Source organism: Streptomyces sp. NPDC048353 (genome assembly GCF_055587165.1).
Genome location: NZ_JBVJGU010000006.1, coordinates 281141 through 337673, shown reverse-complemented (window position 1 = coordinate 337673; position 56533 = coordinate 281141). Strand labels below are relative to the sequence as shown.

General features: G+C 70.4%; 49 protein-coding genes, 1 tRNA gene and 4 pseudogenes (2 of these 54 cut by a window edge). 30 read left to right on the top strand and 24 right to left on the bottom strand.

The window, feature by feature from the left end; genetic code table 11:
* The 3 genes from ACZ6RC_RS23450 to ACZ6RC_RS23440 all read right to left on the bottom strand — a co-directional run.
* Window positions 1-14: the start of a CorA family divalent cation transporter gene (locus ACZ6RC_RS23450; RefSeq protein ID WP_469586419.1), read on the bottom strand. 364 nt of this gene lie to the left of the window's left edge; the window shows 14 of its 378 coding nt (coding positions 1-14); the start codon lies at window positions 12-14; its stop codon lies off the left edge, out of view.
* Window positions 15-607: 593 nt separating this feature from the next.
* Entirely contained in the window at window positions 608-763 is a 156-nt protein-coding gene (locus ACZ6RC_RS23445; protein ID WP_469586414.1) for a hypothetical protein, read from the bottom strand.
* Entirely contained in the window at window positions 760-909 is a 150-nt protein-coding gene (locus tag ACZ6RC_RS23440; protein WP_469586411.1) for a hypothetical protein, read from the bottom strand. The genes ACZ6RC_RS23445 and ACZ6RC_RS23440 overlap by 4 nt, the downstream gene beginning before the upstream one ends.
* 65 nt (window positions 910-974) lie before the next feature.
* Here ACZ6RC_RS23440 and ACZ6RC_RS23435 point away from each other — a divergent pair, with 65 nt between their 5' ends.
* The 4 genes from ACZ6RC_RS23435 (at window position 975) to ACZ6RC_RS23420 (ending at window position 4128) form a co-directional block, all read left to right on the top strand.
* The gene (locus ACZ6RC_RS23435; protein WP_469586409.1) at window positions 975-1775 is read left to right on the top strand and encodes a hypothetical protein; all 801 of its coding nucleotides are present in this window, start codon (window positions 975-977) and stop codon (window positions 1773-1775) included.
* Between the two features lie 7 nt (window positions 1776-1782).
* Complete coding sequence (locus ACZ6RC_RS23430; protein ID WP_469586405.1) at window positions 1783-2586, top strand: hypothetical protein; 804 nt, start codon at window positions 1783-1785, stop codon at window positions 2584-2586.
* A gap of 46 nt (window positions 2587-2632) precedes the next feature.
* A complete protein-coding gene (locus ACZ6RC_RS23425) occupies window positions 2633-3442 on the top strand; it encodes a hypothetical protein (RefSeq protein WP_469586402.1) in 810 nt (269 codons plus the stop codon).
* 137 nt (window positions 3443-3579) lie between these two features.
* A complete protein-coding gene (locus ACZ6RC_RS23420; RefSeq protein ID WP_469586760.1) occupies window positions 3580-4128 on the top strand; it encodes a GNAT family N-acetyltransferase in 549 nt (182 codons plus the stop codon).
* Window positions 4129-5458: 1330 nt separating this feature from the next.
* Here ACZ6RC_RS23420 and cas7c read toward each other — a convergent pair.
* The 3 genes from cas7c to cas5c are packed head-to-tail and all read right to left on the bottom strand — an operon-like array spanning window position 5459 to window position 8996.
* Complete coding sequence (cas7c, locus tag ACZ6RC_RS23415) at window positions 5459-6328, bottom strand: type I-C CRISPR-associated protein Cas7/Csd2 (RefSeq protein WP_469586399.1); 870 nt, start codon at window positions 6326-6328, stop codon at window positions 5459-5461.
* A gap of 60 nt (window positions 6329-6388) precedes the next feature.
* Window positions 6389-8221: a type I-C CRISPR-associated protein Cas8c/Csd1 gene (cas8c, locus tag ACZ6RC_RS23410; RefSeq protein ID WP_469586396.1), complete on the bottom strand. Its 1833-nt coding sequence runs from the start codon at window positions 8219-8221 to the stop codon at window positions 6389-6391.
* A 1-nt stretch (window position 8222) separates the two neighbouring features.
* Window positions 8223-8996 carry a type I-C CRISPR-associated protein Cas5c gene (cas5c, locus tag ACZ6RC_RS23405; protein WP_469586392.1) on the bottom strand — a complete coding sequence of 258 codons (774 nt, stop codon included), beginning with the start codon at window positions 8994-8996 and terminating at the stop codon, window positions 8223-8225.
* Between the two features lie 166 nt (window positions 8997-9162).
* On the opposite strand from cas5c, the gene ACZ6RC_RS23400 reads away from it, so the two are divergent.
* The 3 genes and pseudogenes from ACZ6RC_RS23400 to ACZ6RC_RS23390 form a co-directional block, all read left to right on the top strand.
* Entirely contained in the window at window positions 9163-11478 is a 2316-nt protein-coding gene (locus tag ACZ6RC_RS23400) for a DEAD/DEAH box helicase (RefSeq protein WP_469586389.1), read from the top strand.
* Window positions 11479-11525: 47 nt separating this feature from the next.
* Window positions 11526-11693 (top strand): hypothetical protein, encoded by a 168-nt coding sequence (locus ACZ6RC_RS23395; protein ID WP_469586387.1) that lies wholly within the window; start codon window positions 11526-11528, stop codon window positions 11691-11693.
* A 1286-nt stretch (window positions 11694-12979) separates the two neighbouring features.
* Window positions 12980-13389: pseudogene (locus ACZ6RC_RS23390) on the top strand (transposase family protein); the annotation flags it as partial.
* A gap of 405 nt (window positions 13390-13794) precedes the next feature.
* On the opposite strand, the pseudogene ACZ6RC_RS23385 reads toward ACZ6RC_RS23390, so the two are convergent.
* Window positions 13795-13972, bottom strand: a pseudogene (locus ACZ6RC_RS23385) (CorA family divalent cation transporter); the annotation flags it as partial.
* Between ACZ6RC_RS23385 and ACZ6RC_RS23380 the strand changes: the two are divergent.
* Window positions 13965-15056: pseudogene (locus ACZ6RC_RS23380) on the top strand (hypothetical protein); the annotation flags it as partial. The pseudogenes ACZ6RC_RS23385 and ACZ6RC_RS23380 sit on opposite strands and share 8 nt — an antisense overlap.
* An 87-nt stretch (window positions 15057-15143) precedes the next feature.
* On the opposite strand, the gene ACZ6RC_RS23375 reads toward ACZ6RC_RS23380, so the two are convergent.
* Window positions 15144-15944, bottom strand: a complete 801-nt coding sequence (locus ACZ6RC_RS23375; protein ID WP_391133757.1) for a VOC family protein — start codon at window positions 15942-15944, stop codon at window positions 15144-15146.
* Between the two features lie 268 nt (window positions 15945-16212).
* Here ACZ6RC_RS23375 and ACZ6RC_RS23370 point away from each other — a divergent pair, with 268 nt between their 5' ends.
* Both ACZ6RC_RS23370 and ACZ6RC_RS23365 read left to right on the top strand, forming a co-directional pair.
* Window positions 16213-17292: an NAD(P)H-dependent amine dehydrogenase family protein gene (locus ACZ6RC_RS23370; RefSeq protein WP_469586382.1), complete on the top strand. Its 1080-nt coding sequence runs from the start codon at window positions 16213-16215 to the stop codon at window positions 17290-17292.
* Window positions 17289-17768 carry a carboxymuconolactone decarboxylase family protein gene (locus ACZ6RC_RS23365; RefSeq protein ID WP_391133751.1) on the top strand — a complete coding sequence of 160 codons (480 nt, stop codon included), beginning with the start codon at window positions 17289-17291 and terminating at the stop codon, window positions 17766-17768. Before ACZ6RC_RS23370 ends, ACZ6RC_RS23365 begins: the two co-directional genes overlap by 4 nt.
* Window positions 17769-17789: 21 nt before the next feature.
* Here ACZ6RC_RS23365 and ACZ6RC_RS23360 read toward each other — a convergent pair whose 3' ends face one another.
* Window positions 17790-19307 (bottom strand): GMC oxidoreductase, encoded by a 1518-nt coding sequence (locus ACZ6RC_RS23360; RefSeq protein WP_469586377.1) that lies wholly within the window; start codon window positions 19305-19307, stop codon window positions 17790-17792.
* 254 nt (window positions 19308-19561) lie between these two features.
* Between ACZ6RC_RS23360 and ACZ6RC_RS23355 the strand changes: the two genes are divergently transcribed.
* Window positions 19562-20263 carry a DUF6197 family protein gene (locus ACZ6RC_RS23355; RefSeq protein ID WP_469586373.1) on the top strand — a complete coding sequence of 234 codons (702 nt, stop codon included), beginning with the start codon at window positions 19562-19564 and terminating at the stop codon, window positions 20261-20263.
* On the opposite strand, the gene ACZ6RC_RS23350 is transcribed toward ACZ6RC_RS23355, so the two are convergent.
* From ACZ6RC_RS23350 to ACZ6RC_RS23340, 3 genes are all read right to left on the bottom strand, one after another.
* The gene (locus ACZ6RC_RS23350; RefSeq protein WP_469586370.1) at window positions 20220-21149 is read right to left on the bottom strand and encodes an oxygenase MpaB family protein; all 930 of its coding nucleotides are present in this window, start codon (window positions 21147-21149) and stop codon (window positions 20220-20222) included. The genes ACZ6RC_RS23355 and ACZ6RC_RS23350 overlap by 44 nt on opposite strands.
* Before the next feature lie 63 nt (window positions 21150-21212).
* Entirely contained in the window at window positions 21213-22103 is an 891-nt protein-coding gene (locus ACZ6RC_RS23345) for a VOC family protein (RefSeq protein WP_469586368.1), read from the bottom strand.
* Window positions 22104-22244: 141 nt separating this feature from the next.
* Entirely contained in the window at window positions 22245-22682 is a 438-nt protein-coding gene (locus ACZ6RC_RS23340; protein WP_391133739.1) for a nitroreductase family deazaflavin-dependent oxidoreductase, read from the bottom strand.
* Between the two features lie 287 nt (window positions 22683-22969).
* Here ACZ6RC_RS23340 and ACZ6RC_RS23335 point away from each other — a divergent pair, with 287 nt between their 5' ends.
* Window positions 22970-24145: an FUSC family protein gene (locus tag ACZ6RC_RS23335; protein ID WP_391135878.1), complete on the top strand. Its 1176-nt coding sequence runs from the start codon at window positions 22970-22972 to the stop codon at window positions 24143-24145.
* Window positions 24146-24160: 15 nt separating this feature from the next.
* Here ACZ6RC_RS23335 and ACZ6RC_RS23330 read toward each other — a convergent pair whose 3' ends face one another.
* The gene (locus tag ACZ6RC_RS23330) at window positions 24161-24352 is read right to left on the bottom strand and encodes a hypothetical protein (protein ID WP_365715707.1); all 192 of its coding nucleotides are present in this window, start codon (window positions 24350-24352) and stop codon (window positions 24161-24163) included.
* Between the two features lie 217 nt (window positions 24353-24569).
* Here ACZ6RC_RS23330 and ACZ6RC_RS23325 point away from each other — a divergent pair, with 217 nt between their 5' ends.
* The 3 genes from ACZ6RC_RS23325 (at window position 24570) to ACZ6RC_RS23315 (ending at window position 27616) form a co-directional block, all read left to right on the top strand.
* Window positions 24570-24848, top strand: coding sequence for a hypothetical protein (locus ACZ6RC_RS23325; protein WP_453610526.1), 279 nt, complete (start codon window positions 24570-24572; stop codon window positions 24846-24848).
* A gap of 98 nt (window positions 24849-24946) precedes the next feature.
* Window positions 24947-25399 carry an SRPBCC family protein gene (locus tag ACZ6RC_RS23320; protein ID WP_391133734.1) on the top strand — a complete coding sequence of 151 codons (453 nt, stop codon included), beginning with the start codon at window positions 24947-24949 and terminating at the stop codon, window positions 25397-25399.
* 435 nt (window positions 25400-25834) lie between these two features.
* Window positions 25835-27616 carry a S8 family peptidase gene (locus ACZ6RC_RS23315; RefSeq protein ID WP_469586756.1) on the top strand — a complete coding sequence of 594 codons (1782 nt, stop codon included), beginning with the start codon at window positions 25835-25837 and terminating at the stop codon, window positions 27614-27616.
* Between the two features lie 120 nt (window positions 27617-27736).
* Here the strand turns inward: ACZ6RC_RS23315 and ACZ6RC_RS23310 are convergent, their stop codons facing one another.
* From ACZ6RC_RS23310 to ACZ6RC_RS23295, 4 genes are all read right to left on the bottom strand, one after another.
* Window positions 27737-29314, bottom strand: a complete 1578-nt coding sequence (locus ACZ6RC_RS23310) for a GMC family oxidoreductase (protein ID WP_469586362.1) — start codon at window positions 29312-29314, stop codon at window positions 27737-27739.
* Window positions 29311-30864 carry an APC family permease gene (locus ACZ6RC_RS23305; protein WP_391133728.1) on the bottom strand — a complete coding sequence of 518 codons (1554 nt, stop codon included), beginning with the start codon at window positions 30862-30864 and terminating at the stop codon, window positions 29311-29313. Before ACZ6RC_RS23305 ends, ACZ6RC_RS23310 begins: the two co-directional genes overlap by 4 nt.
* A gap of 167 nt (window positions 30865-31031) precedes the next feature.
* Window positions 31032-32504 (bottom strand): aldehyde dehydrogenase family protein, encoded by a 1473-nt coding sequence (locus ACZ6RC_RS23300; protein ID WP_469586357.1) that lies wholly within the window; start codon window positions 32502-32504, stop codon window positions 31032-31034.
* Between the two features lie 169 nt (window positions 32505-32673).
* Window positions 32674-33420 (bottom strand): class E sortase, encoded by a 747-nt coding sequence (locus tag ACZ6RC_RS23295; RefSeq protein WP_469586354.1) that lies wholly within the window; start codon window positions 33418-33420, stop codon window positions 32674-32676.
* Window positions 33421-33694: 274 nt separating this feature from the next.
* Here ACZ6RC_RS23295 and ACZ6RC_RS23290 point away from each other — a divergent pair, with 274 nt between their 5' ends.
* The 9 genes from ACZ6RC_RS23290 to ACZ6RC_RS23250 all read left to right on the top strand — a co-directional run bounded on the left by ACZ6RC_RS23290 (window position 33695) and on the right by ACZ6RC_RS23250 (window position 43307).
* On the top strand, window positions 33695-35140 hold the full coding sequence (locus ACZ6RC_RS23290; RefSeq protein ID WP_391133718.1) for a glyceraldehyde-3-phosphate dehydrogenase: 1446 nt from the start codon (window positions 33695-33697) through the stop codon (window positions 35138-35140).
* A 320-nt stretch (window positions 35141-35460) separates the two neighbouring features.
* Window positions 35461-36369 (top strand): methyltransferase domain-containing protein, encoded by a 909-nt coding sequence (locus tag ACZ6RC_RS23285; protein WP_469586350.1) that lies wholly within the window; start codon window positions 35461-35463, stop codon window positions 36367-36369.
* 381 nt (window positions 36370-36750) lie between these two features.
* Window positions 36751-37389, top strand: a complete 639-nt coding sequence (locus ACZ6RC_RS23280; protein WP_453617973.1) for a hypothetical protein — start codon at window positions 36751-36753, stop codon at window positions 37387-37389.
* A gap of 494 nt (window positions 37390-37883) precedes the next feature.
* Window positions 37884-38975, top strand: coding sequence for a sugar ABC transporter substrate-binding protein (locus tag ACZ6RC_RS23275; RefSeq protein WP_391133710.1), 1092 nt, complete (start codon window positions 37884-37886; stop codon window positions 38973-38975).
* 126 nt (window positions 38976-39101) lie between these two features.
* A complete protein-coding gene (locus ACZ6RC_RS23270) occupies window positions 39102-39881 on the top strand; it encodes an ATP-binding cassette domain-containing protein (RefSeq protein ID WP_391133707.1) in 780 nt (259 codons plus the stop codon).
* The gene (locus ACZ6RC_RS23265) at window positions 39878-41155 is read left to right on the top strand and encodes a sugar ABC transporter permease (RefSeq protein WP_391133704.1); all 1278 of its coding nucleotides are present in this window, start codon (window positions 39878-39880) and stop codon (window positions 41153-41155) included. The genes ACZ6RC_RS23270 and ACZ6RC_RS23265 overlap by 4 nt, the downstream gene beginning before the upstream one ends.
* Before the next feature lie 350 nt (window positions 41156-41505).
* Window positions 41506-42762 (top strand): serine hydrolase domain-containing protein, encoded by a 1257-nt coding sequence (locus ACZ6RC_RS23260; RefSeq protein WP_469586343.1) that lies wholly within the window; start codon window positions 41506-41508, stop codon window positions 42760-42762.
* A 210-nt stretch (window positions 42763-42972) separates the two neighbouring features.
* Entirely contained in the window at window positions 42973-43176 is a 204-nt protein-coding gene (locus ACZ6RC_RS23255; protein ID WP_391133698.1) for a cold-shock protein, read from the top strand.
* Between the two features lie 56 nt (window positions 43177-43232).
* Window positions 43233-43307 (top strand) — tRNA-Met (locus tag ACZ6RC_RS23250).
* 145 nt (window positions 43308-43452) lie between these two features.
* On the opposite strand, the gene ACZ6RC_RS23245 is transcribed toward ACZ6RC_RS23250, so the two are convergent.
* Both ACZ6RC_RS23245 and ACZ6RC_RS23240 read right to left on the bottom strand, forming a co-directional pair.
* On the bottom strand, window positions 43453-43866 hold the full coding sequence (locus ACZ6RC_RS23245; RefSeq protein ID WP_469586340.1) for an excalibur calcium-binding protein: 414 nt from the start codon (window positions 43864-43866) through the stop codon (window positions 43453-43455).
* A 264-nt stretch (window positions 43867-44130) separates the two neighbouring features.
* A complete protein-coding gene (locus ACZ6RC_RS23240; protein WP_469586337.1) occupies window positions 44131-44805 on the bottom strand; it encodes a type III effector protein in 675 nt (224 codons plus the stop codon).
* Between the two features lie 133 nt (window positions 44806-44938).
* Between ACZ6RC_RS23240 and ACZ6RC_RS23235 the strand changes: the two genes are divergently transcribed.
* Window positions 44939-45373: an Hsp20/alpha crystallin family protein gene (locus tag ACZ6RC_RS23235; RefSeq protein WP_469586333.1), complete on the top strand. Its 435-nt coding sequence runs from the start codon at window positions 44939-44941 to the stop codon at window positions 45371-45373.
* Between the two features lie 156 nt (window positions 45374-45529).
* Entirely contained in the window at window positions 45530-45973 is a 444-nt protein-coding gene (locus tag ACZ6RC_RS23230; RefSeq protein ID WP_469586331.1) for a DUF2267 domain-containing protein, read from the top strand.
* A gap of 35 nt (window positions 45974-46008) precedes the next feature.
* Here ACZ6RC_RS23230 and ACZ6RC_RS23225 read toward each other — a convergent pair whose 3' ends face one another.
* A complete protein-coding gene (locus ACZ6RC_RS23225; RefSeq protein WP_469586328.1) occupies window positions 46009-46767 on the bottom strand; it encodes an anti-sigma factor in 759 nt (252 codons plus the stop codon).
* On the bottom strand, window positions 46764-47369 hold the full coding sequence (gene sigK / locus ACZ6RC_RS23220) for an ECF RNA polymerase sigma factor SigK (protein ID WP_391133680.1): 606 nt from the start codon (window positions 47367-47369) through the stop codon (window positions 46764-46766). The genes ACZ6RC_RS23225 and sigK overlap by 4 nt, the downstream gene beginning before the upstream one ends.
* 254 nt (window positions 47370-47623) lie before the next feature.
* Between sigK and ACZ6RC_RS23215 the strand changes: the two genes are divergently transcribed.
* From ACZ6RC_RS23215 to ACZ6RC_RS23205, 3 genes are all read left to right on the top strand, one after another.
* On the top strand, window positions 47624-49234 hold the full coding sequence (locus ACZ6RC_RS23215) for an SDR family oxidoreductase (RefSeq protein WP_469586321.1): 1611 nt from the start codon (window positions 47624-47626) through the stop codon (window positions 49232-49234).
* Complete coding sequence (locus ACZ6RC_RS23210; RefSeq protein ID WP_469586318.1) at window positions 49231-50604, top strand: cryptochrome/photolyase family protein; 1374 nt, start codon at window positions 49231-49233, stop codon at window positions 50602-50604. Before ACZ6RC_RS23215 ends, ACZ6RC_RS23210 begins: the two co-directional genes overlap by 4 nt.
* 217 nt (window positions 50605-50821) lie before the next feature.
* Entirely contained in the window at window positions 50822-51466 is a 645-nt protein-coding gene (locus ACZ6RC_RS23205; protein ID WP_391133672.1) for a fasciclin domain-containing protein, read from the top strand.
* Between the two features lie 241 nt (window positions 51467-51707).
* Here ACZ6RC_RS23205 and ACZ6RC_RS23200 read toward each other — a convergent pair whose 3' ends face one another.
* Together ACZ6RC_RS23200 and ACZ6RC_RS23195 are read right to left on the bottom strand one after the other, a co-directional pair.
* On the bottom strand, window positions 51708-52625 hold the full coding sequence (locus tag ACZ6RC_RS23200) for a S1 family peptidase (protein ID WP_391133657.1): 918 nt from the start codon (window positions 52623-52625) through the stop codon (window positions 51708-51710).
* A gap of 677 nt (window positions 52626-53302) precedes the next feature.
* On the bottom strand, window positions 53303-54157 hold the full coding sequence (locus tag ACZ6RC_RS23195; RefSeq protein WP_391133654.1) for a DMT family transporter: 855 nt from the start codon (window positions 54155-54157) through the stop codon (window positions 53303-53305).
* A 161-nt stretch (window positions 54158-54318) separates the two neighbouring features.
* Between ACZ6RC_RS23195 and ACZ6RC_RS23190 the strand changes: the two are divergent.
* A pseudogene (locus ACZ6RC_RS23190) lies at window positions 54319-55377 on the top strand (AI-2E family transporter); the annotation flags it as partial.
* Between the two features lie 255 nt (window positions 55378-55632).
* Here the strand turns inward: ACZ6RC_RS23190 and ACZ6RC_RS23185 are convergent.
* Window positions 55633-56533 carry the 3' portion of a serine hydrolase domain-containing protein gene (locus tag ACZ6RC_RS23185; protein WP_469586312.1) on the bottom strand. 365 nt of this gene lie beyond the right edge of the window, so only the last 901 of its 1266 coding nucleotides appear in the window; its start codon lies beyond the right edge, outside the window; the stop codon is at window positions 55633-55635.

Sequence of the window (56533 nt, the reverse complement as noted above, 5' to 3'; positions counted from 1 at the left end):
GCACAGGACGTCATTCCATCGGAGGCGCTGCCAAGGGCACGCTGAGTGACTGCCTGCGAGGTCAGGGCAGAAGCCTGGCGCCGAACGGATCAGCGCAAGGCGTGAGTCTGACACTGCCCGAGCAGGGCTCAAGTTCGAACCCGCCGTCGGAAGCCGACGTCTTTCCGATGACCCATTGCGTGGAGCGTGTCGCCATCCTCGAACCGGTCGCGAAGGGCTCCTGACCTGTGGTTTTGCCCGTACGTATTGTGTGCAGTGTGGGCGTTACGGGCGATATCTTGACGCTGAAATGACGCTCGTAACGGTCATTTGACGCCCGTTCTGATAGGCCATCAGCCATGATGCATCGCTGGTCAGGCGGTCTGATAGCCAACCGGGTGAGGCGAGGGCGGCGAAGATTCGTGGTGCCATTCGGAGGCCGCGGGGCTGAGGCAGCTGTGTTCGGGAACGCGGTTCCCGCGGCGTGTCCGATGTGAGAGCGGCCGATTCGCCGGACCGAGAACCCCCGCCGCTGCGCGCCGAACGAACAGCGCCGCCATTGGGTGGGACCAGCCGTACGTTATGCGTGGCCAGGCAAGCGGCATTACCTCATGGGTGGGTGGAGCGCCTACTGCTCGCTGCGCTGACCGGAGGCTGCTGTGGACAGGCGAGTTGAGGGCGCGATCTTCTTCTCGACGGCCTCGACCTCGGCGAGGGCCTTGGCGCGGGTGCACATCACAGCGAAGGAGCGGATGAGGTCGGCGAGGCGTTCGCGCTCGGTCATCCGAAGAGGCCGGGCTTCCTGAGCGCGGCGGCGACCTGGATCTTGATGAGTTCGAAGGACTGCTCTTCGGTGAAGCCGGCGGCGATGAACTTCGCGTACAGGGTGTAGGTGCTCTTGCAGGCTTCCTCGACTTCGAGCTCCTGCATCGGATCGAAGATCATTATTCGTCCCTGAGGTGGGTGCGTCGGTAGCGGGCGGCATGATGTGCCGGGTGAGTGGACTGTGGAAGTACTTCGAGGACAACGACGCGATCTTCACGGCCGTGATCGCGCTCCTTGTCGGTGTCATCGCCTATCTCGGCGCGAAGGCCCAGGCGAACGGAGGACGGGCTCAGGCAGCGGCGGCGCGGGAGGCTGCGACGATCGCAGCCGAAGCGCAGCGCGTGGCAGCGCTGTGGACCGTGCGGCAGGTCCAGGTCGCGAAACTCGCGAGGAGCGCCAGCGGCCTCCGGCAAGGGTGCAACCGACTGTGGGTCTTGTATGACGAGGCTCTGGCGGGTGAGATCAGCATCAGATCGGAGGAGGTGTCGCTGCTGTGGGCCGAGGTTCGCCTCATCGGCACCCAGGATGTTGTGGAGGCAGCAGGCAGGCTTGCTGCGGATACGACGGCGTACGAGGAACTGACCATGGAGCTTGCACCGGTCATTCGCGCGAGGGCGAAGCTTGAGCGATATGTACCGGACAGCGCCACCGTCCAGTGGGAGGCGATAGCGCGAGTGATGGCGATGCGCGAAGAGGACCCCGAAACTCGCGCGCAGATGTTGAACGATGCCGTGGAGGGCGTGCTCTCCCCGGCAGAGGTCTACCACCTCGTTGAACACGGCCACAGACCCGTTGAGGAGATGTTGAATCTTCAGGACCAAGCCAGACAGAAATGCTTGGTTGCGGAGGACGCACTAGTCCGCGAGACCCGCGCCATGCTGCGGTCCAGGGACGACGTCGCCCCGGCCGCACCGGTGCAGCGGCGCTGGTTGCGGCGCAACTCGGCCGCAGCGTCCAGCGGTTCGGCTTGATGTGCCGGTGGACGTGTGGAAGTACTTCGAAGGCCAGCCCGAGATAGCGGCTGCTCTGGTGGCGGCGGTTGCCGTCATTGGCGGTGTAGTGGGAGCGAAGATTCAGGCGAATGGTGGTAGGGCCCAGGCATCAGCGGCGCGTGAGGCGGCCGAGATCGCAGCCGAGGGTCAACGCGTGGCGGCACTGTGGACCGTCCGGCAGATGCAAGTTGCCGAGTTCATCCATGGTGTCCGCGAAGTGCGACTTGTCTCGGATCTCTTCTTTGAGCAGGACGCGGTTGCCGTCGGCCTGAACGCCCAGGTGCGTGAGGCGGAGAAACTGCTGGGGCGGAGGCGGGCAGAGATTGAGCTGATCGTCTCCGAAGACGTTGTGCTGGCGGCACATGAGGTGATCGAGAGCCTCAATCGCCTTGTCGCCGTGGGCCGAATTGCGGGACCAGGTGAGCACTTCACGCGCGCTCTCACTCGGCAGATGTTCGGCGATGACCCGGCCGAATCCGCGCTAGCCAGGCAGGCTGTCGACACCCTCGACGAGCTGCATGCCGCCGCCGAGGCGGGAGATGCTACGTCGTCAACCGAGCAAGCGCGCATGCTTCGGCGAGCGGCCCAGGACGTCGCCGCCGCAGGTGTCTCGTTTGACACTGCCGCCGTGGTGGCGGCCGCTGCCTACACACCCGGGATGGCTGCCTACGTGGAGGAGCACAGAGACGATCTCGACGAGAAGATGTCCGTTCTCGTTGACACCGCTCGCGCCATGTTGCGATCAGGCGAGGATGCCATCGCAACGCGAGAGGCCTCGCAGCGTCGGTGATGGCACAACCGGACGAGGAACACGGCACGTTCGGCATGATGTGCCGGTGAACGCGTTCAAGCAGTACTTCGAGGACAACCCCGAAATCTTCGCCGCCCTGGTCGCCGCCATCGCCATCCTCGGTGGCCTCCTCGGCAGCATCATCGGCGCGAGGATCCAGGCGAACGGTGGCCGGGCGCAGGCCGACGCAGCCACCAAGGCTGCGTCGATCGCTGCCGAGGCCCATCGGGTGGCGGCCCTCTGGAGTGTCCGGCAGGTTCAGGTTGCCGAATACATGCAGAGGGTTCGCGAGGTGGAGCGGCTGATCGAGCGGTTCTACAGCGAAGACACCTCGAACGGTGAGCTAAAAGCGCGGTCGAGGGAGGAGCTACAGGCGATGGATCAGAAGCAGGCGGAGCTTGAGCTGATCGCTTCGGAGGCTGTCGTGGACGCAGCGATGAAACTGAGCATTGCTGTCTGGGAAGCTTGGAGCTACGCCGTGAGGATGGGGCCGATGCGCTACGTCCAGGGCTTGATCTACATGCGGATGGATAGCGACGATCCGGGGGATGTAGCCGTCGCTCGGCAGGCGACGGAAGCGGTGGTCGAACTGCACGCAGTGTCTAGTCATGGAATTCCGGATGAGATCGGCCACGCTGCTCGTCGGGCGCGTGCCGCCCTGTGTGAGGGTGCCGGTGTACCTGTCGACTTGGCGTCGAGCGCCCTGCCACGCTTCGCAGAGTGTGGATGGCTCCTAGAAGAGGACTCTGGTCAGTTCTCACTTTTCCGAAAGATGGAGTTCCTCGTCTCTGCCACCCGCGTCATGTTGAAGTCCGAGGACGACGTTGCCCCGCCGGTGCCGACGCAGCGCCGATAGTGGTGGCGGGCGGCCTAGGAGTCGGAGGCCGCGGAGGCAGTTTCACGGTTGTCACTAACTGCTGACCTCCTGCCGGTACGCGAATATCCTTTGAGGCAGCACATTGCGCAGCTTGACCGGAGGGGACCTCTGTGACCATGAACGTGATACGCCCTGCCAGGACCGGGGACGGCGGCACTGTCCGCCGCCTGATGCCACTGGCCCACGACGACGAAACCCTGGCCGGCATGTTCGCCGATGCGGTTGAGAACAACAACGGAGAGATTCGCTCCGCATACGGACCCATCGACGTGCTGATATCCGAGAGTGAGGATCAGCCTGTGGGTATGCTGCTTGCCCAACCTCCCGCTGATCTTCTCCAACGCTTCCCCTTCTCACCCATACAGTTGGTGACTGTTGCTCAGAAGGTCGTGAGCATCGAGATTGTCGCCGTGGACCCCGCCCATCGACGTCAGGGCATCGGCAGGGCGCTCATGGAAGCGTTCGAAACCATTGCCCGGGCACGGGGTGCTGCCAAAATTTCCCTCAGTTTCCCGGAGCAGGACCCCGACCTTGCCTCCTGGTACGGCAAGCAGGGCTATCACGTCGTTGACGCCCGCACCGAGTTCGAACTGGAGGTTGATGGCATGACCCTTCTTGTCAGCGACGGTGACTCTGGCCACCTCCTTGCTTTCAAGGATCTCTAGTAGGTCAGCTGCAATCAGAAAAGTCGTTCCCAGTTTTCGTCGTTGCGATCCTCGGCCGTTCCGGAGAGCGACCGCCACCTGGGCGAAGGCTTCGGCATCAGCCTGGGCCTTCTTATTGTGACCCTCGGTCGCCTCGAGGGGCGACCGTTACTGACCCCGGCACTGACCCAGAGTTTCAGCGTCGGAGGTACTTTGATCCCCAGCCACTGTGATGGACGAGTCCAGTGTGAACAGAGCTGTACCCAGGTCTTCCGCTTGGGTGCCATTGCGATCCTCAGCCGCCACAGAGAGCAACCGCCATACACGTGCGACCGGTGGGCCACACGACGCACTCGGCGTTGAGATTTCGCGGCCGCCCTGGGGACGGCCGAGTTTCTATCAGTTGCCTGGCGCCGCGTACTTCGTGACGTCGACATTGCGATTCTCGATCGTCCTTCAGGGCTACCGCCATGCCAGCGTCGCCGTTCCACTTCGGGCAGATGGGGATGTTGCGATCCTCGTTCGTCTCGGAGCGACTGCTAGACGTACTGACCACACTCCCCAGGCGTGATGTGAGCATGGTTGCGATCCTGGTCACCCTGGAGGACGTTCGCCAAGAGCCAGTGGCGCGGATTGTCGGGGTTGGTGGTGGCGTTGCGATCCTCAGCCCTCCCAGGGGCCGACTGACGCATCGCTGGCTTGTAGTTGCCAGCGACCATGAGGGGGTTGCGATCCTCGGTCGCCCCGGAGGGGCGACTGCCGACTGAGTAATGTTTTGGGGTCTTGTGGGGTAAAGGGGCGTTGCGATCCTCGACCGGTCTGAAGGGCGGCCGCCACAGCCACTGCCCGGCAGATCTCTTGCGGCTGCAGCATGCGGTTGCGATCCTCGGTCGCAACCGCATGGAGGCGACCGCGAAACGTGCGCCCCGCAACATTATCTGCTTGGCAAGATGGCGTTGCGATTCTCGGTCGTCCCAGGAGACGACCGCCACCGCCAGATGCGACTGACCTCCTTGGTGTAGGCGTAGTTGCGATCCTCGGTCGCCGTAGAGGACGACCGCCACGACGAGGCCGGTATGGGTGCCGCCGCCCTTGCCGAAGTTGCGATCCCCGGCCGTCCCAGAAGGCGACCGCCACTGTCGAGCAGTCAGATGAGACGGTAGGATAGTTTGTTGCGACTCTCGGCCGTCCCGGAGAGCAACCGACACACCCATGTTCATATCCATCGCGTACATGGCGCGTTGGTTGCGATCCTCAGTCGCCCTGGGGTAGCGGCCGCTGCTCATGGATCGGCTCCAGTGCATTGCCTTCGATCGTTTGGTTGCGATCCTTGGCCGCCTGTAGGGCGTGTTTAGTCGATGAGCCGGGTCATAGTCACTCCGGTGGGGATCTTGTCTTCGTCGATGGCGATCCGGTCGGCGTAGTCGTCCCAGGAGCGTGCCTCGCTGTGGCCGAGGGGCTTGATACGGATCAGGTCGAAGAGCTTGTGTGCGGGGGCTCGTCCGTAGGCGTCGTCGTGGGAGAAGACGTACAGGCCGCGGATGGCCATTTCACCGCGGGAGGATGCCCGGTCGTGGTCGAACATCATGGTCAGGGCCTGCCAGTAGGCGGCGAGGTCTTCCGGGGTGACTCGTGCCTTGGCGCCGAGGGCTCCGGAGTAGAAGCCGTGGCCGCGGTAGAGGCCGTAGGGGACGTAGTGCTTGTTGCCCATCTCGGTGACCTTTCCCTTGGCCAGGTCCTCGGGCTTGTTCGGGGCGACACGAGTGATGCCGGCCTCGAGAGGTGTGACGGGGTCGATAGAGCGGGAGAAGGTGAGCTGCATGGGCCCGCGGGCCCTTCCCGCGTGCTTCTTCTGGTCGCCCACGGACATGACGGCTCCGAACAGGCGCACGTCGTAGAAGTTGCGGATCATCCACTCCTGCGCGGTGGCGGTCTCGCCTTCCTTGGCGCCTCCTTCGATGTATGCGCGCTGGATCTGCGGGTTGAGGGCGACGCCCTGTTCGACGTACATCTCGAAGCCGGGCTTGCCCTGGTGGACGAGGGTGATGGTGTTGCGGATCTTGCGCTTGAGGGCGACATCGGTGATGAGGCCCTGGCCGGTGATGGGGTCGGTGCGGGGCATGCCTCCGGCGTCGGGGTCACCGTTGGGGTTGCCGTCCTTGACGTCGATGAGGAAGACGTAGTCGTGCTTGCGGGTGGGGTCCAGGTGCGCGTCGGTCATGGTTGTGCTCGGTGTCCTTCCGGGGCAGTGGCGTCGTGGTGAACGGGTGGCGGCAGGCGTTTACCAGAGGGTGCTGTCCGAGGATTCGGCGTCCTCGGCAGAGACTTCGGGAAGGGCGTCCGCTTGCTGTTCTGCGACCAGTTCCTTGCCGGCTTCCCGTGCCTTGATGGCTTGTGCCGCAGCACGTGCGGAGTGGGCTCGCTGGTGGTCGTAGCCGAGGATGAACAGGGCCTGCTGCTCGGCGCTCAGGTGCGCGGGAATGGTGTCAAGCAGGTCGAAGACGTCTCGCAGTCTGTTGTCCATGGCCTTGGCTGCGGGTTCGCTGGCCCGGCCGATGGTGCGCAGGTGCGGGCGTGCTCCGATACGGAGGCGGGTGAGGACGGCTCGGGGAGAGACTACGGCAGTGCTCAGGTACTTGTCGGTAATGGTGGTGTTGACCTTGGGCATGGCCTTGCGCTGGATCGCTTCGAGCATGGCCATGATCCGTCCGCATACATAGCCGGGCTCGGTCGATTGGGGGTTCAGCTGGGGCACACAGAGCTCCTTGTGGCGGGTGGTGGTACGGATCAGGGCGAGGCGCAGCAGGGCGAGGCGGGGCCGGTCGAGGTGGTGGTCGGCGCGGATACGTTGCAGGAGGACCGGCAGGAGATGGGCTGGTGGTGCGGCTCCGTGGAGTGCGGCTTTGGTGAGGTCGGCCTGGAGGTGCTTGGGGACGGTGGTGTCGATGTATTTGTTCTTATGCTTGTCCCAGCGGGCGCAGGCGAGGGCGAGTCGCCAGACCGACCAGTAGGTGTAGGCGTTGTTCCAGCCGTCCCAGGTCTGTTGGTCGGCAAACCAGGTCCCGAGTCTCTGTTTCAGTTCGGGGACGGGGATGGTGATCCAGTCGGCGACGATGACCCTGTTGGTGTTCACCCGCAGAGTGAGGGCGTGGAAGGCATCCTCATCGAGGACCGTCAGCGCATCTCGTCCCCTTTGGGGGTGGCGGAGGCCGGCGACGAGCTGGGCCACTTCCTCGGGCTGGGGGTCGCGCAGGGTCCACATGGATGTGTTGGTGTCGGGATCGCGGCTCCACCAGACGATGGCGGAGTCGTCGGCAAAGGCGCGGTGTTCGGGGTCGGCGAGCAGCGTGTTCAGAGCGGTGGCGGACTTGGTGCCGCAGTCGACGCAGATGGGGGTGGCACCGAGTTGCTTGGTGCCGGCCCGGAAGTGGGCGGGTTGGTTGAGGCAGACCAGCTGGGTGTTCATCCCGGAGTTGGGGATGCCCTTGATGGGAACCGGGAGCGTGGACAGCAAGGGCATGACGTGTCCGCACACGAGGCAGAGTCCCTGGTTCGCCTTGCCCGTCTTCCCGCTCTTGGCTTTCTTGACCTTCTCGGCCCACCAGCTCCTGGCTTCCGGCAGGTCGTGGATCCACTCGCCGTCCACGCTGATGGCGATGAGGTGGTCCTTGTCCATCTCCAGCGGCCACGCGGTCGGCATCGGGCCATTCAGCCACGCGGACACTGTCTGCGCCTGGGCAAGATGCGGGTGGTCGTCGCACCAGGAGGTGACCAGGTCACGGTAGGCGGCATGCCGAGTTCTCGCCTTGGTGACGTCGACAGAACCGATCGAGAGAGTCCTTTCCCCGTCCGGTCCTTTGATCAGGCCGGGGTGGGCGAGCGCGAACTGTGCGGTGTCGGCTAACAGGAGCGGTGCCGGCTTGGACCCGGAGCGGCCGGTGTACGGGGCGGTGATCTTCCGCTCTTCCTGACGAAGGTCGATGACCAGCGGTTCGGTGCTCCCCATGCCGGTGCCGGAGAGGTCGATCTGCCACATTGCCCGGCGTGCGAGGAAGTACTCAGGGGTGTCGTCCTGGCGGCTGTCGGCTTGCCGGACAAGGCTCTGCAGCAGCATTTCAGGCCACCTCTTCCGCGGAGGCGCGCCCCTCGGCGCCGGGCATGCCACTGACTTCGGCGGGGGCGAGCGGGCGGTCGGGCACGTGGAGAATTCCGTACTCGAGGCTGGCTCGAAACCAGTGGTAGCGCTCCTTGCTTTTCGGGAGGTACTCGATGTGGTGGAGCATCAGTCCGAGCTCGTCGATGGGCGGAATGCCTGCCTGGTCGGCGGGAGTGACCGCACCGGCTTTCTCCGCCGACCCGTGGGGCCCGAAGAAGGCTGCGAACTCACGGCAGCCGAAATGGGGTTGCTCGTAACAGGCGCCCCGTGCGAGCCGGCGGTCGAACTGGTCGCGGTACTTCGGCAGGGGCGCGGTGCACCGTTCGGTGGCGTGGATGGTCGCGTGGATGCGGTAGGCGACATCGCTCAGGGCGACGGTGACCCGCTGGCCGCGGTCTTCGGCGACATCGTAGTAGTAGCCGTTGTTGGCCCGCAGGCTCTCGTATGCGTTCTTGGTGATGATCGAGTTGTTGACCTCGTTGCGCCGGAAGCGGGTCCACCTCACCGGCTTGAGTTGTTCGATCCGCTCGATCCGGTAGGTCATCTCCGGCTTCCAGAAGATGGCCTCCAGGAGTCCCCTCGCCGCAGAAGGGGTCATGATCGGATAGGAAACACGTTCGACTTTGAGTTCCGGGCGGGTGAAGCAGGCCAGCGGTCCCCATACCTCCACCTGGACATGAAGGGGCCGGTCAGCCCTCTCTTCACGCTGCTTTCGGGGGCGTGACGCAGTCATGCACTTGTTCCCTTCCTTGCCTGCTGGCACAGGCCGTTGTCAGTGCCTGCGTCTACCTTCCTTACGTCGCGCGACCCTTAAGTCTGCACTTGCGCTTCGAGGGGTATGCGGCGATCTGCTCGGATCTCAGCGTATAACTGATGGAAAGTCAAATATGGTTGTAAAAATGACAGTTGATGCGCTAGAGGGTGTCTTGCCGTCCCCTGAAGGCAGGCTCGTGGCTCACTCGCCGGGCCATCAAGGGACATGGCACTGGTACGAAGATCACGCCCGCGGTACGGCCGAACTGGCTAGCCGGTTCGCCGAGCCATGGGGAGGCGGCGACCTCGCCTACCGGCTCGGACGCGACCACGACACGGACAAAGGAGCCTGTGCATGGCAGGAGGGATTGATCGAGGAGGCCACCACTGGCCGCAAGGTCAGACGCCCCCCGCACAACAATGCCGGGACACTCTTGTTCGCGCGGACGGCCGAACAGGTTCCCGCCCTGCTGCCATGCGCCGGCGTGATCGAGGGACACCACACCGGTCTGTCCGCGTGGTCGGAAGTCCGGCTCCGCCTGAAAGCCCTGATGGCCGACTCCAGCGAGGTGGACGAAGTGATCCACAGAGTCGCCGTGGCCATGCCGGAGGTCCTGGACGGCTCATGCCCTACTATCCCGAACTGGCTCAATCCGCATGACAAGGTCGCTGTGGAGATGCTGGTCCGCATGACCTACTCGGCCGTGATCGACGCCGACCGGCTCGACACCGCCGTCCACTTCAGGCCCGGCACGCACATCAGGCCGCACGTCGGGATGCATGAACTGTGGGAGCGGTACGAGGCCCGCCGACAGGAGGCCATTGCTGAACGCCAGCGCTCCAAGGGAGCCTCCTGGCTGGACAAACTCCGCGAGAACATCTACCAGGAGGCCCTTGAGGCCGCCGCCGGCAAGCCTGGCGTGTACCGGCTGCACCTTCCGACCGGCGCCGGAAAGACGTTCACCGGCGGAGGCTTCGCCCTCCGCCACGCTTCCCTGCACGGACTGCGGCGCGTCATCGTCGCAGTCCCGTTCATCTCGATCACCGAGCAGAACGCAGCAGAGTACCGAAGCCTCTTGGACCCGGAGCAAGGACCACCGGTGGTGCTGGAACACCACTCTGCCGTAAATGTCGAAGCACGGCAGTCCGCCGCCCCATCGACGAACGTGCGCCACGGCCAGAAGGTAGGGCAGCCGAACCGGTGGGCGAAACTGGCGACCGAGAACTGGGACGCCCCCTTCATCGTCACCACCACCGTCCGCCTGATCGAAACAATCTTCGGAAACACCCCCTGGGCCACTCGTCGGCTTCACCGGCTCGCCAACTCTGTAATTATCCTGGATGAGGTCCAGGCTCTCCCCGACGGGCTCCTGACCCCGATCCTCTCGGGCTTGCGAGAACTCGTGGAGCACTACGGCGTGACCCTCGTGCTGTCATCGGCGACCCAGCCGGAACTCGCCGCACTGAACCCCTGGCGCTCCGGTCTCCCGCAACGTGACGTCGTCGCCGCCCCTGCGCCACTCTTCGAACAACTGCGCCGGGTCAGGTACGAATGGCGGACCGGCCCGGGCGTGACCCTCAAAAGCATCGCCGCCGAGGCGGCCGAGCACGACCAAGTCCTTGTCGTGGTCAATGGGACCAAGGACGCCAGCCGGATCCATCGCGCCTGGATCGGCACGAACCACGAGGAAGACCCAGGCATCTTGCATCTGTCGACCCGCATGACCGGCGGCCATCGCCGAGAAGCCATCCAGGCGGCGAAACAGCGTCTGGGGGAGGGTTTGGAAACCTTCCTCGTGTCGACCTCTCTCATCGAAGCCGGCGTCAACCTCGACTTTCCCCGCGGGTATCGCGCCAAATCAACACCGGAGTCCGAACAGCAGGCTGCCGGACGGGTCAACCGCGAGGGCAAGCGCCCCGCGAAGGACAGCGTCATGACGGTCTTCGCCCCTCAGGACGGCCTCAAGCCGGAGATGGTCTACAACACGTGCGCCATCGCAGCAGCCTCCCGCCGCTTCGGCGAAGGGCTGGCTGATCCCGACGATCTGGACGCCCTCCGCTCGTACTACCAGCACCGCTACCGCCTCCAGGCAGGACAACATTCCAAGGACCCCAACGGAGCCACCGGGGAAGTCATCGAGGCGCTGCGAGCGAAGCTGCACTACCCGGAGGTGGCACGCAGAATGCGGATGATCGACAACGAGCACTCCGTGGCTGTGGTCGTCATCCGTCCCCACCTCGAAGAAGAAGCCCGACAGGCCGCCCAGAAGGCAGTCGACCAGCTCCGCCGCGGCCTGCCGACGCCAGCGACCTACCGAGCCCTGCAGGAACACATGGCATCCATTCCCAAACGGGAACTGGAACTGGCGATCAACGCCGGCCACGCCATCGAAATCGCCGGTGACCTGCACCAGTGGGTCGGCTCCTACCACCCCCAACGAGGCATCGAACCTCCCGCATGACCATTCAGACCACCGAGTAGCATTTCAGCCAGTACGCTTGCCGCGCAGTGATCGTTTCTCATGCGGCCGAGGATCGCAACAGCTTCCGCTCGGGCTGGTACCTGGACGCCTCAATCATGGCGGTCGCCTGTCGGGAGGCCGAGGATCGCAATGTCCTGCTGGGTGGGGTGGGTACGCTCAGGCATGGCATGGCGGTCGCCCTTCGGAGCGGCTGAGGATCGCAACGTCCACTACGACGGCGCGCACCCCATCACCCGCACGATGGCGGTTGTCCGTCGGGGCGACCGAGGATCGCAACATCGAGACCGGCGGCATGGTACGTCTGTGAGGTGGGAATGGCGGTCGTCCCCTGGGACGGCCGAGGATCGCAACGCCACCTACCATTCCCTGCACCGGGTCCAGTACGCCCAAATGGCGGTCGCTCTTTGGGGCGGTCGAACAACCGGTCGGTCGCCGACGAGGCGATCGAGGTGCAGCATGGCGGTCGCCCTTCGGAGCGGCCGAGGATCGCAACACCGCCCTGAGTAACCCCGCCTCGTTCGGACTCCTGATGGCGGTCGCCCCTCGGGGCGGCCAGGGATCGCACCGGCACTACGCAGCAGCCACGTGCGTGGGCACCACCCATGGCGGTCGTCCTTCGGGACGGTCGAGGATCGCAACCTCTATGAGCCCGAGACGCTGATCTACAACCCAGTATGGCGGTGGCCTTTCGACGCCGCCGACGATCGCAACCACGTGGCAGTGACCGAGGAGTCCCTGAACCGGCTCAAATGGCGGTCGTCCTTCGGGGCGGCCGAGGATCGCAACGCCGCGACCACCGAAGCGTGGCAGCGCTGGACCCGGAATGAACGTCGCCCTTCAGGGCAGCCGAGGATCGCAACCATCCGAACTTCCGCCACTGCTTGGCGGCATACCTGTCGGCGGTTGCCCTTCGGAGCGACCGAGAATCGCAACATGGTCGGCATCACCAACGCTGGCGTTAGCCACACCGATGGCGGTAGTCCTTCAGGGCAGCCGAGGGTCGCAACTACGGGATGGTCACGTCTTGGCCGATGGGCTGGGAAGCAGTAATCGCCTTTGAGGTGACGCAGGATCGCAACGACGTCGTGGCCGGCCCCATCATGGATAGGCTCACGTAGCGGTCGTCCTTCGGGGCGGCCGAGGATCGCAACGTGGTGATCCGTAGAGTGTGAGAGGCGGCAGTCGTCCTTCGGAGCAACCGAGGATTGCAACTTCAGCGCCCCGTCCCTCGACGGCCCCTGGACCAGCATGGTGGTCACCTTTCGGTGGCCGAGGATCGCAACCGCACTGCCTGGGACGGAAAGCCGATCTTGAATCGGATTGACGGCCGCCCTTCGGGGCGGTCGAGGATCGTAACGGCATCATGTACACACGGGCGGCGCTCGACGATCGACTCAATAACCCTCCGTAACGCCAGTGAACCTCTTTCAGCCTGGAGCACAGGGGTGAACTGGACTGGTCAGCGCGGGGGGTGACCCAGCAAAGCCCCTCGTCGCACGGCATGAACGTGTAACGTCATCGCGCGCCGACGGCACACCGCTCTGGTTCTCCCGAACGACACCGGGCCGCACCCATGACCTGACTGCCGCGCGGGCCCACGGCATCGTCCATGCCTGTCTCACCCGGCAGATCCGCGTCCCGCGAACCGCGCCTATCAGGGTGCCGGCGCCACATTCCGCACCCCTACTACTGCCACCGCGAACAGCCCGAGCACTGCCAGCAGTCAATCGCGGCCACGCCCGACTCAGGGAACCCGGCGAACGCGCATTCGCAAAGGGCCCGCCGCTCCGGCACATTGGAACCACCGCACCGCGTGCCGCCAGGAGCTCTTCCACCCGCGAGCATCCACGACGCCACGTAGCCAGCCCGCCCGCCTGTCGACTCGGCTGAACCACAGTTCCCGACGGTGGGTGGGTCCCAGGACTGCAGCTGCAGGATCCGCGCCACCTGTCGGCACAAATTCCTCTCCAGGGGCGCCTGCTGAGGTCGGCCCCCTCACCGGCCCGGCCCGCTGTCACTCACGGTGATTTGCCGCGACATCGACAAGCCGTCCAGAGGGTGGCGAACCGTCCGGCGAACGGGCTTGATGGCGTAGGTGCGCGGTGCTGCTGACGGCTCCGTTCTCCCCGGATCCTCCCCAGCGCTTCCGGATCCCCAAAAGGCCAGCTCAGAGGGCCTGTGGAGGGGAGGGCGAGGAGATCACCCGCATCACTTCTCCCCAGCGCCCCGTATGGGCGGTTTGCGCTGCGATGCATGCGCAAATAGTGCGCGGCGCGTGCTTGAGACAGGTGCCCGCTACAGCCGGCCTCGCCGCTTGAAAATCACGTACAACTGCCTCATACCACCCCTATCAAGCTGATGGCGACGGGTACCCGAGGCCCCAGCGCATCTCCGGCATGGAGTCGAAGGTCATGCCATAAATAGTTCCCACCAGTGTGGGAGCAAAGGGAATCGCCGCCCACGACGAGATCTTCAAGGACACCTCCGGGGGCGCCTACTTCTATCTCGACGACCGGGACCGGGTCGTCCTCGCCGACTCCCGCCAGCACATCCTGCGCATCGCCCACGCGCAAGGCGCCGACGGCGCGTGGAAGTTCACCGTCGAGGACGACTGGGACCTGACCTCCCTCGTCCCGCACGACTGCGTGAGCTGGACGAATCTCTTCCCCAGCGGTGTGTGCGACCCCGTGACCTCCGTGATGCCCGACTGGGACGGCCGCATCTGGTGGGTCACCCGCCTCGGCCGGGTCGGCACCGTCGACCCCGCCACCGGCGCGCTCCGCTCCGTCCGCCTGGACGGCGAGGAGATCCAGAACTCCTTCTCGGTGGCCGAGGACGGCGTCTCCATCGTCTCCGACCACGCGCTCTACAGCTTCCGCGCCGACGCCGACGGCACTCCCCGGATCCAGTGGCGGCAGACGTACGACCGCGGCACGGGCACCAAGCCGGGCTCGGTGAACCAGGGTTCGGGCACCACACCCGACCTCTTCGGCTCCCGCGAGGAGTACGTCGCCATCACCGACAACGCCGACGACCGGATGAACGTCCTGGTCTACCGGCGCGGCGCCGACGTGCCGGCGGCCGAGCGCCTGGTCTGCCGGGTGCCGGTCTTCCGCTCCGGCGCCTCCACCACGGACAACTCCCTGATCAGCTGGGGTGACAGCCTGATCGTGGAGAACAACTACGGCTACGAGAACCCGACGTCGCTGACCTTCGGCCGCAGCGTCACGGGCGGTGTGACCCGCATCGACGTCCGCCCCGACGGCAGCGGCTGCGACACGGTCTGGGAGAGCGCGGTCCGCTCCCCCTCCACCGTGCCGAAGCTCTCCACGGTCAACGGGCTGCTCTACTTCTACGAGAAGCAGCCGAACGCCCTGGGCATCGACGCCTGGTACCTCACCGCCGTCGACTTCCGCACCGGTCGGCGGGCGTTCCAACGCCTGACCGGCACCGGCGTCGCCTACGACAACAACTGGGCGCCGATCACCCTCGGCCCCGACGGCACCGCCTACGTCGGAGTCTTCAACGGGATCGTCGCCGTCCGCGACGGAGCCTGACCTGCCCCGACGCGGCGACGCCCGGGACCGGCCACGGCCCCGGGCGTCACCGCGTGTCCGGCGGGCCCTGATCCGGGCCCGGCGGCGTCAGGTCATCTCGGGCATCTCACCCTCCGTGGTCGACACGTCGATCACGGCGAAGGCCGCCCCCTGTGGGTCCACGATGCTCGCGAAGCGGCCGAACGGGCTGGTCATCGGCCCGAAGACGTTCCGCCCGCCCAGCCTCTCCGCCGTCGCGACCGCCGCGTCGCAGTCGTCCACGGCGAAGTAGACCTGGACGTACGACGGCACCTCGGCGGGGAAGTCCTCGGGGGTCATGGTCATCCTGCCGAGGACCGGTTCCTCGCCGCCCAGGTCGAAGACCTTGTAGTCGACCTTCTCGTCCGCCATCTTCTTTCCGTTGTAGCCGAAGACGGAGGTCAGGAAGGTGTCGGACTTCTCCGGCTCGCGGGTGAACACCTCGGCCCAGATGTAGGCCCCGGGCTCGCCCTCCAGCTCGAAGCCCTCGTGGGTGCCGGGCTGCCAGATGCCGAAGACGACGCCCGCCGGGTCCTGCGCCAGGCACATGGAGCCGAAGTCGCTCACGGCCATCGGCTCCATGAGGACGGTGCCGCCGTTGCTCTTGATCTTCTCCGCCGTGGCGGCCGCGTCGGGCGAGGCGTAGTAGAGACACCACGCCGACTGCGGGTCGGCGTCCTGGCCGGGCATCGGAGGGACGACCGCCGCGACGGCCTTGCCGTTCCTGAGAGCCTGGGTGTAGTTGCCGAATTCCGGGGAGGACTCGCCGAAGGTCCAGCCCAGCACCTCGCCGTAGAACGCCTTGGCGCCCTCGAGGTCGGTGAAACTCGCGTCGGCCCAGATCGGCGTGCCTTCAGGTCGTGCGGCCATGACGGTGACTCTTTTCCGATCGACGGTGGATCCGTGGTGGTGCCCCAGGGGGTGTCTCGCCGATCGTGCCGGGGTCGCCAAGACACCCCCTACAGGGTCTCGAAAACCACGCTAGCCACGCCCGCCCCACCGCGCGCGGTGACGCACCGTGACGGACGGCCGCGCCCCGGGCCCACCCGGCACCTCGCCGCCACCGCCCCGGCCCCGGACGGCGATCGCGTACGTCACGCCTCTAGGAACTGACGGTCCGTCAGGCTAGTCTCCGCGCATGATTCCGACAGTCGTCTGGGGAACCGGAAACGTCGGCCGGGCCGCCATCCGTGCCGTGGACGCCCACCCGGCCCTGAAGCTGGACGCCGTACTCGTCCACACACCCGCCAAGGTCGGCCGCGACGCGGGCGACCTCGCCGGCCTCGGCCGCACCCTGGGCGTCGCCGCGACCGACGACGTCGAGGGCGTGCTCGCCGCCCGCCCCCGAGCCGTGGTCTACGCCGCCTCCGGCGACATCCGGCCCGACGGGGCGCTCGACGACATCGGCGCGGCGATCCGCGCCGGAGCCGTGGTCGTCACGCCCTCGCTCTATCCGCTCTACGACGCGGCGGGCGCCCCCGAGGAGCTGCGCGCCCCGGTCCTGGCCGCCATCGCCGAGGGCGGGGGATCGCTCTTCGTCTCCGGCGTCGACCCGGGCTGGGGCAACGACGTGCTCCCCCTGCTGATCAGCGGCCTCGGCACCACCATCGACGCGATCCGCTGCCAGGAGATCTTCGACTACTCCACGTACGAGCAGGAGGACTCCGTCCGCCACCTGGTCGGCATGGGCCATCCCCTGGAGTACGAACCCCTGATGCTCGCCCCGTCCGTCCCCACCATGGTGTGGGGCGGCCAGCTACGGCTCATGGCGCGCGCCCTCGGCGTCGAGCTCGACGACATCACCGAGACCCTGGAGCGCCGTCCGCTCGACACCACCGTGACCACCCGGACGATGGGCACCTTCGAGGCGGGCACCCAGGGGGCCGTGCGCTTCGAGGTGCGCGGGATCGTCGACGGCGAACCGCGCCTCGTCATCGAGCACGTCACCCGGATCCACCCCTCGTGCGCCCCCGACTGGCCCACGCCGCCCGACGGCGCCGGCGCCCACCGGGTGATCGTCGAGGGCCGCCCCCGCATCCAGGTCACCGTCGAGGCCACCGACGAGGGCGAGAACCGGTCCGCGGGAGGCAACGCCACCGCCGTCGGCAGGCTGGTCAACGCCGTCGACTGGCTCGTGGACGCCAAGCCCGGACTCTACGACGCGCTGGACGTGCCCCTGCGCCCCGCGGTGGGCAGGCTCGGAAGGAGACAGCGATGATCATCGACATCCCCGAGGGGCAGGAACCGATCGGTTACGTCTGGGGCGACATGGTCCCCGGGATCGGGATGGCGGCCGCGAACTTCTCGCTGTCGGTGTACGAGCACACCACCCTCGGCCTGCGCGAGTTCGAGGCCGCGCGGCTGCGGATCGCGCAGATCAACGGTTGCGGCTTCTGCCTCGACTGGCGTACCGAACGGGACGGACGGAAGGTCGAGGAGGGCTTCGCGGAGGCCGTGACGGAGTGGCGCACGACCGACGCGTTCGACGACCGGACGCGGCTGGCCGCCGAGTACGCCGAGCGGTACGCCGTCGACCACCACGGTCTCGACGAGGAGTTCTGGTCCCGGATGACCGGGCACTACACCCAGGCGGAGATCGTGGAGCTGAGCATGAGCATCGGCTCCTGGCTGGCGTTCGGCCGGCTCAACCACGTGCTGGGCCTGGACAGCGTGTGCGTCCTTCCCCAGGGCTGAGCCGGCCCACGGCCGCCGCCGTCACAGATCGGTGGCGATGATCTTCTCGATGTTCCGCTCGGCGAGCGCCGTGATGGTGACGAACGGATTGACGCTGGCGTTGCCGGGGATCAGCGCGCCGTCGATGACGTACAGGCCCGGGTGGCCGTGGAGACGGCCGTAGTTGTCGGTGGCCCTGTTCAGCACCGCGCCGCCGAGCGGGTGGTACGTGAGGTGGTCGCCCCAGATCTTGGAGCCCCCGAAGAGGTCGGTGCGGTAGATCGTCCCCTCCTTCGCGTTGATCTTGTCGAAGATGGTCTTCGCCATGTCGATGGACGGCTGCTTCCAGGCGTTCTGCCAGTTCAGCTCGACCCTTCCGGTCGCGGGGTTGTAGGAGAACTCGGCCCGGTGCGGGTTTTTGGTGATGGAGAGGTAGAACGAGGCGTACGTCTCGATGCCGGTCGGCAGCGGCGCCACCTCGGCGAAAGCCCCGCCCGCGTCCCAGTTGTCGATGCCGGCCGTGGGCATGGAGGCCTGGAGCTTGCCGGTGGCGTCCCACATGTGGTTGGCGCGCCCGCACATGACGTTGCCGTTGTCGCCCCAGCCCTTGCCGACCTCGCCGTTCAGTCCGGGCAGCGCGCCGGTGGCCCGGAGCCGGGTCAGCAGCTTGCTGGTGCCGACGCTGCCGGCGGCGAAGAAGACCTTGCCGGCGGTGACCGTCTTGGTCGCCCGGGTGGCTCCGGAGGTGTCGAGCTCGTCGATGACGACCGTGTAGCCACCGCCGGCCGCCGGGGTGACCGAGACGACCTTGTGCAGGGGTGAGACGGTGACCCGGCCGGTCGCCTCGGCCTGGGCGAGATAGGTCTTGCGCAGGGTCTTCTTGCCGTGGTTGTTGCCGTAGAGGACCTCCCCGGCCAGCGCCGACTTGGGGACCGCCCCGGCCGCCTCCCGCTTCATGTACTCCCAGTCGTAGACGTTGGGCACGAAGACGAAGGGGAAGCCGGAACGCTGGGCGTGCTTGCGGCCCACGCGCGCGTACTGGTAGCAGGCGGCGCTCTCCCACCAGGCCGGGTCCACCTGGGTGACGCCGAGCCCGGCGTTGGCCCGCGGGTAGTAGACGGAGTACATCTCGTCGGCGTTCACGGACGGGAGGATCGCCCCGAAGTTCTCGCGCCGGGGTGTGACCGCCATGCCGCCGTTCACCAGCGAGCCGCCGCCCACCCCGCGGCCCTGGTAGACGGTGATGCCGGCGAACTCCTCGGCGTCCAGGACGCCGGTGTGGCGGGGGACGTCCTTGTCGAGCGGGAAGCCGAGGAAGGTGTGCAGGGGCTGCTTGGTACGGGTGCGCAGCCAGAAGGAGCGGTAGTCGGGCTTGGTGGTGTTGGCGAAGATCTTTCCGTCCGGCCCGGGGGTGTCCCAGGACATCCCCATCTCGACCATGTGGACGGCGATGCCGGCCTGGGCGAGGCGCAGCGCCGCGACCGAGCCGCCGTACCCGGTCCCGATCACCAGAACCGGGAGATGGGCTCCCGGCGGGACACGGGTGGCGGCGTGTGCCATGCCGGGGAGGGTCAGGGCGCCGAGAAGAGAACCTGTTCCAGTGATGAATCTTCGGCGTGATACCACGTGACGTTCCTCTCTGTCGATGGGAAGAGGAACGAGTTCTACTGCCGCTGGCGTAGGAAGTCACGGTAAACCGAAAGGTAACTTATGGGTGGGTCGCGCACCTTGTGCGAGGTGATATTCAAGATAAACCGGTAGATGGCCGACATTCTGCTGAGAGAGCGGACCGATCGAGCCAGGAGCGTGCCCACATGCCGACCACCGCCGACGACCCCACCCTCGGCCGCACCCTCGACCCGGCGCTCGACATCGGCCGTGATCCGTCCGGGGTCCTCGCTCCCGACCCGTTGCTCGACACCGTCGACCGCGCCGCCGCCGAACTGTACGAGACCGCCGCCTGGCAGGGGATCGTCCGCCACTGGGACGTCTCCGCGGAGCCGGCCGAGGCGACCTCGGCCTCCGCCGGCCCGGCCCCCGAGGGGGACTGGCGCGCCCTGCTCTCGGTGCCCGTCGACCGGCTCGTCGCCACCGCCCTGGACGCCCTGCCCGCCCCGCCGCCCCCCGAGCGGCCGCTCCCCGGCCGGCTCGGCGCGATCCTCCCCGACCGCCTGCACAGCTGGCGCCGCATCGGCCGCCCCGACCTACGGCCCTCCACCCACCTCGCCCACGCCCGCCGCGTCCTCGTGGAGTGGGGCTGGCAGAACCGGCCGTACCGCCTCCGCGACACCAGGGGCGCCCGCTGCGTCTGCGGCGCCCTGCTCACCGCCCACCGCCTCGGCTACGGCAGCGCCGACACCATGAACCGCTCCGCCGCCTGGCTGGTCACCGAGCTGCGCGCGCAGGGCTGGACGGACCTCATCGGCCCCTGGAACCGCGCCCCAGGACGCACCGCCGACCAGGCGCTCGCCCTTATCGACGCGACGATCCGCCGGGCCGCGCTCGCGGGAGAGTGACCGCCTCGCCCTCGTCGTACGTACGCGGCCGGGGCGCCATCGCCCACCGGATCGACCCCGTCACCAGCCGTCCGCCCACCCGCGCCCCGTCCCACACCGGGCCGGGCAGGCGCGGCAGCCCCAGAGGCTCCCGGGCCCAGGGCGGCAGCAGCTCCACCGAGGCCGCGGCGAGCAGCGCGTACGGCGGGCGGGCCTGCCAGGGGATCGGGGGCCGCAGCAACAGGAAGCGGGCGGTCTCCCGGGAGTCCGGCGTGGCCCGCAGCTCGGCGCGGTACGCGTCCATCCGCTCCGCCAGTTCGGCGAGGCTGCGCGGGGGATCCGGCACGCCGAGTTCCCGCGCGATCCGTGCCGTGTCCGCCACGTACCCGTCGTAGCCGGCGTCGTCGAGCGGGGTCGCCCCGTACGTGCGGTGCGCCCGGAGGAAGCTGTCGACCTCCGCCACGTGCACCCAGCACAGCAGGTGCGGATCGGAGGCGTGGTACGGGACACCGTCCGGCGTGGTCCCGCTGACCCGCTCGTGCACGGCCCGGACCCGCTCCACGGCGTGCCGGGCGTCCTCGTCCGCACCGAACGTCGTCACGGCGAGGAACGCGCTGGTCCGGTGCAGCCGGCCCCAGGGATCGCCCCGGAACCCGGAGTGGGCCGAGACCGCCGCCATCGCGAGGGGGTGGAGCGACTGCAGGAGCAGCGCCGTCAGCCCTCCGACGAACATGGAGGCGTCGCCGTGGACCGCGCGGATCGGCCGGTCGGGGCCGAACCAGCGGGGACCCGGCGCGCCGTGGACGCGGGCGCGCGTCCGGGCGCCCGAGGGGCCTGCCACCCGGCGGAAGAGCGTGGCGCCGAGCCGTTCCCTCAGATCGTCGACGGTAGGGGGCTGCCATCCCATGCGTTCAGTATGCGTCCGGAGGGGCGGACTCCGGCCGGGCGTGACGCGGAAGGCTCCCGCGCCTCAGACGCCACCGGCGTCCGAGCGGTCGGTGTCCGGGCTTCCGATGTCCGGGCTTCCGCTGTCCGGACTTCCCCTGTCCGGGCCGCCGGTGCCCGTGCCGTCCGCGAGGGCGCCGTCCGCGACCGTGAAGAGGCCGCCGTCCGGATCCCGCAGGATGATCTCGCGCCCCCGCGCCGTGGTCACCACCTCGGAGGCCTTGCCGCCCCCCAGGCTCAGGGCGGTCTCGACGGTCTTGTCCACGTCCTCCACACGGAAGTGGACGTGCCAGCGGGGCCGGACCTGCGGGTCGGGCGCGGCCTCCACAGCCCCGCCGGAGATCCGGGCGACGGTGACGTCCCGATGGCTCAGCACGACGTGGTCGTCCTCGTACGAGACCTGGCAGCAGTCCGGCCGCTCGCTCGCCCAGTCCAGCACCTCGGCGTAGAAGATCGCCGCGTCGAACGCGTTCCTGGTCCGCAGCTCCAGCCAGGCGGGGGCGCCGCCCCGGCCCACGCTCCAGTCGGGGATGAGCTCGCCCTCCCAGATGCCGAAGACGGCCCCCTCCCGGTCCGCCGCGAGCGCCGCGCGGCCGGTCCCGAAACGCAGCGGGCCGACCGCGACGGTGGCGCTGCGCTCCCGGATGCGGGCCGCCGTCAGATCGGCGTCCTCCACGGCGAAGTACGGCGTCCAGGCGACCGCCACCGCCAGCCGGGGCGCGAGGGCCCCGACGCCGGCCACCGGGGCGCCGTCGCGGAAGGCCACGGAGAACTCCTCGCCCAGGGGCGTGGGACGGAACTCCCAGCCGAACAGGGCACCGTAGAAGGTCTCGGCGGCCCGCAGGTCGCGGGCGAGGAGGCTGACCCAGCAAGGGGCGCCGGGCACCGTGTGGCTCGAGGTCGACACAGACTTCATCCATCCGTCCTGGACGCCTGACAGCTTCACATCCCACCCCACCCCACCCCACCTCACCCCCGGCAAGATCGCCATTCCGAGGGGGGACGGAGCGCCCGCACGGCGGCCGGCCGCGCGACCCGCCCCGTACGCGCACCGGGGTCAGCCCAGCGGTTCCACCACGAAGACGGGGATCTCACGCTCGGCCTTGCGCTGGTAGCCGGCGTAGTCCGGGAAGGCGGCCACCGCCCGCTCCCACCAGACGCGCCGCTCCTCGCCGGTCACCAGCCGCGCCCGCATGTCCCGGACCTTCGGCCCGTCCCGCAGTTCGACCACGGGGGAGGCGACGAGATTGTGGTACCAGACGGGGTGCTTCACCGCTCCGCCGTTCGAGGCCACCAGGGCGTAGACGCCCTCGTGCTCCACCCGCATCAGCGGCGTCTTGCGGATCTTCCCGCTCCGGGCGCCGACGTTCGTGACCAGGACGACGGGCAGGCCGCGGATCGTGGTGCCCTTCGTGCCGCCGGAGGACTCGTACAGCTCCACCTGCTCGCGCACCCACGTCGACGGGCTCGGCTCGTACTCTCCTTCGAGCGGCATCCTGACTCGTCTCCTTCGCCTGGTCCGACGCGTCCCACGCGCCTGTCGGGTCCGGCCCTGACCCCGCGGGCCCGGCCGGCGTAACGCGACCGCCCCGGTCCGGGGACGGCGCCGGCGCGATCCGCCGCCCCGACGCTATCCGACCCCCCGCCGGCGCGCACGTGTGCCCCGCACGGCGTGCGAAGCGGCCCGAGTTGCGAAAACCTGGGGGAGCCAGGAGACCGCAGCGCACACGGAAGGACCGGGGAAACCACGTGGCGGACGTCCGCACCGCGCTCCGACGACCGATGGCCCAACTGCTCGCACGGCGCAGAGAACCGGCCGTCGTCCAGACCCTTCGCTCGACCGCGGCGGCGACCATCGCCTACGTCGTCGCCCTCCAGCTCAGCAGTGAGGCGGCGCCCCTGACAGCGCCCCTGACGGCGCTCCTCGTCGTCCAGGTCACCCTCTACTCCACGCTCACCACCGGCATCCGCCGGGTCAACGCGGTCGTCGTCGGCGTGCTCATCGCCATCGCGTTCAGCGTCCTCGTCGGCCTCACCTGGTGGAGTCTCGGCCTCGTCATCCTCGCGGCGCTGGTGGTGGGGCGGTTCGTGCGGGTCGACGAGTTCGTGCCCGAGGTCGCCATCAGCGCGATGCTCGTGCTCGGCGTCACCCAGGTCGCGAACACCGCCTGGGACCGCGTCCTGGAGACCCTGATCGGCGCCGTCGTCGGTCTGCTGTTCAACGTGCTGCTCGTGCCACCCGTCTGGGTGGGGACCGCGGGGGAGTCCATCGAGGAACTCTCCCGCCGCATGCGGCAACTGCTGCTGGGCATCGGCGAGGAACTCACCGCGCCCACCCCGGTGGAACAGGCCGCCGCCCGGCTGCACGAGGCGCGCCGCCTCGACAACGACATCGCGGACGTCGACGCCGCCCTCCGCCAGGCCGAGGACAGCCTGCGCCTCAACCCGCGCGTCAAGGAAGGGCTCCTGCACCGCATCGTGCTGCGCACCGGCCTGGACACCCTGGAGATCTGCGCCGTCGTGCTGCGCGTGCTCGCCCGCACCCTCACGGACCTCGCCAAGGCCCGGCAGGACGAGGACCTGGTCCCCGTGGAGGTGGGGCCCGCCATCGAGGAGCTGCTCTCCCACCTCGCCGACACCCTGGTCAGCTTCGGCGTCCTCGTCACCACAAGGGTCAGCGAGAGCGCCGACGCCGCCGAGGAACGCCTCACCGGCGAACTCCTCGCCGCCCGAGCCGTCCGGGACAACGCGGCGGAGCTGCTGCTCGGGGTCGTCCAGCGCGAGCCGCGGCAGTGGCAGCTGTACGGCGCGCTGCTGGCCGAAGTGGACCGCATCCTGGACGAACTCGACCTGGACCACCGGTCACGCCGTCTGATGGAGGAGCTGGACCGCCACTCGCGCGAGCGCAAGGAGAAGCGGCCGCGGCTGACGGCGCTCCGGGAACGCATGGGTTTCTGAGCCCGCGGGCCGTCGTCATCGCCGGTCGTTCATCAGCTCCTGGAACGAGTGCATGCAGGAGGCGCAGTGCCGGTCGGTCTTGTCGCGCTCTTCGGTGGGCACGCCGTGCAGGGACTGGCCGCACAGGGCCGTCCGGTTGCCCACGGGGGCGACGTGCCACACGAAGACCCCGTCCGGGGTCGCGATGCCGACGTGCATTTCGTACATGGTCGTCTCCATGCTCGGCGGGCGGTTGCCCCTCCAGTGCACCGGAGACCGGGCCGGTTGCACGCCCGGAGCGCCGCTGTTCGGGTGACGGGCCGGTGACCACACCCGCGGTGACCTGGACGGATACGGAGCGCTACCGTCCCGCCCGCGGGCCGGGGGAGAGATGGCTACGCTGGATGCGGAGCCGCGGACGGCGCGGCCCGGCGGGAGGCGACCCATGCGACGACGCCACCACTTCCACATCGACCACGCGGGGCATTCCGTGAGCGCGACCGTGCGGACGGGGCACGGCGGCGCGGTGGAGGTGCTCGTCGACGGCAAGGAGACGGGGTACGCCAAGCTCTCCGGCGACCGTCCGGTGGCCGTGACCGTCGAGCTCCCCACCGACCCGCCGTCCCAGGCGGTCGTCCACGCGACCCCCGGCCCGGGCGAGCCCCACTGCGCCCTCGAAGTGGCGGGAGCCGAACCGAAGCCGATGTCTCCGCGGTCCTATTAGGCCGTGTTCCGAAACTCCCCGCCCTCGAAGAGGTGTGAGTCCTCCGGTCGAGGTTAGGCGGATCTCCGTAACAGTCCCCAACCGATAAGGGTGTTCCCATGTCGAAGGTCGAGGAGTCCGTCGAGGTCGAGGTTCCGGTGCGCGCGGCGTACGACCAGTGGACGCAGTTCGAGACGTTCCCGAACTTCATGGACGGTGTGGAGCGGATCGAGCAGCGCACGGACACGCTCACCCACTGGGTGACGGAGATCGGCGGAGTCCGCCGCGAGTTCGACGCCGTCGTCACCGAACAGATCCCGGACGAGCGCGTCGCCTGGACGACCGTGGAGGGCGAAGCGCGGCAGGCCGGCGTCGTCACGTTCCACCGTCTCGACGACACCCGCACGAAGGTCATGCTCCAGATGGACTTCGCCCCCGAAGGGCTGACGGAGCAGGTCGGCGACAAGCTCGGGTTCGTCAAGCGGAAGGTCACGGGCGATCTCAAGCGGTTCAAGTCGTTCATTGAGGAGCGCGGCGGCCACGAGACGGGCGCCTGGCGCGGCTCGGTGTGACGCCCCGTCGCGTGAAGCGACCCGGCGCCCCCGCCTGATCGGGAGCGCCCCCAGGCCCGACGGCCTGGCCCGGACGATCCGACCGTCCGGGCCAGGCCGTCGGTCCTTGTCGTCGGACGTGTCACCTTCCGCCGCGGGCGGACGGCGTCGGCGGTCCCGAGTGCAGGTACCGGCATGAGCACCGCTCCCGAGAGGACACGACCAGGGAACGAAGCGGTGCATCCCGTTCGAAGACCACCCCGATCGCCACCCCGCCAGGTCAACACTGGGTAACGCAGACGGTCTTGTCGGACAGAATCCTTCCTTCCGCCCGGATCGTCTGGGATCTTGCGTCCACCCCACACATCACAGGGCCCGGCCGGCGCCACCAGCGCCACCGGGCCATCGGAGGACGCATTGTTTTCCCACATATCCAGCCGGCTGAGACACTCCGCCCTGGCGGCCGTCGCCCTCGGGGCGACCGTGGCCCTCGCCGCGCCCGCGGGAGCGGCGCACGCGGCGCCGATCGCCATCCCGGAGCCCTCGTCCCCCTCGGCGCGCACCGCGACGGCGCCGACGGCCACGACGGCGGCCTCCACGGCCTGGGCGGCCGGCACCCGCGCCTATCTGGTGATCACCGCCCCCGGTGACACCTCGGCCGCGCGCACCGCCGTCGCGAACAACGGCGGCTCCGTCTTCGCCTCGTACGACGCCATCGGCGTGATCGTGGCGCACTCGGCCTCGGCGGCCTTCGCCTCCTCGATGCGCGCCGTGAGCGGCGTCCAGCAGGTCGGCGCGACCCGGACGTCCGACGTCCCGGCCGACGCCTACAACCCGGCGATCCCGCCCAACCCGACGCAGTCGGCCACGACGCTCACCGAGTCCAACCGCTGGGACATGACCCAGATCAAGGCGGACCAGGCCTGGGCCGTCACGACCGGATCGGCCACCGTCAAGGTCGGCGTCCTCGACACCGGCGTGGACGACCAGCACCAGGACATCGCGCCCAACTTCAACGCCGCCGACTCGGTCTCCTGCGCCTACGGCAAGGCGGACACGCGCGCCGGCGCCTGGCGCGACGTCGACACCCACGGCACGCACGTGGCCGGCACGATCGCGGCCGCCAAGAACGGCAAGGGCGTCATCGGCGTCGCGCCGGGCGTGAAGATCTCCTCGGTCCGCATCGCCGAGAAGCCGAGTGGACTCTTCTTCGCGGAGAACACCGTCTGCGGCTTCATGTGGGCCGGTGACCACGGCTTCAAGGTCACCAACAACAGCTACTACACCGACCCGTGGCAGTTCAACTGCCCGGACAACGCGGACCAGGCCGCCATCATCGAGGGCGTGCGCCGGGCGCAGGCGTACGCCGAGAGCAAGGGCTCCCTCCAGATCGCGGCGGCGGGCAACTCCAACTACGACCTGGCGAACAAGACGACCGACTCGGAGAGCCCCAACGACTCCACCCCGGTCAGCCGCACGATCACCAACGCCTGCATCGACATCCCGACCGAGCTGCCGGGCGTCGTGACGGTCGCCGCCATGGGCAACGGCAACGTCAAGGCGTCGTACTCCAACTTCGGCAACGCCGTCATCGACGTCGCGGCCCCCGGCGGCGACGGCGCCTCCGGTGTCTACTCGACGCTTCCGGGCGGCAAGTACGGCAACAAGAACGGCACCTCGATGGCCTCCCCGCACGTCGCGGGCGTCGCCGCGCTCATCGCGAGCGTCAACCCGGCCCTGACCCCGGCGCAGATCCGCGACCGGCTCGCCACGCAGGCCGGCGACATCGCCTGCCCCTCGGACAGCCGCTGCACGGGCACCACGTCCAAGAACGGCTTCTTCGGCGACGGACAGGTCGACGCGCTCAAGGCCGTCGGCGGCAGCACCCCGCCGCCCGGGAAGTACTTCGAGAACCCGACCGACGTCACCGTCGCCGACAACGCCACCGTCGAGAGCCCGATCACGGTCAGCGGCGTCAGCGGCAACGCCCCGGCTACCCTCAAGGTGGGCGTCGACATCAAGCACACCTACATCGGTGACCTGAAGGTCGACCTGGTCGCCCCCGACGGCACCGTCTACACCCTCCACAACCGGGCCGGCGGCGGTACGGACAACCTCGTCCAGACCTTCACCGTCAACGCCTCCGCCGAGGTCGCGAACGGCGTCTGGAAGCTCCGCGTGAACGACAACGCCAGCCAGGACACCGGCCGCGTCGACGCCTGGAACCTGACCTTCTGACAGGTCCGGGAGGGCCCGCCCCGCGAGCCCCGACCCGCCCCCGGGCGACAGCACATGGAGCCCGCCCCGGCCATGTCGGCCGGGGCGGGCTCTCGCAGCTCACGACCCGAGGGAGGCCGGTCAGGCGTCCTCACGCAGCAGATCGGCGCACTTCTCGCCGATCATCATCGTCGTGATGCACGGATTGACGGTGACGAGGTCCGGCATGACCGACCCGTCCGCCACCCGCAGACCCTCCACGCCCTTGACCCGCAGACGCGCGTCGAGGGGCGCCAGCGGATCGTCGTCCGCGCCCATCTTCACCGTGCACGCGGGGTGGTAGACGGTGTTGTGTGTCTTGTGGATGTAGTCGAGCAGCTCGTCGTCCGTGTGCACGTCCGGCCCGGGCGCCAGTTCGGCCCCGGCCCAGCCGGCGAGCGCGGGCTGCCCGGCGATCCGGCGGGCGAGCCGGAGACCGTACGTCATCACCCGTACGTCGTGCTCGTGGGTGAAGTACCGCGGGTCGACCTTCGGCTTGTCGCGGTAGTCCCGGGTCCGCAGCCGGACCGTGCCGCGCGACTTGGCCCGGGTGACGTTCGGCGTCAGGCAGAAGGCGTTCTCGGACGTCGGATAGCCGTGCCGCGCGGTGTTCATGTCGAACGGCACGGAGCCGTAGTGGAACATCAGGTCCGGCCGGTCCAGGCCCGGCTCGGTGTCGTAGAAGATGCCCGCCTCCCACCACTGGCTCGACACCGTGGGCATGGGCTGCTTCGCCTCCCACATGATGACGCCCTCGGGATGGTCCTGGAGGTTCTCGCCGACCCCGGCGGAGTCCACCACGACCTCCACGCCCACCTCCCGCAGATGCTCGGCGGGCCCGATGCCGGAGAGCATCAGCAGCTTCGGCGTGTCGATGGAGCCGCACGACACCACGACCTCGCGCCGCGCCCGGACCCGCCGGGTGTGGACGAGATCCGGGTCCAGGTACTCGGCGCCCACGCAGCGGCGCCCTTCGAGGACCAGCTTCTTGGCCCGCACCCCGGTCCGGATCTCCAGGTTGGGGCGCTTGCCCATGATCGGGTGCAGATACGCCACCGAGGAGGACTGGCGGACGTTGTTCTCGTCGGAGTTGATCTGGAACCAGTTGGCGCCGCGCGTCACCGTACGGCCGGTGTTGAAGGGCGTCGTCGGGATGCCGGCCTGGTCACACGCCTTCAGCAGCGCCTCGCCGCACGGGTCGCCGCCCTTGAGCGTGCGGAGCTTCACCGGACCGGTCCGCCCGTGGTGGTCCCCGGGGGCGTCGTTGTTCTCCAGGCGCCGGTACAGCGGGAACAGGTCCGCCGCGCTCCAGCCCGTACAGCCGCCCCGCTCCCAGTCGTCCAGATCCTCCGCCGGCGCCCAGAAGGCGATGCAGGAGTTGTGGGAGGAGCAGCCGCCGAGCACCTTGGCGCGGGCGTGCCGCATGAAGCTGTTGCCGCTGGCCTGCGGCTCGACCGGATAGTCCCAGTCGTAGCCGGAGTCCAGCAGGCCCATCCACCGGTCCAGCTTGAGGACGTTGTCGTCGCCGACGTCGCTGGGGCCCGCCTCGAGGACGCAGACCCTCACGGACGGGTCCTCGCTGAGCCGGGCGGCCACGACGTTGCCCGCCGTGCCGCCGCCGACCACGACGTAGTCGAAGACCTCGTCGGCCGCCTCGGTCGCTGTGCGTGCTTCGGTCATGAGGGGATGGTCTCCTTCGCTGCGGCGGCCGCGGGGGCCGCTTCGGCGGCGTGCTCGGCGAGGACGCCGGTACGGTGCCGCTGTACGAACCAGTAGTAGGCGAAGCCGCCCAGCGCGATCGCGCCGACGAACAGCACCGCGCCCCAGCGCAGGTACCAGTGGAACGGGGCGGCGGCGTTGTAGACGGCCGCGCGCGGCCAGATGAGGTTCAGGGTCATCGCGCCGCCCCACAGCACGGCGAGGATGTTCACCGGGACGCCCCAGCGGCCCAGCGAGAACCGGCCCTCGGCCGGCTTCCACCGGCCGCGCAGCCGGGCCACCAGCATCGGCACGGTCACCAGCAGGTAGGCCACGTAGATCATCACGATGCCGATGCTGGTGACGACGGTGAAGATCTGCGGCTGACGGATGTTGACCAGCAGGATCGCCAGCGCGAGCACGCCGATGATGACGGTCGGCAGGATCGGGGTGCCGAACCGCGGGCTGACCTTCGCCAGTCGCGAGGACGCGGGCAGGTTGTTGTCCCGCGCCATGGCGAAGGCGAGCCGGACCGCCGCCGTGTGCACCGCGAGCGCGCAGACGGTGACCGCGATCAGGACGCACCACAGCATGGCCTTGCCGGCCGTCGGGCCGAGGACGTCGAGGACGACGTACTGCAGTCCGTCGGAGGACAGCTTCTCGCCCCGCAGGTTCGACACGCTCATCAGCGCGAGGATGAGGATCAGTCCGCCGAGGACGAAGGAGGCGACGATCGCCCGGATGATGGCGCGCGGGGCGTTGCGCGACGGGTCGAGCGACTCCTCGCCGAGCGAGGCAGCGGTGTCGAAGCCGTACATCACGTACGCCGAGGCGAGCGAGGCGATCAGGAACGCCCCGAGATAGCCGAACGGCTGGCCGGAGCCGGTGCCGGCGGTCTCGGTGACGACCTGCGGGCCGCGGACGACGTTGATGGCGAGCAGCACGATCAGCACGACCGTGGCGATCAGTTCGAGGAAGACCCCGGCGGTGTTGATCCTCGCCATCAGCTTCACGCCGAAGGCGTTGACGACCGTGGTGAAGAGGATGAGCACGGCGGCGAGGAGCACCGCGTTGGTCGCCACGTCGTACGTCCCGGTGCCGTCTCCCACGAACTGGAAGAAGGAGGAGATCTGCGGAAGCGTCAGTTGGTAGGCGAGGGCGACGGCGGCGATCGAGACGACCGAGGCGATGAGCATCATCCAGCCGGCCAGCCAGCCGACGTGCCCGTTCCCCACCTTCTTCGCCCAGTTGTAGATGGAGCCGGCCACGGGATAGCGCGCGGCCAGCTCCGCGAAGCAGAGCGCGACCATGAACTGCCCGGCGAAGACCATCGGCCAGGACCACCAGTAGGCGGGCCCGCCGCTGGCGAAGCCGAAGTAGAAGAGCTGGAAGGTGCCGGTGAGGATCGAGATGTACGAGATCCCGGCGGCGAAGGTGTGGAAGTTGCCGAGCGTCCGCTTGAGTTCGGGGCGGTACCCGAACTCGGTCAGCTCGGCGTCGTCACCCGGCGGGGACGGCGGGGCAGTGGCCATGGGTCGACTCCTGGGCAGTAGCGATGCGGTCAGGCGAGGGACTGGCGAAGGACTGACGAAGGACTGGCGACGAAGGGGCGGGGGACCGGCGAGAGCGCGGCGCGGGGCCGGTCGAGGTGTGGCGAACCAGCCCTGTGGTTCACGAACCGGCCCCGCGTCTCACGGGGTCAGGCGAACCAGCCCTGCGGCTCGGGTGCGGTGTTGCGCCAGATGTGCTTGGTCTCGCGGTACTCCGCCAGGCCGGCCGGACCGAGCTCCCGCCCGGTGCCGGACTGCTTGAAACCGCCCCACTCGGCCTGCGGCACATAGGGGTGGTAGTCGTTGATCCATACGGTTCCCAGGCGCAGGCGTGCCGCCATGCGCCGGGCCTTGCCCTCGTCGCTCGTCCAGACCGCGCCCGCGAGACCGTAGATCGTGTCGTTCGCGAGCCGTACGGCCGCGTCCTCGTCACCGTCGGCGAACCGCTCCACGGTCAGCACCGGCCCGAAGGACTCCTCCCGCACCACCGACATCTCGCTCCGGCAGGCGTCGAGGACGGTCGGCAGGTAGTAGTACCCCTCGTCGTACGCGGGGCCTTCCGGCCGGGCCCCGCCGCAGCGCAGCACCGCGCCCTCGGCGATGCCCCGCTCGACGTACGCCTCGACCTTGGCGCGGTGGGCGGCGGAGATCAGCGGCCCCGTCCGCGCGTCCTCGTCGAACGGGCCGCCGAGCCTGATCTCCTGTGCCCTGCGGACGAGTTCGTCGACGAACCGGTCGTGCAGCGAGTCCTCGACGAGCAGCCGGGCGCCCGCCGAGCAGACCTGGCCCGAATGCAGGAAGACCGCCGTCAGCGCCATGTCCACGGCCGCCTCGAAATCGGCGTCGGCGAAGACGATGTTCGGGTTCTTGCCGCCCAGCTCCAGGGCCACCTTCTTGACCGTCCCGGCGGCCGCCGCCATCAGCCGGCGGCCGGTCTGCAGACCGCCGGTGAAGGAGACCAGGTCGACGTCGGGATGGTCGGCGAGCGGCGCTCCCGCCTCCGGGCCGGCGCCGAGGACCAGGTTGGCGACCCCGTCCGGCAGTCCCGCCTCGGCGAGCAGCCGCATCAGGTGGATCGCGGTGTGCGGGGTGAGTTCGCTCGGCTTCAGCACGAAGGTGTTGCCCGCGGCGAGCGCCGGCGCCACCTTCCACGCGGTCTGGAGCAGCGGATAGTTCCACGGCGTGATCAGCCCGCAGACCCCGACCGGCTCGTATACGACCCGGCTGTCGGCGCCCGCCGTACCCGTGTCGATCACGCGTCCCGCCTCGGCGGCGGCGAGCCGTCCGAAGTAGCGGAAGCAGTTGACGATGTCGTCGATGTCGTACGCGCTCTCCACCAGTCGCTTGCCGGTGTCGAGGGACTCGGCGCGGGCAAGCGCCTCCTTGTCCCGGGCGAGGAGGTCCGCCACGCGCAGCAGCAGGTCACCGCGATCCGCGGCGGGGGTGGTGGGCCACGGGCCCTCGTCGAAGGCGCGGCGCGCGGCCGCGATGGCCTCGACGGTGTCCTTGCCGCTGGCCTCGTCGACGACGGCGACCAGCCCGCCGTCGGCGGGACACCGGATCTCACGGGTGCGCCCGTCGAGCGCGGACTGCCAGCTTCCGTCGATGAAGAGTTCGGGCATGTTCTCGTTCCTCCAGGTCAGCGCCGTCGGGAGGCGCCTTCGCGGCTGGGCACCTATCCGGCGGGCCGTCTTCTATGCCGAATGTGACGGTCGCCACGTCGGCGGGAGGAACTTCGGAGGAGGGTGGGAGGCCAGGAGACCGTGGCTGGGAGGAGAGGGGGGAAGGGGCTCAGGACGCGGCCGGCCGGGTGGAGGTCAGAACGCCGATCTTGTCGATGCGGTGCTCGGGGTTGCCGTTCTCGTCGCGCCAGAAGTTGCCCGCCGCGTCGTCCTCCGGCGTCGCGCAGGTGGATATCGTGATCATGGCCTTGGTGGGCTTCACGCCCGGCTCGCCCGGAACCGCCGCCCGTTGCTCGGCGAGGGAGCGCTCGGACCGGAAGGACGTCTGCCGGGTCTCGACGATCTCGTACGTGTACACCGTGCCGTCCGCCGCCCTGACGGAGACCGAGTCGCCCTTCTTCACCTCGGGGAGGTCCCGCAGCGGCCCTCCCGCCGAGAGCCGGTGGGCCGTCACCAGGAAGTTGCCGACCTCCCCGGGGCCGACCCCGCCGCCCTTGCCGTACGGGCTGGCGGCGACGCCGCGGTCCTGAATCCGGGTGCCCGGCGTGTCGTCGGTCGTCCCCTCGTACGGCACGACCCGCAGGTCCTCGATGCCGATCGCGGGCAGGGAGAGCCGGGACGGCCGTGTCCGCTCGGCGGGATCCGGGGTCGGCGCCGCCGCGACGGGGTCCGCGGGCGGGGCGTCGGGCGGAGTGACCGCCGACGGAAGGGAGGGGCTGGGAGCCGCCGGGGCCGGGGACGTCGTCCCGGGCGCGGGGGAAGGCGCCGTCGCACGGCTGCCGAGGACGGAGCATCCCATCAGCGCGGCGAGGGCCGCGGCGAGGAGGGCGAGGGTGAGGGCTCTGGCACGGATCATGGCGATTCCCGAAGGGCAGCCGAGAAAGCTCGGGTCACCGACGGCGGCGATGACCGCACAACGCCGTAACGACGTCTTTCGATCGCCTATTCCCCTGACGATCGTGCGTACCGCGGGAGGTGCCGCGAGCGACCGGTCTCCGGCCGGGAGGCTCTGGCGCGGCGCCGGTAGAGGCCCGAGTGGGGTCCCGAGGGGCCGTTCCCCAGGCCCCCTTGAAAGATCAAACGACAGCCGGGTTAGCATATGAGCGCCGCCTAGCTCGAAAGATAAGCCTGTGACTGTCAATGACGACTCGTTCACCAACTGGAAGCACCGCGAGGAGATCGCGGAGTCGATGATCCCCATCATCGGGAAGCTGCACCGCGAGCAGGACGTGACCGTCCTCCTCCACAGCCGCTCCCTGGTGAACAAGTCGGTGGTCAGCATTCTCAAGACCCACCGATTCGCTCGGCAGATCGCCGGTGAGGAACTCTCGGTCACCGAGACCCTGCCGTTCCTCCAGGCCCTCACCGCGCTGGACCTCGGCCCCTCCCAGATCGACATCGGCATGCTCGCCGCGACGTACAAGACCGACGACCGCGGTCTGACGGTCGCCGAGTTCACCGCCGAGGCCGTCGCCGGTGCCACGGGCGCCAACAAGATCGAGCGCCGCGACGGACGCGACGTCGTCCTCTACGGCTTCGGCCGCATCGGCCGCCTCGTCGCCCGCCTCCTCATCGAGAAGGCCGGCTCGGGCAACGGTCTGCGCCTGCGCGCCATCGTCGTCCGCCAGGGCGGCGACCAGGACATCGTCAAGCGGGCCTCGCTGCTGCGCCGTGACTCCATCCACGGCCAGTTCCAGGGCACCATCACCGTCGACGAGGCGACCAGCACGATCGTCGCCAACGGCAACGCGATCAAGGTGATCTACGCCAACGACCCCTCCGAGGTCGACTACACGGCGTACGGCATCAAGGACGCCATCCTCATCGACAACACGGGCAAGTGGCGCGACCGCGCGGGCCTCTCCAAGCACCTGCGCCCCGGCGTGGACAAGGTCGTCCTGACGGCCCCCGGCAAGGGCGACGTGCCCAACATCGTCCACGGCGTCAATCACGACACCATCAAGCCGGACGAGCGGGTCCTGTCCTGCGCCTCGTGCACCACGAACGCGATCGTCCCGCCGCTGAAGGCCATGGACGACGAGTACGGCGTTCTGCGCGGTCACGTGGAGACCGTCCACTCGTTCACGAACGACCAGAACCTGCTGGACAACTACCACAAGGCCGACCGTCGCGGCCGCTCGGCGCCGCTGAACATGGTGATCACCGAGACCGGTGCCGCCTCCGCCGTCGCCAAGGCGCTGCCCGACCTGAAGGCGCCCATCACCGGCAGCTCGATCCGCGTCCCCGTCCCGGACGTCTCGATCGCCATCCTGAGCCTGCGCCTGGGCCGCGAGACCACCCGCGACGAGGTCCTGGAGTACCTCCGCGACGTCTCGCTGCACTCGCCGCTCAAGCGTCAGATCGACTTCACCACGGCCCCCGACGCGGTCTCCATGGACTTCGTCGGCTCGCGGCACGCCTCGATCGTCGACGCGGGCGCCACCAAGGTGGACGGCGACAACGCCATCCTCTACCTCTGGTACGACAACGAGTTCGGCTACTCCTGCCAGGTCATCCGGGTCGTCCAGCACGTCTCCGGAGTCGAGTACCCGACCTTCCCGGCCCCGGCGGTCTGATCCCGACGGACATCTGGCACCGGACACCGGCTCGGCCGAAAGGGGCGTCCGACTACCCGTACGGGTCGTCGGACGCCCCTTTCGGCCGCACGGCGCGCTCTCCGCCTCAGGCACGGCGCGCCTGAAGCGGACGCGCGATGCAGGATGGGCGGACGGCGGCCGCGGGACGGGCCGCCCGGCACCGCCGCCCCCGCCTGGAGAGGTCCGGCCATGAGACTGTCCGACGACCCGCAGTCCGACGACCCGCTGTTCCGGTCCCGCGCCGCCCGACGACGGCGGCCCGTCCCGGCCGGCGCCCCCGGCGGCACGACGGCGACGCCGTGACCGCCGCACCGCACGGCTCGGCGCCCCACGGCGCCGGGCCCGGCGGGGGCGCTCCCGGGGGTGCGGCCGGCCCGGACACCCCGGACGGCGGGCGCTACGGCGAGGCCGTCTTCCGCCCCGGCCAGGCGGGCGAGGCCGAGCGCATCGACTTCGGCGCCCTCGCCTACGACGACCTCACCCGGGCACGCCTCCGCGCCCTCGGCGTCGGCCCGGGCTGGCGCTGCCTCGACGTCGGCGCCGGCACGGGGACGGTCTCCCGCTGGCTGCTGGAGGAGGCCGGGGCCGCGCACGTGCTCGCCGTCGACCGCGACGTACGCTTCCTCGGCGCGCGGCCCGCACCCGGGCTCGACGTGCTGGAGGCCGACATCACCGCCCCGGACTTCACGCCGGGCCGGTTCCGCCTGGTCCACGCGCGGTTCGTGCTGATGCACCTGCCCGAGCGGGAGCGGCTGATCACCCGCCTCGCCGAACTCGTCGAGCCCGGCGGTGTGCTGATGCTCAGCGACGCGGTGGACCTGACGAGCGACCGCACGGGTGACCCGCCGGGCGGCAGGCCGGCCGGCACGCCGTACGCCGCGATGATGCGGGCGATGTGGCGGGGGCTGCGGGACACCATCGGCACGGACGTCACCTGGGTTCCGTCCTACCCGGACCTGCTGCGGGCGGCGGGGCTCGGGTCCGTCGCCGCCGAGATCCATGTGCCGCCGCTGGTGCCGGGCAGCCCCATCAGCCGCTTCTGGGCGGACACCTGGGAGCGGAGCAGAACGGCGATGGTCGCCACCGCCCTGGTCGACGACGCCGCCGTCGACGCGGCGATCCGCTACCTGGACTCCGAGGAGTGCGCCGCCCTGTCGGCCGGCATGCTCACCGCCTGGGGCCGAAAGCCCGCGGAGAGCGCCCGCTGAGAGGCGCGGATGCCCGTGGGGGGCGCCCGCTGACCGGCCTGGGGGCGGAAGGCTGCGGACACCCCCTGACCGGCCCGGGGGCGGAAGGCCGTGGACACCCTCTGAGCGCGCGGGGGTGGAAGGCCGTGGGCATCCCCTGGCCGCGTGGGGGCGGAAGGCCGTGGGGGAGCACCCCCTGCCCACGCGGGGCGGAGCGCCTGTCATGTCTCGGTGTGTACGGGGCTCCTGCGCCCCGCTCCCACGGTCGTACCCGCTCGTCTCGCGGCCGGCGGGACTCCGGGGGAGCATGACCGGGACGGTGCCGGGCCGCCCGGCGGCGCCCGGCCCGCTCCCGCGCCGGCCCCCGATCGCCCTACGCCCCCCGACAGAAGGACGAGCCGCGTGACCCCCTCATTCCGCAGGAAGCATCCCGTCCGCGCCCGCGCGGCGAGCGCCGCGTCGGCGGTCGTCCTGGCGGCCCTCTCCGCCACCGCCCTCGTCTCGTGCGGCTCGGACGACGACTCGGGCGGCAGCTCGTCGGTCAGCGACGGGGCCACACCCCCCGACCAGGAGTCCTTCGCCGGCGAACCGCCCTCCGCGCTCGCCTCCGCGGCCGAGTCCGCCGCCGCCGAGGCCCGGGAGTCGGCCTCCTCCGCCGCGGCGTCGGCATCCGCCCGCGAGGCCTCCCGCAAGGCCTCCATCGGGACGGACATCGAGCAGTCCCGCCAGGCGGCCCAGAACGCCTTGAAGGACGTCGACGGCCGAGGCAACGCCCTGAACGAGGTCGGGATGACGGGCAAGCCGCGCGCCGAGACGGGCGGACGCCTCGCCGTCCTCGTCTCGGTCACCAACAAGACGCGGGCGGAGGCCTCCTACGCCGCCCAGGTCGACTTCCTCGACGCCTCCGGCAAGGTCGTCGAGACCCAGTTCGTCGGCACCGAGGACCTCGCCCCCGGGGGCCGCGCCCAACTCCTGGTCACCAGCCGCGAGCCCGCCTCGCCCCCGCTCACCCCCCGGCTGACCAAGGCACAGCGCTACTGACACCGCCTACCCCCGAAGGCCCGCGACGGCTGGCCGGGCCCTGCCCTCCCGGCCTCATACCCGACGGCCCGCGACGGCCGGGCCCCACCCGCCCGGCCTCATACGCGACGGCCCGCGACGGCCGGGCCCGAGCCGCCCGGCCCCACATGCGGCTGCTCCGCCATACCCGGCCGCCGCACCCGGCCCACCCCGCGCCTGGCGTCGCCGCCGAAGCCCGGGTGCGCGCCGACCTCCGTCGCCGCCCGGCCTCGCGAGGCCTTCCGTCGCCCGCCGGGAAGGGGGCGTCTCCTCCGTGCCCTGACCTTCTCGTCCCGTATCGACGGGCGTATGCCCGGACGGCCCCCGGGGCCGCCCGGCGGCGTCCGGCCGCCGCGCCCCGGCGGTTCACCCGCTTGCCGGTCCCCGGCTTGCCGCTAATGTCGATATATAGGCGATATGTGCAACCTCGTTCCCGCGCTCGTCCGAGGGAAGGGGGCGTACGAGAGGAGCCTCCCATGACCCGTACATTGCGCGGGGCGATAGCCCTCGCCGGAGCCGTGGCCCTGTCCCTGGGCGCGGTCGCGACCACCGGCGCATCCTCGTCGGCGGCGGACAGCGCGGCGCAGGGCGAGGTGAAGATCGGGCTGCTGCTGCCGGAGAGCAAGACGACGCGGTACGAGAAGTTCGACCGGCCGTACATCGAGCAGAAGATCAAGGAACTGGCCCCCGACGCGCAGATCGACTACTACAACGCGGCCGAGAGCGCCACGACCCAGCAACAGCAGGTCAACACCGCGCTCGCCAAGGGCGACAAGGTGCTGATCCTGGACGCCGTCGACGCCAAGTCGATCCAGTCCTCCGTGCAGAAGGCCCATGACGCGGGCGTGAAGGTCGTGGCGTACGACCGCCTCGCCCAGGGCCCCGTCGACGCCTACGTCTCGTACGACAACCGCAAGGTGGGCGAGCTGCAGGGCCAGGCCCTGCTCGACGCGCTCGGCGACAAGGCCGGGAGCGGCCAGATCGTGATGCACAACGGCTCGCCGACCGACCCGAACGCCGCCGAGTTCAAGGCCGGCGCCCACTCGGTCCTCGACGGCAAGGTGAAGATCGGCAAGGAGTACGACACCCCTAACTGGGACCCGAACAACGCCAACCAGCAGATGTCGGGCGCCATCAGCTCGCTGGGCAAGGAGAACATCGTCGGCGTCTACTCGGCCAACGACGGTCTCGCCGCCGGCATCGCCACCGCCCTCAAGGCGGCCGGCATGAACGTGCCGCTGACCGGCCAGGACGCCCAGCTCGACGCCGTCCAGCGGATCCTCCTCGGCACCCAGACGATCACGGTCGAGAAGCCGTACAAGCCGGAGGCCGACATCGCCGCGACGATGGCCGTCAACCTCGCGGAGGGCAAGCCGATCCCCGCCGACCTGACGCCCACCACCGTCACCAGCGGCAGCGGACAGAAGGTCCCGGCCAACCTCCTGACACCGATCGTGGTCGACAAGGACAACATCAAGGACACGGTCGTCAAGGACGGCATGTACACCGTCCAGGAGATCTGCACCCCGGCCTACGCCGCGGCCTGCAAGGAAGCCGGTCTCCAGTAACCACGAGACACCGCCCGCCCGACCGGCGGTACGCCGCCGGCAGGACGCCTGTGCGGCGTCCCGCCCGGGCAGCGGAACGCCGGTCCGGCGGGCGGTGACGGGGGCGAACGGGAGGAGGCGGTTCCGATGCCGGAGCCACCCGTGCTCACCCTCCGGGGCATCTCCAAGCGGTTCGGCGCGGTGCAGGCGCTGTCCGGCTTCGACCTGGAGGTCCACCCCGGCGAGGTCGTCGCGCTCGTCGGCGACAACGGCGCCGGCAAGTCGACCGCCGTCAAGGCGATCGCCGGCGTGAACCCGCCCGACGAGGGCGTCATCACCTGGGAGGGCCGCCCGGTCGCCATCAACAGGCCGCACGACGCCCAGCACCTCGGCATCGCGACCGTCTACCAGGACCTGGCGCTCTGCGACAACCTGGACGTGGTGGGCAACCTCTACCTCGGCCGTGAACTGCGCCGCTTCGGCGTACTGGACGAGGTGAGCATGGACAAGCGCTCCCGCGAACTGCTCGCCACGCTCTCCATCCGCATCCCCAGCGTCCGCATCCCCGTCGCCTCCCTCTCCGGCGGCCAGCGCCAGACCGTGGCCATCGCCCGCTCCCTCATCGGCGAGCCCAAGGTCGTCATCCTGGACGAGCCCACCGCCGCCCTCGGCGTGGAACAGACCGCGGAGGTCCTCGACCTGGTCGAGCGACTGCGCGACCGCGGCCTCGGCACCATCCTGATCAGCCACAACATGGTCGACGTCATGGCCGTCGCCGACCGGATCGCGGTCATGCGCCTCGGCCGCAACAACGGCTTCTTCGACAAGCGCTCCACCACCACCGAGGAGATCATCTCCGCCATCACCGGTGCCTCCGACAGCGCCGTCACCCGCCGCCAGGCGCGGAAGCGGGAGGAGGACCGATGAGCCGCGACCGAGGCCCTGACGACGTCTCCGCCCAGGAGCCGGCGCGCGACGCGATGCCCGCCGTCGACAGCCGGCTGCTCGTCCGCGAGGAGGGAGTGCGGGGCTACCTCGGGGAGTTCCGCCGCAAGCTGCGCAGCGGTGAACTCGGGTCCCTCCCCGTGGTCATCGCGGTCATCGTCATCTGGACGGTCTTCGGCAGCCTGAACAGCGCCTTCCTCTCCGCCCAGAACCTCTCCGACCTCAGCCAGCAGATCGTCGGCACCGGCATGATCGCCGTCGGGATCGTCTTCGTGCTGCTGCTCGGCGAGATCGACCTCTCCGTCGGCTCGGTCAGCGGCCTGTGTGCCGCGCTGTTCGCCGTCCTCAACGTCCTCAACGGCATGAACGAGTGGCTGGCGCTCCTCGTCGCCGTGGCGGGCGGAGCCGCCGTCGGCCTGATCCAGGGCTTCTTCTTCGCGAAGGTCGGTGTGCCCGCGTTCGTCGTCACTCTGGCGGGCAACCTCGCCTGGAACGGGCTGATGCTGCAGGTGCTCGGCACCAGCGGCACCGTCAACATCCCCGCCGAGAGCATCGTCACCCGGCTCTACTCGACCATCTTCCACAGCCCGGCCGCCGCCTACATCACCGCGGCCGTGGGCGTCGGCCTCTTCCTGGCCGCCTCCCTGCTGGACGCCAACCGCCGCAGGGCCGCCCAGGTGCCGTTCCGGCCGGTCGCGGAGATAGCGCTGCGTACGGTCGTCCTCGCGGCGATCGCCTTCGCCACCGCCTACATCCTCAACCAGTACCAGGGTCTCCCGCTCGCCCTGCTGATCTTCCTGATCCTGCTGGTGGTGCTCGACTTCGTGCTGCGCCGTACGACCTACGGGCGGCGCGTCTTCGCCGTGGGCGGCAACATCGAGGGCGCGCGACGGGCCGGCATCAGCGTCGCGTTCGTGCGGATGAGCGTCTTCTCGATCTCCGGCGCCATGGCGGCGGTCGGCGGCCTCTTCCTCGCCGGGCAGATCCAGTCCGCGAGCCAGACCTCCGGCGGCGGCAACCTGCTGATGAACGTCATCGCCGCGGCCGTCATCGGCGGCACCAGTCTCTTCGGCGGCCGCGGTTCGGTCTGGTCCGCGCTGCTCGGAGCCCTGGTGATCGGCTCCATCCAGTCCGGGATGAACATCATGGGCGTCAGCAACGCCGTCCAGTTCATGATCACCGGATCGGTGCTGCTGGCCGCCGTGGTCGTCGACTCGCTCTCCCGCCGGAGCCAGAAGGCCGCGGGCCGCGCCTGAGACCGCCCGCCCGAGATCCGCTTTCTCACCTAGGTCCTTCGACCGCCCCGCTCGCCGGGGCGGTCCCTCATGTGCCCGTAAGGGCGTACGGGCCCGTCCTCGCCCCCGCCTTCGGCCTCCTCATGCCGCGCCCCTTCGGCCTCCTCATGCCGCGCCGTCCGACCGGAACCTGACGCTCCGTCGCATCGGTGGCAGACGCGTGCCCCGTGACAGGAACCAACGCGGCGCGTTGGCACTCATGCTCCATGAGTCCCGTGAACGGCGCGCCGTGCTCGCTCCGCCCGGGACCCGACGGCACACCCGACCCGTGTGCCGGAGCCATGAGCCGAGGAAGAAGCCGAGGAAGTCACGTGCCCCTGTCGCCGCGCCGACGTCTTGCCCTGAGCGCCACCCTGATCGCCGTGATCGTCGGCGGTCTCGCCCCCGCCACAGCCGCCTCCGCGGCACCGGCGGCCCCCACCACCCCTGCCGCCCCTGCCGTCCCCGCGACTCCCGCTCCCGACATGGACGGCGTGTCCGCGGCCCTGACCGCCGCCATGGCCAACGGCGCCCCCGGCGCGATGGCCCGCTTCACCGGTCCCGACGGCGTCCGCACGCGGACGGCCGGAGTCCGCGACCGCGTCTCCGGCGCACCGATGGATACTCGGGCGCGCTTCCGGATCGGCAGCGTCAGCAAGACCTTCTCCAGCGTCGTCCTGCTCCAACTGGTCGACGAGGGCAGACTGGAGCTCGACGCGCCGGTCAACCGCTACCTCCCCGGACTGCTGCCCGACGACCGCATCACCGTCCGTCACCTGCTGACCCACCGCAGCGGCCTGGCCGACTACACCGACGCGATGTTCGCCAAGACCGTGCCCGGCTTCGAAGTCGTACGCAACCGCGTCTTCACCTATCAGGAGCTGGTCGACCTCTCGCTCGCCGAGCCCCGCACGACCGAACCGGGCGTGTCGTACAAGTACTCCAACGCCAACTTCGTCGTCGTCGGCATGCTCATCGAGGACGCCTCGGGCACCTCGGTCGCCAAGCAGTACGAGCGCCGTATCATCAAGCCGCTGAAGCTGCGCCACACCTCCTACGTCCACCCCGAGACGCGCATCAAGGGCCCGCACGTCCGCGGTTACCTCCACCCCGACGAGGAGGGCGGACCGCTCGTCGACTCCACGGAACAGACGGTCTCCTGGGCCCAGTCGGCCGGCGCCGTCATCTCCGACCCGGCGGACCTGAACACCTTCACGACCGCGCTGATGCGGGGCAGGCTGCTCTCGCCCCGGACATTGGACGCGATGACCACGGTCACCCCGACCGACGCCACCAACACCCGCTTCTACGGACTCGGCCTGCGCCGCTACGACCTGTCCTGCGGCACCCAGGTGTACGGCCACACCGGCACCGTCCAGGGCTTCTACACCTACGCCTTCGCCACCCGCGACGGCCGGCGCGCGCTCTCCGCGATGGCGAACACGTCGAACCGGGGCTCGGCCAACACGGCGCTCGGCGGAACGCTGGAGGCCGCCTTCTGCGGCAAGAAGGCCCCGGCGGCGACGTCGAAGGCGCGGCGCTCTCTCTCCTCGCTCCCGGCTGAGGCCGACCTCTTCGAACGCCGCTGACCCCGGCCTCGGCCCGAGCCCGCGACGGCCGGCAGGCGGGTCGGCGGGCCGGATGCCATGGGGGCGGTGACACCCCCCAGACATTCGGCCCTGTCTGATCGAATGACCGGGCCGGGACGGGGTAGAACGGGTGCCGGGCGCCCTCTCTTCGGGGAGGGCCCCGCTACTCGACCCGGCCGGGACCCCCGGCAAGATCTGAAGGAACGCAGTATGGCCAGCGGCACCGTGAAGTGGTTCAACGCCGAGAAGGGCTTCGGTTTCATCGCCCAGGACGGCGGGGGACCGGACGTCTTCGCCCACTACTCCAACATCTCCGGCAACGGCTACCGGGAGCTCGTCGAGGGCGAGACGGTCACCTTCGACATCACCCAGGGCCAGAAGGGCCCGCAGGCCGAGAACATCGTCCGCGGCTGACCCGCGGGAAATGCTCAGCGCCCCGCCGGTGCCACCGAGTACGCTGGCGTCACCGACGCGGGGTGGAGCAGCTAGGTAGCTCGCTGGGCTCATAACCCAGAGGTCGCGCGGTTCGAATCCCGCCCCCGCTACGAGCAGTCAGGGGCCCGGCACCAGCCGGGCCCCTGTCGCATTCCTCCACGATGTGCCGCCGCCGTACCGATGCCCCTTCGACATCCGCCCGGTACGCGGCTCGTCTCTTCCCGCACCGGCACACAGGTCAAGGCGCCGCCAGCGTCAGGAACCGGCCCGGACGCGGCGCCGATGCAATGCGTAGCCAAGGCCTGCCGCGGACATGACGGCGAGACCGAGGCCGACAGCGGTCTCTACATCGGTAGGGCCGTAGGTTCCGCCCACACCGCCCTGAGCTCCCCGTGAGGGCATCACCGTCGGCCGGGCAGATGTCGGAAGGGGCACCGGTACGGCAGCGGTACTCCTGCGCGGAAGCACTTCGCAGGCGATCCCGTCGTCGGTGCCCCGGTCCTCGTCGAGCCGGTGCGGATCGCTCGGGTCCCGATTGAACTCGGCTTGGGCATCCTCCTGAAACGCGAAGTCCCTGCAATCCAGGTCTTGGGCGTGCGCGATCCCTGCCGTCGGGACGAGCGTCCCGACGGCCAAGGCGATGCCGGCGACAGCGGCGCGTCGGTTCATCCTGGCCTCCTCGCGATCGGTCGACCGTCGATTCGACGCTACGAGCGCCGCTATCCCACGGCGCGCCGGGTTAGGCCGAACTGTGTCGTACGGGCCCACTGGCCACGGCCTGAACGCCTGGGAGGTGGCGCCGGTTCTAGGCGGGCGCCTGGGCCTCTCGACACCTGCTCGTCCTCCCGTGCCACGGGCTTGACCGGGCGGTGCGGAGGCTCTCCCACCCGCTTCCGAGAGGCGCGGATCGGGTGGTCCTCCGAAGGTGCGCCGTCAGGAGCCCTCGGGGGTGCGGCCGTTGGTCCCGCGCAGGCGGTCGGTGTGGCGGGTGATGGTGTCCACGCGGGCGGCGAGGTCAGGGTGGGCCGCTTCGAGGTGGCGGTGGGTGTCGATCAGGGGGCGGACCAAGGCGGCCGCGTCGTCGTCGCCGAGGGCTTCGGAGAGGCGGGCGACCGGCGCGTCCGAGGCGGCCGGGAGGTCGCCGAGCGTCGTGATCTGGCCGGCGAGACGCCGCAGATCGGCGGCGTTGCCCCGTGCCCAGGCGGTCACCGACCGGTCCGCGGCGCGGCGGTCGCGGGTCGCCTGGACGCGCTGCTCGCCCGTCGTCCCCTCCGCGCCGGGGCGCACCCGGAGATAGCGGCGCTCGGCCGCCTGGCGGCTGGCGACACCGAGGGGGTGAGCCAGTTCGGCCCAGCTGGCGCCCGCCTCGCGGGCCGCCTCGATCAGGGTCGGCTCCCAGCCGGCGAGCCGTTCCCGCAGCTCGCGCAGGAGCAGCAGGGCGGCCAGTGCCTCCTCGGCGGAGCTGCCCTGAGTCGCCTCCGGGGCATCCGCCGGCCCCGCGGCCCGGGTCGAGCGGACGGCCTCGTCGATCGCGGAGAGGGCGGCCGAGGCGGCGAGGAAGGACGGGTCGGCGGGGCCGGCCCGTCGAGGCCGGTCGGCTGCGGTCATGGGATCAGACTCCTTCGTCCGGTGTCACCCTTCCGATGACATCGCAGTTGTCATCGTTCCGATGACATGTTACAACGGTGTCAGGTGAAGCGCATTGGCAGTTTCTGCCCGAACCAACTGGAGGTGTTTCGCGATGTTGATGCGCACCGACCCGTTCCGCGAGCTCGACCGGCTCACCCAGCAGCTTCTGGGCGCGACCGGCACCTGGTCCAAGCCCTCGCCCATGCCGATGGACGCGTATCGCGAAGGGGACGAGTACGTCATCGCCCTGGACCTGCCCGGGGTGTCGAGCGATGCGATCGACGTCGACGTCGAACGGAACATGCTGACCGTGAAGGCCGAGCGCCGGCCGGTCACGCGCGCCGACGACGTGCAGATGGAGCTCTCCGAGCGGCCCCTCGGTGTCTTCTCCCGCCAGCTGATGCTGGCCGACACCCTGGACACGGAGCGGATCACCGCCGACTACGACGCGGGCGTGCTGACCCTGCGGATCCCGATCGCCGAACGCGCCAAGACGCGCCGGATCACCGTCGGCGCCGGATCCGACCGCAAGCAGATCAGCAGCTGAACTGCCCCCCGCGCGGAGGACGGACGACCGCGATTCCTCCCCTTCGCGGGCCGTCCCCCCGGCCCGCTCCCGTCCTCCGCGCGCCCCGGGCCGGGCAAGCCACCGCCCGGCCCCCGCACACGCGTCCACCACGATGAGAAAGGCAGCCCTCCTTCCATGCTGACCCTGTCGGAACAGACCCCGCAGCGCCCGGCCGCGCCTGCCATGACGTTCGACCGGATGCTGGAACGCGTGCGCTACGAAGGCGCCTACCCCACCCGGGAGCGGGCCGAGGAGACCGTGCGCGCGGTCCTGGCCGCCCTCGGTCGGCAGATCACGGGCGACGAACGCGTCGACCTCGCGGCCCGCCTGCCCCTGGAGGCCGCCCGCGCCTTCACCTGCCAGATCCCCACGACCGCCCCCCTCACCGGCTGGGGCTTCGTCAAGGACCTCGCCGAGCGCGTCGGCGGCACGCCCGCCACCGCACGATGGGACACCGGCGCCGTCCTCAACGTGGTCGCCGACCTCGCCGGCCGTGACCTCCTCGACCGCGTCCTCGCCCAGCTCCCGCCGGGGTACGGCCTGCTCTTCGGCCGCGCCGAACTGACCCAGGCCGCCTGAGCCGCCCGCGGCCTCCTGTACCGGCCCCCCCCGCGTCACGCCACGGGCAGCGCCAGGACCGCGACGGGCGCGGAGGTCGGCCGGGGCGAACCGCCCGCGGGCTCCAGCGTGAGGCCGACGGCCGTGGCGCGGTCCACCACGCCGGTGAGCAGCGTGGCCGAGGCAGCGGACCCCGAGGGCAGCAGGCCCGCCGGACGCATCACCCCCCGGTCGTCGAACCAGAGCTGGTACACCTTCCCGTCCGGCGGCTCCGGCAGGTCCGCGGCGGCGAACACGGCACGGTTCGCCGACGGCGCGTACACCACCGTCCCCACCGCGCCGCCCCGCAGGCGCGCCGTGGTGACCCGCGCGTCCGGCGCCGCCAGGACGGCGGCCACGTCCGCCGTCTCCGCCCGGGCCTGGTGCGCCGCCCGCCGGGCGTCCTCGGCCCGCTCGTACTGCAGGGCCGCCACACCCCCGAGGGCGACTGCCCCGACGAGAGACGCGGCGAGGGCCCAGCCCGGCAGCCGCCGCAGGCCGCGCAGGGTACGGGCGGTACGGGCGGAGGACTCCGTCGCGGGTGGGAACTGACGCACGGTGGTGATCCGGCGCAACACGTCCGCGCGCAGCTCCGGGCCGACCGGCTCGGCGACGGCGAGCCCCAGCCGCGCGGCCGTCTCGGACAGCTCGCGGACCTCGTGGGCGCAGGACGCGCAATGCGCCAGGTGCCGCTCGACGGCCTCACGCTCCTCGTCCGTGTCGAGCGCGTCGAGGACATAGGCCCCGGTCATCGTGTGGAGGTCGGCGGCGTTCACGCGGCGACACCCAGGCAGTCGCGCAGCCGGATCAGCCCGTCCCGCATCCGCGTCTTGACGGTGCCGAGCGGCAGCCCCATCAGCTCCGCGACCTCGCGATAGGTCAGGCCCCGGTAGTAGGCGAGGGTCACCGACTGGCGCTGGCGTTCGGTGAGACCGCGCAGGCAGCGCCGTACGCGCTCCCGGTCGAGCCGGTTCTCCACCTCCTCGGCCACCTCGTCGTAGGCCGGGGTGTGCTCGAGGAGCGCGACCCTCCGGGCGCGGTCCGTGGCCGCCTGTTCGGACCGCACCCGGTCGACCGCCCGCCGGTGCGCCAGGGTGAGCGCCCAGTTCAGCACCGACCCCCGGTCGGGCCGGTATCGGGCCGCCGTGCGCCAGACGTCGACCATGACCTCCTGCGTGACCTCCTCCGACTGGGCGGGATCGCGCAGCACCGCACGCACCACACCGAGGACCGGCCCGGAGACGGCGTCGAAGACACCGGCGAACGCCTCCTGGTCCCCGCGGGCGACACGCGCCATGAGCTCTCGCAGGTCCGCGCGCGGCGGCCCCGGCTCCGGACGGGGAGCGGGGCCGCCGCCCACGCGCGCGTTCTCTCTCACCGGGCGATCCTCCTTCACGTACGCGGGTACCGGGGCTCATTCGGCGCCGCCGCCCTCGCGGATTGGTCCGGTACCGGTTCCGCTCCGGCACGGGCCGCCCCCCGGCTCCGTACCGGCCACGCGTTCGGCCTAGAGAAGCGGCTCGCCGCGTCCGTCGGCGCCCCGAGCGGAGAACAATCGACGTAGTGCCCGCGCGACACGGGCGACATCCGTCGCGACAGTGTCCTCCCCGGCCGGAACGGAGCCCCCCTCGTATGGCGACGCACCCCACCACCGCACCCGACGGCCTGCGATGCCTGGTCACCGGAGCCGGCGGCTACATCGGCGGCCGCCTCGTTCCCGAACTGCTCGACGCCGGCCACCAGGTCCGCTGTCTCGCCCGTAAGCCCGCCAACCTCCGCGACCACCCCTGGGCCGGCCGGGCGGAGGTGGTGGGCGGTGACGTCACCGACGCCGAGAGCCTGCGCCCGGCCCTGCGGGACGTGGACGTGGCCTACTACCTGGTGCACTCCATGAGCTCCGGACGGGACTTCGAGGCGACCGACCGCCGCGCGGCGCACATCCTCGCCCGGGAGGCCCGCGCCGCCGGCGTCCGCCGCATCGTCTACCTCGGCGGCCTCACCCCGCGGGACATCCCCGACCCGGAGCTCTCGCCCCACCTGCGGTCGCGGGCCGAGGTGGGCCGGATCCTCCTGGAGTCGGGCGTGCCCACCACCGTGCTGCGCGCCGCCGTCGTCATCGGCTCCGGTTCGGCCTCTTTCGAGATGCTCCGCTACCTCACCGAACGGCTCCCCGTGATGGTGACACCCAGCTGGGTGGCGAGCCGCGTCCAGCCCATCGCGGTCCGCGACGTCCTGCGCTACCTCGTCGGCAGCGCCCGCATGCCGGACGACGTCAACCGCGCCTTCGACATCGGCGGCCCCGACATCCTCACGTACCGCGAGATGATGTTCCGCTACGCGCAGGTCGCGGGCCTGCGGCAGCGGCTGATCCTGCCCGTCCCCATGCTCACCCCCGGCCTGTCCAGCCAGTGGATCGGGCTCGTCACCCCCGTCCCCGCCGCCCTCGCCCGCCCGCTCGCGGAATCGCTGCGGTACGAAGTCGTCTGCGCCGAACACGACATCACCGCCCACGTCCCCGACCCGCCCGGGACCCCGATCTCCTTCGACCGCGCGCTCTCCCTCGCCCTCCAGCGCGTCCGGGACGCCCAGGTCACCACCCGCTGGTCCTCCGCCTCCCTCCCCGGCGCGCCCAGCGACCCGCTGCCCACCGACCCCGACTGGGCGGGCGGCAGCCTGTACACCGACGAACGCGAACGGACGGTCGCGGCGGACCCGCAGTCGCTCTGGCGGGTCATCGAGGGCGTGGGCGGAGAGAACGGCTGGTACTCCTTCCCGCTCGCCTGGGCGGTACGCGGCTGGTTCGACCGGCTCCTCGGCGGTGTCGGCCTGCGCCGCGGCCGCCGGGACGCCGAACGGCTCAGGGTCGGCGACGCGCTCGACTTCTGGCGGGTCGAGGAGATCGAGCGGGGCAGCCTGCTCCGGCTGCGGGCGGAGGTGCGGCTCCCCGGCCTCGCCTGGCTGGAGATGTACGCCGAGCAGGACGACGCCGGCCGCACCCGCTACCGCCAGCGGGCCCTCTTCCACCCCCGCGGACTGGCCGGACAGCTCTACTGGTGGAGCGTGGCACCCTTCCACGCCGTCGTCTTCGGCGGAATGGCCCGCAGCATCACCCGTACGGCGGAGAAGGGCGGCCCCGGAACGCGCGCCGCGACCGACCCCGCCGCCACACCGGAGCCCGCGACCACGCCCGGGACCGCCTCCGGGCCCTCGTCCGCGCGACGGCCGTCGGGAGGGACCTCGTGAACGCTTCCGTCGTCGTCTTCACCTCCGACCTCCGGCTCCACGACCACCCCCCGCTGCGGGCCGCCCTGGACAGGTCGGACGAGATCGTCCCGCTGTTCGTCCGCGACCCGGCCGTGGACCGGGCCGGCTTCGCCGCGCCCAACCGGCTCGCCTTCCTCGCCGACTGCCTGGCCGACCTCGACGCCGGTCTGCGGGAGCGGGGCGGCCGCCTCGTGGTGCGCTCCGGCGACACCGTGGACCAGGTCCTCGCCGTGGCCCGGGAAGCCGACGCGGACGAGGTCCACCTGGCGGCCGGGTGCAGCGGCTTCGCCCACCACCGGGAGGAGCGGCTGCGGCGGGCCCTGGAGGCCGACGGACGCCGTCTGCGCGTCCACGCGGGCGTGATCACGGCGCTGCCGCCCGGTGCGGTGACCCCGCTCGGCTCGGAGCACTTCGCCGTCTTCACCCCGTACTACCGCCGCTGGGCGGCGGAACGGCTGCGCACCCCGCTCACGGCCCCCCGCTCGGTCCGCGTGCCGGACGCGGTGCGCTCCGACGGGCTGCCCGAGCGCTCCGCCGTGCCGTCCGTCTCCGAGGGGCTGGCCACAGGCGGCGAGCGGGAGGGCCGCCGACGGATGACGGCCTGGCTCGCTCGTCACTCCGACGCGTACGAAGCGCGCCACGACGACCTCGCGGGGGACGCGACCTCGCGCCTCTCGCCCTACCTGCACTTCGGCGCCGTGTCGGCGACGGAGGCGCTGCACCGGGCCCGCGCGAGGGGAGGAGCGGGCGCCGAGGCGTTCGTACGACAGCTGTGCTGGCGCGACTTCCACTATCAGGTGCTGTCCGCGCGGCCGGAGGTCGCCACCGAGGACTACCGGACCCGGCACGACCGCTGGCGGCGCGGCGCGGACGCCGAGGAGGACCTGCGGGCGTGGCGCGAGGGCCGGACCGGCTATCCGGTGGTGGACGCCGCCATGCGGCAGCTCGCCCACGAGGGCTGGATGCACAACCGGGCCCGACTGCTCGCCGCGTCCTTCCTGACGAAGACGCTCTACGTCGACTGGCGGGCGGGAGCGCGGCACTTCCTCGACCTCCTCGTCGACGGCGACCTCGCCAACAACCAGCTGAACTGGCAGTGGGCCGCGGGCACCGGCACGGACACCCGGCCCAACCGGATCCTCAACCCGGTCCTGCAGGCCAGGAGGTACGACCCCGCGGGGGCCTACGTCCGCCGGTGGGTGCCCGAACTCGCCGATCTGGAGACCCGGTTCGTCCACGAACCGTGGAAGCTCCCGCATCCGGAACGATCGGCACTCGACTACCCCGAACCCCTGGTGAGCCTCGGCGACGCGCTCGCCCGCTTCCGCCACGCGCGGGACCTGGACTGACCGCCCCCGCGGGCCCCGCCCTCACGCGCCGACCGCCGATGCGGATCCGGACCCATCCGTCACGCCGTCGGCTCCGAAACACCTCCGACAACAGAGCCGCGGCAGCGGAGGGGACGAGCACGAGCCCCCGCGCACCGCGGCCGGAGCGCATCGCCACGTCCGGCCGGGGTGGTCGTGCCGCTCCCTCACCGCGCCACCACCCAGAGGGGTTCGACCCATGCACGCTCTCCGTCTCCGCCGTACCGCCGTCGCCGTCGCCGCGGCGGCTCTCCTCCCCTTCTCCCTGGCCGCCTGCACCGACTCCGGCACGGACACCGCGTCCGAGGCGGGCCCCGAGGCCTCGTCCGCGGCGCCCGGAACGCCCTCCATCGAAGCCGGCACGGCCGCCGCCGGGCCCTTCGGTCCGGCGTGCGCCTCGGTTCCCGCGGACGGCGCGGGTTCGTTCGACGGCATGGCCAAGGACCCGGTGGCCACCGCCGCCTCCCACAACCCGGCCCTGTCCACCCTGGTCTCCGCGGTCAAGCAGGCAGGCCTGGTCGACACCCTGAACAACGCCCAGGACATCACCGTGTTCGCACCCACGAACGACGCCTTCGCCAAGATCCCCAAGGCCGACCTCGACAAGGTCCTCGCCGACAAGGACATGCTGACGAAGATCCTCACTTACCACGTCGTCGGACGGAAGCTGACCCCCCAGCAGCTCGAGAACGGCTCCTTCGAGACCCTTCAGACGGGCACGCTCACCACCAAGGGCTCCGGCGAGGACTACACCGTCAACGACACCTCCCAGGTCGTCTGCGGCAACGTCCCCACCGCCAACGCCACCGTCTACATCGTCGACACCGTCCTCATGCCCAAGTAACCCGGCGGGCAGGGCGGCTCCCCGTCAAGCGTTCCGGACGTCCCCGGCCAAACGAAGATCACCTCCGTGGCCTCAGCGCGGGCCACGGGGGTGCGCGGGGTACGCGAAGGGCCGGCGGCCCCGAAGGGACCGCCGGCCCGAAGTGCCCGCGAGAACTGGTGCGTCGAGCGCCGGAGCCATGAGGTCCGCCGGGCCCTGCACGGTTCCGGCGCCGCCGGTGCGGCGGGGTCGGCTTGTCGCGTTAGAAGACGCTCACGCCGTACGCGCCGAGGGCCTCGGTCACCGGCTGGAAGAACGTGGTCCCGCCGCTGGAGCAGTTGCCGCTGCCGCCGGAGGTGAGCCCGAGGGCGGTGCTGCCGGAGAACAGGGCGCCACCGCTGTCGCCGGGCTCGGCGCAGACGTTGGTCTGGATCATGCCGTAGACGATGTCGCCGTTGCCGTAGTTGACGGTGGCGTTGAGGCCCGTGACCGTACCGCTCCGCAGGCCGGTGGTGCTGCCGCTGCGCTGCACGGACTGGCCCACATAGGCGTTGCCCGCGCCGGTGATGTCGCGGTAGCTGCCGTTGTAGAGGTAGACCCGGCCGTCCGCCGCCGACGCGTTGGAGTGCCGGATGATGCCGTAGTCGTTGGTCGGGAAGCTGGAGCCCGTCCGGGTGCCGAGGACGGTGGTGTTGGCCGAGTTGGTGTACCAGGTGCTGCCGATGTTGGTGCAGTGGCCGGCCGTCAGGGCGTAGTACGTCGAGCCGCTGCGGACGTTGAAGCCGAGCGAGCAGCGCCCGCCGCCCGCGTAGATGGCCTGGCCGCCGGCGATCAGCTTGTTCAGGGTGCCCGGCGTGCGCTTGATCTCCAGGGAGCCGGCGCGCTCGCCGGCCGCCTGTCGGAGCTTCGCGATCTCCGCGGCGGAGACGGTGGAGTCGGCGGTGAGGACGACCTTCCCGGTCGCCTGGTCGGTGTACCAGGCGGTGCCGGGCACGTCGGCCCCGCGCACGGCGGCGCCGACGGCGGTGAGTTCGGCGGTGGTGGCCCGGGTCTCCCCGGTCGTCGCCGCGGACGAGCTGGGCATGGCAAGCGCTGATGCGGCCAGGAGCGCGGAGGTCACGGCGATCAGCCGTGCGCCCTTCGCGACGCCGCCGAGGGGGGACAGGCGCTTGAGGTTCACTGCATCCTCCGGTGGGGGAGTGGGGGCCCGCTGGGTGGGCGGGACCGTAGGGCGGGATCGGTGGCCCGGTGACGGAGGTGACCGCCATGGACCTGTCAATCTCGACGAGAGGAATCCTCGAATCCGGGTGGTCTCCGGGGCAAGGATGCGATTCGGCCGATCTACGCGCGTTCACGTGGTCCAGGAATCACGGAGCGCCGTGGCAGGACGACGGGGCGGCCGTCCGGTCGGGCCGGGCGGGGGTGTGCAAACGCTTGCGGACGTTTTCTGACGCCTTCTCAGGAGGGTGCCCGGTGGCCGGCGTCGACGGCTCTCCTCCCCTACCAGGAAGCGGAGCACGAGCTACCGTTTCGCCAGCTCAGCCGTCCCGCCGTTCCCTCCTCCCGGCCGGCGTCCCCGCCCCGCGCACGGCCGCGCCGGAGTCCCTGCCCGGTGCTCGGTGGGGGTAGCAGGCGCACACGTCGGCCGGCGCCCGGTGCCGGGGGCGGGAGCGGCGGCGGTCCGCCCCGGCCGGGAGGGAGGCGGACGCGGGGGCCAGTGGTACAGGTACCGCGGCCACCCCCATGTCGCGATCGTGCCGTTCGCCCGTACGGCCCGGCGCGGCCCGGTGTCCGGTTCCCGCCACCGGACCGCGTCATGGGCGACGCGTCCGGCGCCAGCGGAGGGGTACCCGTGCCCTACGTGCTGCTGACCCCGCTGCGGGCCAGCGCGAACACGCCGAACACGATCAGGGCGACCCCCATGAGCTGGGGCACCAGCCACCAGCCCGCCCGGACGTGCTCCTCGTACAGCAGGATCCCCAGCATCAGGCTGATGGTCGCGTCCCCGAGGGTCAGCGCGGGCTGGGAGGCGACCAGCGGTCCGCCCTGCATGGCGTGTTCGAGGAGGAGGAGCGCGGCGATGCCGGTCACGCAGAAGGCGTAGGTCTGCCAGGTCGTCAGGAAGGCGGAGATGCCGCCCTCGTCGAGGATGTGCATCGACGCCTTCATCAGGGCCGCGGTCAGGGCGTAGCAGATCGCCGTCGCCGCCCCGAGGCAGCCGGCGCGGGCCCGCCCGGGGGGCCTGCGCAGACCGGCGGCGGCCAGCACCACCACCGCGGCGGCGCAGACCGCGAGCGCCGGCACCCACCGGTCGAGCTCCACATGCGTGCGGTTCCCGGAGGGCGAGGCGGCCACGAGCATCACTGCCAGCCCCCCGACGACCCCCGCCACCGCGAACCACAGTGCCTTGGGAAGCCGCTCCCGGGTCATCAGCGAGGCGATGAGCAGGGCGAGCGGCAGCTCCAGGACGAACAGCGGCTGTACGAGGGTCAGCGGCCCGGTCGCCAGCGCGGCGGCCTGGCCGATGCCGGCGGCGATCACCGCGAGGATGCCCGCCAGCCAGACCGGGCGCCGCAGCAGATCGAGGATCAGCCCGAACCGGAACCCCTCGGACTGCGGGACCTGAAGCGCGGCGCGGCGCTGCAGCACCGTGGCGAGCGCGTTGCTGAACGCCGCGAAGACCGACAACACGATCGGCAGGATGACACCCATCCCCCGATCGTCACCGCCGCCGGCGGGCGGCCCGGTGGCGACACCGGTGTTCGACGGGGGTTCCTGCGGCATTCGCCCGTCCGGACGCAGCCGAGGTGTGGGCGGGGGAATGTGGGGGCGGGGGCGTGGCCCGGCGGCCCCCCGGTGGTACGTCGTCCGTCATGCAGCCAGGCACACCCTCGCCGGTGGTCCCCTTCCTCCGCACCGCCGCCGCCTACGCGTGGCGCGTGCTCGTCGTCGGGGCGCTCGTGTACGGCCTGTTCGCCGTGCTCGGGCGCTTCCACGAGATCGGCGTGGCCCTCTTCCTCGGCCTGGTGATCACCGCCATGCTGCTCCCGGTCGTCCGGCTGCTCGACCGCCGGCTGCCGCGCGCGCTGGCGGTCGCCGTCACCCTCATCGGCAGCATCGTGGTCGTCCTCGGTGTCCTCGCGCTGGTCGGCGAGGCCGTGGCGGGGGAGCGGACGACGCTTGTGCGCGAGTTCCGGGACGGCGTCGGCCGGATCGAGCACTGGCTGGAGCAGCCGCCCTTCCGGCTGAACCCGAACGCGCTGTCGGACGTACAGGCCCGGATCGAGCAGTTCCTGTCGAACCACCGCTCGACGCTGGTCAGCAAGGCGCTGAGCGGGGCGACTCGACTGGTGGAGGTCTTCACGGCGCTGGCCCTCGCGCTGTTCAGCTCGGTGTTCTTCCTCCATTCGGGGGGCCGGCAGTGGGCGTGGTTTCAGGGACAGTTGCCCCGGTCCGTCCGCGCAAGGACCGACACCGGGGGCCGTGCCGCCTGGCGGACCTTCACCGGGTACACGCACGGCATCGTCCTCGTCGCCGCGACGAACGCCGTTCTCGTCGGCATCGCGCTCTGGCTCCTCGGGGTGCCGCTGGCCGTTCCGCTGGCGCTGCTCGAGTTCATGGCGGCCTTCGTCCCGCTGATCGGCTCGCCCGTCGCCCTCGCGATCGCCGCCGTCGTGGCCCTGGCCTCGAAGGGTCCGCTGGTGGCGGGCATCGTGATCGCGCTGATCGTCGTCATCGGGCAGATCGAGGGACACCTGCTGCACCCGCTCGTGATGAGCTGGGCCGTGCGGCTGCACCCGCTGGTGGTGGCGATCTCGGTGATCGCCGGCTCGATCGCCGCCGGCATCGTGGGGGCCGTGGTGGCGGTACCGCTCGTGTCGGTGGTCTGGTCGGTCTACACGGCGCTGCGTCCCGACGCCGGCGGCGGAGGAGCCGGCGCGGCGGGCAAGGACGGGCCGGGAGGGCCGGGCGGACGGGGCGGTAGGCGCGGCAAGGGCGGCTCGGGAGGCACCGGCGGCGCGGGCGACAGGAACGGGGCCGGCGGTTCGGGCGGCGCCGAGGGGAGGGGCGGTTCGGACGGGCGGCCTGACGGTACGACGGGTACGGACCTCGCCGAGGTCACCGCCGAGAGCTCGCAGCGGTGACCTCGGCGTCCGTCCGTGCCTTTGGGGTCCGGACGCCCGCCGTCACGAGGAGGGCGAGGGGGACGTCGACTTGTCCGGGGCCACCGGCGTCGGCAGGTTGTACACGTTGTCCGGAGAGACGATCTCGGTGATCGCCTTCCCGAAGAGCGTGCTGGGTTCCGCCCCGTCGTGGCCGATGTCGGTGTTCAGCATGACGACCAGGGTCGCCTGCACGTCGGGCAGGTAGATCGTCAAGGACTCGTAGCCCGGCAGCGAGCCGTTGTGCCCGATCCAGCCCTGCACGTTGAAGATGCCCAGTCCGTAGGCGGCGCCCGGGATGGTCGTGGGCAGGGTCTTCAGCCGTTCCGCCTGGGTGGCGGGCGTCAGCAGCGTGCCGGTCGCGACGACCTTCGCCCAGGTCCGGAGGTCGCGGAGCTGGGAGATCATCGCTCCGGCGGCCCAGCCCCAGGAGGGGTTCCAGTTCGCGGAGTCCTCGACCTTCCCGGACGCCGTCTGGTCGGTGTAGCCCTGGGCGTGCGGTTCGGGGAACGCGGCGTCGGTCGGGAAGACGGTGTGCCGCAGACCGGCCGGCCCGATGACGTTCTTCTGGAGGAACTCGTTCAGGGGGAGCCCGCCGACCTTCTCCACGACCAGGCCCAGCAGGATCAGATTGGTGTTGGAGTACTCGAACTGCGTGCCCGGGGCGAAGTTCACCGGGTGCTTGAAGGAGTAGTCGAGCAACTGCTGGGGTGTGAAGGGGCGGTCCGGGTCGGACGTCAGGGCCTTGAAGAAGGCGTCGTCCATGGAGTAGTTGAACAACCCGCTGCGCATGCCCGCCAGTTGCCGCAGGGTGATCTTGTCCCCGTTGGGAACGCCCTTGATGTAGTCGCCGATCGGGTCGTCCAGGCCCAGCTTGCCCTGGTCGACGAGTTCCAGCAGCGCGGTCACGGTGAAGGTCTTCGTC

Coding starts and splice junctions, on each gene's coding strand:
- ACZ6RC_RS23420 (WP_469586760.1), top strand. CDS start 3,580: ATGAACGTGATACGCCCTGCCAGGACCGGGGACGGCGGCACTGTCCGC.
- ACZ6RC_RS23265 (WP_391133704.1), top strand. CDS start 39,878: ATGAGCCGCGACCGAGGCCCTGACGACGTCTCCGCCCAGGAGCCGGCG.
- ACZ6RC_RS23235 (WP_469586333.1), top strand. CDS start 44,939: ATGTTGATGCGCACCGACCCGTTCCGCGAGCTCGACCGGCTCACCCAG.
- ACZ6RC_RS23330 (WP_365715707.1), bottom strand. CDS start 24,352: ATGTACGAAATGCACGTCGGCATCGCGACCCCGGACGGGGTCTTCGTG.
- ACZ6RC_RS23445 (WP_469586414.1), bottom strand. CDS start 763: ATGACCGAGCGCGAACGCCTCGCCGACCTCATCCGCTCCTTCGCTGTG.
- ACZ6RC_RS23350 (WP_469586370.1), bottom strand. CDS start 21,149: ATGGGATGGCAGCCCCCTACCGTCGACGATCTGAGGGAACGGCTCGGC.
- ACZ6RC_RS23370 (WP_469586382.1), top strand. CDS start 16,213: ATGATTCCGACAGTCGTCTGGGGAACCGGAAACGTCGGCCGGGCCGCC.
- ACZ6RC_RS23275 (WP_391133710.1), top strand. CDS start 37,884: ATGACCCGTACATTGCGCGGGGCGATAGCCCTCGCCGGAGCCGTGGCC.
- ACZ6RC_RS23230 (WP_469586331.1), top strand. CDS start 45,530: ATGCTGACCCTGTCGGAACAGACCCCGCAGCGCCCGGCCGCGCCTGCC.
- ACZ6RC_RS23325 (WP_453610526.1), top strand. CDS start 24,570: ATGCGACGACGCCACCACTTCCACATCGACCACGCGGGGCATTCCGTG.
- ACZ6RC_RS23215 (WP_469586321.1), top strand. CDS start 47,624: ATGGCGACGCACCCCACCACCGCACCCGACGGCCTGCGATGCCTGGTC.
- ACZ6RC_RS23240 (WP_469586337.1), bottom strand. CDS start 44,805: ATGACCGCAGCCGACCGGCCTCGACGGGCCGGCCCCGCCGACCCGTCC.
- ACZ6RC_RS23360 (WP_469586377.1), bottom strand. CDS start 19,307: ATGGCACACGCCGCCACCCGTGTCCCGCCGGGAGCCCATCTCCCGGTT.
- ACZ6RC_RS23320 (WP_391133734.1), top strand. CDS start 24,947: ATGTCGAAGGTCGAGGAGTCCGTCGAGGTCGAGGTTCCGGTGCGCGCG.
- cas8c (WP_469586396.1), bottom strand. CDS start 8,221: ATGCTGCTGCAGAGCCTTGTCCGGCAAGCCGACAGCCGCCAGGACGAC.
- ACZ6RC_RS23245 (WP_469586340.1), bottom strand. CDS start 43,866: ATGAACCGACGCGCCGCTGTCGCCGGCATCGCCTTGGCCGTCGGGACG.
- ACZ6RC_RS23300 (WP_469586357.1), bottom strand. CDS start 32,504: ATGCCCGAACTCTTCATCGACGGAAGCTGGCAGTCCGCGCTCGACGGG.
- ACZ6RC_RS23295 (WP_469586354.1), bottom strand. CDS start 33,420: ATGATCCGTGCCAGAGCCCTCACCCTCGCCCTCCTCGCCGCGGCCCTC.
- ACZ6RC_RS23340 (WP_391133739.1), bottom strand. CDS start 22,682: ATGCCGCTCGAAGGAGAGTACGAGCCGAGCCCGTCGACGTGGGTGCGC.
- ACZ6RC_RS23305 (WP_391133728.1), bottom strand. CDS start 30,864: ATGGCCACTGCCCCGCCGTCCCCGCCGGGTGACGACGCCGAGCTGACC.
- ACZ6RC_RS23355 (WP_469586373.1), top strand. CDS start 19,562: ATGCCGACCACCGCCGACGACCCCACCCTCGGCCGCACCCTCGACCCG.
- ACZ6RC_RS23270 (WP_391133707.1), top strand. CDS start 39,102: ATGCCGGAGCCACCCGTGCTCACCCTCCGGGGCATCTCCAAGCGGTTC.
- ACZ6RC_RS23335 (WP_391135878.1), top strand. CDS start 22,970: ATGGCCCAACTGCTCGCACGGCGCAGAGAACCGGCCGTCGTCCAGACC.
- ACZ6RC_RS23195 (WP_391133654.1), bottom strand. CDS start 54,157: ATGGGTGTCATCCTGCCGATCGTGTTGTCGGTCTTCGCGGCGTTCAGC.
- ACZ6RC_RS23310 (WP_469586362.1), bottom strand. CDS start 29,314: ATGACCGAAGCACGCACAGCGACCGAGGCGGCCGACGAGGTCTTCGAC.
- ACZ6RC_RS23375 (WP_391133757.1), bottom strand. CDS start 15,944: ATGGCCGCACGACCTGAAGGCACGCCGATCTGGGCCGACGCGAGTTTC.
- ACZ6RC_RS23440 (WP_469586411.1), bottom strand. CDS start 909: ATGCAGGAGCTCGAAGTCGAGGAAGCCTGCAAGAGCACCTACACCCTG.
- ACZ6RC_RS23365 (WP_391133751.1), top strand. CDS start 17,289: ATGATCATCGACATCCCCGAGGGGCAGGAACCGATCGGTTACGTCTGG.
- ACZ6RC_RS23400 (WP_469586389.1), top strand. CDS start 9,163: ATGACAGTTGATGCGCTAGAGGGTGTCTTGCCGTCCCCTGAAGGCAGG.
- cas7c (WP_469586399.1), bottom strand. CDS start 6,328: ATGACCGACGCGCACCTGGACCCCACCCGCAAGCACGACTACGTCTTC.
- ACZ6RC_RS23255 (WP_391133698.1), top strand. CDS start 42,973: ATGGCCAGCGGCACCGTGAAGTGGTTCAACGCCGAGAAGGGCTTCGGT.
- ACZ6RC_RS23205 (WP_391133672.1), top strand. CDS start 50,822: ATGCACGCTCTCCGTCTCCGCCGTACCGCCGTCGCCGTCGCCGCGGCG.
- cas5c (WP_469586392.1), bottom strand. CDS start 8,996: ATGACTGCGTCACGCCCCCGAAAGCAGCGTGAAGAGAGGGCTGACCGG.
- ACZ6RC_RS23345 (WP_469586368.1), bottom strand. CDS start 22,103: ATGAAGTCTGTGTCGACCTCGAGCCACACGGTGCCCGGCGCCCCTTGC.